The 45,650-nt window shown below is 51.5% G+C and carries 49 protein-coding genes, 2 tRNA genes and 1 riboswitch; of the genes, 32 read left to right on the top strand and 19 right to left on the bottom strand.

Annotated elements, in window-relative coordinates; all coding sequences use genetic code 11:
• From ABIK47_02045 to ugpC, 3 genes are all read left to right on the top strand, one after another.
• Nucleotides 1-203, top strand: a 203-nt coding sequence (locus tag ABIK47_02045; protein MEO0019406.1) for an RNA-binding protein, incomplete at its 5' end; no start/stop codon positions are given.
• A gap of 80 nt (nucleotides 204-283) precedes the next feature.
• A complete protein-coding gene (gene accD / locus ABIK47_02040) occupies nucleotides 284-1,114 on the top strand; it encodes an acetyl-CoA carboxylase, carboxyltransferase subunit beta (protein ID MEO0019405.1) in 831 nt (276 codons plus the stop codon).
• Entirely contained in the window at nucleotides 1,095-2,165 is a 1,071-nt protein-coding gene (gene ugpC / locus ABIK47_02035; GenBank protein ID MEO0019404.1) for a sn-glycerol-3-phosphate ABC transporter ATP-binding protein UgpC, read from the top strand. The genes accD and ugpC overlap by 20 nt, the downstream gene beginning before the upstream one ends.
• A 50-nt stretch (nucleotides 2,166-2,215) precedes the next feature.
• Here the strand turns inward: ugpC and ABIK47_02030 are convergent, their stop codons facing one another.
• On the bottom strand, nucleotides 2,216-2,671 hold the full coding sequence (locus tag ABIK47_02030; protein ID MEO0019403.1) for an Hsp20/alpha crystallin family protein: 456 nt from the start codon (nucleotides 2,669-2,671) through the stop codon (nucleotides 2,216-2,218).
• 218 nt (nucleotides 2,672-2,889) lie between these two features.
• Between ABIK47_02030 and ABIK47_02025 the strand changes: the two genes are divergently transcribed.
• Genes ABIK47_02025 through ABIK47_02015 form a run of 3 tightly spaced genes read left to right on the top strand, consistent with a single transcriptional unit; the run spans nucleotide 2,890 to nucleotide 5,431 of the window.
• Nucleotides 2,890-3,327, top strand: coding sequence for a metal-dependent transcriptional regulator (locus ABIK47_02025; GenBank protein MEO0019402.1), 438 nt, complete (start codon nucleotides 2,890-2,892; stop codon nucleotides 3,325-3,327).
• Between the two features lie 2 nt (nucleotides 3,328-3,329).
• On the top strand, nucleotides 3,330-4,166 hold the full coding sequence (gene zupT / locus ABIK47_02020; GenBank protein ID MEO0019401.1) for a zinc transporter ZupT: 837 nt from the start codon (nucleotides 3,330-3,332) through the stop codon (nucleotides 4,164-4,166).
• Nucleotides 4,163-5,431, top strand: coding sequence for a peptidoglycan DD-metalloendopeptidase family protein (locus tag ABIK47_02015; protein ID MEO0019400.1), 1,269 nt, complete (start codon nucleotides 4,163-4,165; stop codon nucleotides 5,429-5,431). The genes zupT and ABIK47_02015 overlap by 4 nt, the downstream gene beginning before the upstream one ends.
• Here ABIK47_02015 and ABIK47_02010 read toward each other — a convergent pair.
• From ABIK47_02010 to ABIK47_02000, 3 genes are all read right to left on the bottom strand, one after another.
• Nucleotides 5,418-7,484: a TonB-dependent receptor gene (locus ABIK47_02010; GenBank protein MEO0019399.1), complete on the bottom strand. Its 2,067-nt coding sequence runs from the start codon at nucleotides 7,482-7,484 to the stop codon at nucleotides 5,418-5,420. The two genes, ABIK47_02015 and ABIK47_02010, sit on opposite strands and share 14 nt — an antisense overlap.
• Before the next feature lie 26 nt (nucleotides 7,485-7,510).
• Nucleotides 7,511-7,703, bottom strand: a riboswitch (cobalamin riboswitch).
• A gap of 180 nt (nucleotides 7,704-7,883) precedes the next feature.
• Entirely contained in the window at nucleotides 7,884-8,885 is a 1,002-nt protein-coding gene (gene tsaD / locus ABIK47_02005) for a tRNA (adenosine(37)-N6)-threonylcarbamoyltransferase complex transferase subunit TsaD (protein ID MEO0019398.1), read from the bottom strand.
• Entirely contained in the window at nucleotides 8,882-9,796 is a 915-nt protein-coding gene (locus ABIK47_02000; protein MEO0019397.1) for a hypothetical protein, read from the bottom strand. The genes tsaD and ABIK47_02000 overlap by 4 nt, the downstream gene beginning before the upstream one ends.
• Before the next feature lie 87 nt (nucleotides 9,797-9,883).
• Between ABIK47_02000 and ABIK47_01995 the strand changes: the two genes are divergently transcribed.
• Both ABIK47_01995 and ABIK47_01990 read left to right on the top strand, forming a co-directional pair.
• Nucleotides 9,884-11,680, top strand: coding sequence for a long-chain fatty acid--CoA ligase (locus tag ABIK47_01995; protein ID MEO0019396.1), 1,797 nt, complete (start codon nucleotides 9,884-9,886; stop codon nucleotides 11,678-11,680).
• Complete coding sequence (locus tag ABIK47_01990) at nucleotides 11,681-12,415, top strand: TRAP transporter TatT component family protein (protein MEO0019395.1); 735 nt, start codon at nucleotides 11,681-11,683, stop codon at nucleotides 12,413-12,415. It begins immediately after the preceding gene.
• Nucleotide 12,416: 1 nt separating this feature from the next.
• Here the strand turns inward: ABIK47_01990 and ABIK47_01985 are convergent, their stop codons facing one another.
• Genes ABIK47_01985 through ABIK47_01975 form a run of 3 tightly spaced genes read right to left on the bottom strand, consistent with a single transcriptional unit; the run spans nucleotide 12,417 to nucleotide 14,536 of the window.
• Nucleotides 12,417-12,737, bottom strand: coding sequence for a hypothetical protein (locus tag ABIK47_01985; protein ID MEO0019394.1), 321 nt, complete (start codon nucleotides 12,735-12,737; stop codon nucleotides 12,417-12,419).
• Complete coding sequence (locus ABIK47_01980; protein MEO0019393.1) at nucleotides 12,728-13,687, bottom strand: NAD-dependent epimerase/dehydratase family protein; 960 nt, start codon at nucleotides 13,685-13,687, stop codon at nucleotides 12,728-12,730. The genes ABIK47_01985 and ABIK47_01980 overlap by 10 nt, the downstream gene beginning before the upstream one ends.
• Before the next feature lie 9 nt (nucleotides 13,688-13,696).
• Entirely contained in the window at nucleotides 13,697-14,536 is an 840-nt protein-coding gene (locus ABIK47_01975) for a sugar phosphate isomerase/epimerase (GenBank protein ID MEO0019392.1), read from the bottom strand.
• A gap of 242 nt (nucleotides 14,537-14,778) precedes the next feature.
• Between ABIK47_01975 and ABIK47_01970 the strand changes: the two genes are divergently transcribed.
• The 21 genes from ABIK47_01970 (at nucleotide 14,779) to cdd (ending at nucleotide 30,286) form a co-directional block, all read left to right on the top strand.
• Complete coding sequence (locus ABIK47_01970) at nucleotides 14,779-17,265, top strand: prolyl oligopeptidase family serine peptidase (GenBank protein MEO0019391.1); 2,487 nt, start codon at nucleotides 14,779-14,781, stop codon at nucleotides 17,263-17,265.
• Nucleotides 17,262-18,137, top strand: coding sequence for a 4-(cytidine 5'-diphospho)-2-C-methyl-D-erythritol kinase (gene ispE / locus ABIK47_01965; protein ID MEO0019390.1), 876 nt, complete (start codon nucleotides 17,262-17,264; stop codon nucleotides 18,135-18,137). The genes ABIK47_01970 and ispE overlap by 4 nt, the downstream gene beginning before the upstream one ends.
• Nucleotides 18,138-18,140: 3 nt before the next feature.
• Nucleotides 18,141-18,213, top strand: a tRNA-Gln gene (locus ABIK47_01960).
• 41 nt (nucleotides 18,214-18,254) lie between these two features.
• Nucleotides 18,255-19,193 carry a ribose-phosphate pyrophosphokinase gene (locus ABIK47_01955; GenBank protein ID MEO0019389.1) on the top strand — a complete coding sequence of 313 codons (939 nt, stop codon included), beginning with the start codon at nucleotides 18,255-18,257 and terminating at the stop codon, nucleotides 19,191-19,193.
• A gap of 9 nt (nucleotides 19,194-19,202) precedes the next feature.
• The gene (locus ABIK47_01950) at nucleotides 19,203-19,919 is read left to right on the top strand and encodes a 50S ribosomal protein L25 (protein ID MEO0019388.1); all 717 of its coding nucleotides are present in this window, start codon (nucleotides 19,203-19,205) and stop codon (nucleotides 19,917-19,919) included.
• A 1-nt stretch (nucleotide 19,920) separates the two neighbouring features.
• Nucleotides 19,921-20,514, top strand: a complete 594-nt coding sequence (gene pth / locus ABIK47_01945) for an aminoacyl-tRNA hydrolase (protein ID MEO0019387.1) — start codon at nucleotides 19,921-19,923, stop codon at nucleotides 20,512-20,514.
• 8 nt (nucleotides 20,515-20,522) lie between these two features.
• Nucleotides 20,523-21,581: a redox-regulated ATPase YchF gene (ychF, locus tag ABIK47_01940; protein MEO0019386.1), complete on the top strand. Its 1,059-nt coding sequence runs from the start codon at nucleotides 20,523-20,525 to the stop codon at nucleotides 21,579-21,581.
• A 10-nt stretch (nucleotides 21,582-21,591) separates the two neighbouring features.
• Complete coding sequence (gene rpsF / locus ABIK47_01935; protein MEO0019385.1) at nucleotides 21,592-21,954, top strand: 30S ribosomal protein S6; 363 nt, start codon at nucleotides 21,592-21,594, stop codon at nucleotides 21,952-21,954.
• Complete coding sequence (ssb, locus tag ABIK47_01930) at nucleotides 21,947-22,417, top strand: single-stranded DNA-binding protein (GenBank protein MEO0019384.1); 471 nt, start codon at nucleotides 21,947-21,949, stop codon at nucleotides 22,415-22,417. The genes rpsF and ssb overlap by 8 nt, the downstream gene beginning before the upstream one ends.
• Before the next feature lie 77 nt (nucleotides 22,418-22,494).
• Nucleotides 22,495-22,926 (top strand): 50S ribosomal protein L13, encoded by a 432-nt coding sequence (gene rplM, locus ABIK47_01925; protein ID MEO0019383.1) that lies wholly within the window; start codon nucleotides 22,495-22,497, stop codon nucleotides 22,924-22,926.
• A 6-nt stretch (nucleotides 22,927-22,932) separates the two neighbouring features.
• Entirely contained in the window at nucleotides 22,933-23,322 is a 390-nt protein-coding gene (gene rpsI / locus ABIK47_01920; protein ID MEO0019382.1) for a 30S ribosomal protein S9, read from the top strand.
• Nucleotides 23,307-24,035, top strand: coding sequence for a 30S ribosomal protein S2 (gene rpsB, locus ABIK47_01915; protein MEO0019381.1), 729 nt, complete (start codon nucleotides 23,307-23,309; stop codon nucleotides 24,033-24,035). The genes rpsI and rpsB overlap by 16 nt, the downstream gene beginning before the upstream one ends.
• A 14-nt stretch (nucleotides 24,036-24,049) precedes the next feature.
• A complete protein-coding gene (gene tsf / locus ABIK47_01910; GenBank protein MEO0019380.1) occupies nucleotides 24,050-24,631 on the top strand; it encodes a translation elongation factor Ts in 582 nt (193 codons plus the stop codon).
• A complete protein-coding gene (locus ABIK47_01905) occupies nucleotides 24,624-25,304 on the top strand; it encodes a UMP kinase (protein MEO0019379.1) in 681 nt (226 codons plus the stop codon). Before tsf ends, ABIK47_01905 begins: the two co-directional genes overlap by 8 nt.
• Nucleotides 25,298-25,855, top strand: a complete 558-nt coding sequence (gene frr / locus ABIK47_01900; protein MEO0019378.1) for a ribosome recycling factor — start codon at nucleotides 25,298-25,300, stop codon at nucleotides 25,853-25,855. The genes ABIK47_01905 and frr overlap by 7 nt, the downstream gene beginning before the upstream one ends.
• The gene (locus ABIK47_01895; protein MEO0019377.1) at nucleotides 25,855-26,580 is read left to right on the top strand and encodes an isoprenyl transferase; all 726 of its coding nucleotides are present in this window, start codon (nucleotides 25,855-25,857) and stop codon (nucleotides 26,578-26,580) included. Before frr ends, ABIK47_01895 begins: the two co-directional genes overlap by 1 nt.
• Nucleotides 26,567-27,394: a phosphatidate cytidylyltransferase gene (locus ABIK47_01890; protein ID MEO0019376.1), complete on the top strand. Its 828-nt coding sequence runs from the start codon at nucleotides 26,567-26,569 to the stop codon at nucleotides 27,392-27,394. Before ABIK47_01895 ends, ABIK47_01890 begins: the two co-directional genes overlap by 14 nt.
• Before the next feature lie 2 nt (nucleotides 27,395-27,396).
• A complete protein-coding gene (locus tag ABIK47_01885) occupies nucleotides 27,397-28,374 on the top strand; it encodes a hypothetical protein (GenBank protein MEO0019375.1) in 978 nt (325 codons plus the stop codon).
• A gap of 242 nt (nucleotides 28,375-28,616) precedes the next feature.
• Nucleotides 28,617-28,698, top strand: a tRNA-Leu gene (locus ABIK47_01880).
• 11 nt (nucleotides 28,699-28,709) lie between these two features.
• Nucleotides 28,710-29,900, top strand: coding sequence for a phosphopentomutase (locus ABIK47_01875; GenBank protein ID MEO0019374.1), 1,191 nt, complete (start codon nucleotides 28,710-28,712; stop codon nucleotides 29,898-29,900).
• Nucleotides 29,897-30,286 (top strand): cytidine deaminase, encoded by a 390-nt coding sequence (gene cdd / locus ABIK47_01870; GenBank protein ID MEO0019373.1) that lies wholly within the window; start codon nucleotides 29,897-29,899, stop codon nucleotides 30,284-30,286. The genes ABIK47_01875 and cdd overlap by 4 nt, the downstream gene beginning before the upstream one ends.
• 2 nt (nucleotides 30,287-30,288) lie before the next feature.
• On the opposite strand, the gene serS is transcribed toward cdd, so the two are convergent.
• From serS to ABIK47_01845, 5 genes are read right to left on the bottom strand one after another with little or no spacing between them, the layout of a single operon-like run.
• Nucleotides 30,289-31,542 (bottom strand): serine--tRNA ligase, encoded by a 1,254-nt coding sequence (gene serS / locus ABIK47_01865; protein MEO0019372.1) that lies wholly within the window; start codon nucleotides 31,540-31,542, stop codon nucleotides 30,289-30,291.
• Nucleotides 31,543-31,586: 44 nt separating this feature from the next.
• Nucleotides 31,587-32,423 carry a radical SAM protein gene (locus ABIK47_01860; GenBank protein MEO0019371.1) on the bottom strand — a complete coding sequence of 279 codons (837 nt, stop codon included), beginning with the start codon at nucleotides 32,421-32,423 and terminating at the stop codon, nucleotides 31,587-31,589.
• Nucleotides 32,368-32,964, bottom strand: a complete 597-nt coding sequence (locus tag ABIK47_01855; GenBank protein MEO0019370.1) for a riboflavin synthase — start codon at nucleotides 32,962-32,964, stop codon at nucleotides 32,368-32,370. The genes ABIK47_01860 and ABIK47_01855 overlap by 56 nt, the downstream gene beginning before the upstream one ends.
• Nucleotides 32,945-34,045, bottom strand: a complete 1,101-nt coding sequence (gene ribD / locus ABIK47_01850; protein MEO0019369.1) for a bifunctional diaminohydroxyphosphoribosylaminopyrimidine deaminase/5-amino-6-(5-phosphoribosylamino)uracil reductase RibD — start codon at nucleotides 34,043-34,045, stop codon at nucleotides 32,945-32,947. Before ribD ends, ABIK47_01855 begins: the two co-directional genes overlap by 20 nt.
• A gap of 4 nt (nucleotides 34,046-34,049) precedes the next feature.
• On the bottom strand, nucleotides 34,050-34,343 hold the full coding sequence (locus ABIK47_01845) for an acylphosphatase (GenBank protein MEO0019368.1): 294 nt from the start codon (nucleotides 34,341-34,343) through the stop codon (nucleotides 34,050-34,052).
• A 312-nt stretch (nucleotides 34,344-34,655) separates the two neighbouring features.
• On the opposite strand from ABIK47_01845, the gene murA reads away from it, so the two are divergent.
• The 3 genes from murA to ABIK47_01830 are packed head-to-tail and all read left to right on the top strand — an operon-like array spanning nucleotide 34,656 to nucleotide 38,291.
• Nucleotides 34,656-35,918, top strand: a complete 1,263-nt coding sequence (gene murA, locus ABIK47_01840; GenBank protein ID MEO0019367.1) for a UDP-N-acetylglucosamine 1-carboxyvinyltransferase — start codon at nucleotides 34,656-34,658, stop codon at nucleotides 35,916-35,918.
• On the top strand, nucleotides 35,905-36,972 hold the full coding sequence (gene ispG / locus ABIK47_01835) for a flavodoxin-dependent (E)-4-hydroxy-3-methylbut-2-enyl-diphosphate synthase (GenBank protein ID MEO0019366.1): 1,068 nt from the start codon (nucleotides 35,905-35,907) through the stop codon (nucleotides 36,970-36,972). The genes murA and ispG overlap by 14 nt, the downstream gene beginning before the upstream one ends.
• 59 nt (nucleotides 36,973-37,031) lie before the next feature.
• Nucleotides 37,032-38,291 (top strand): carcinine hydrolase/isopenicillin-N N-acyltransferase family protein, encoded by a 1,260-nt coding sequence (locus ABIK47_01830; GenBank protein ID MEO0019365.1) that lies wholly within the window; start codon nucleotides 37,032-37,034, stop codon nucleotides 38,289-38,291.
• On the opposite strand, the gene ABIK47_01825 is transcribed toward ABIK47_01830, so the two are convergent.
• Genes ABIK47_01825 through ABIK47_01795 form a run of 7 tightly spaced genes read right to left on the bottom strand, consistent with a single transcriptional unit; the run spans nucleotide 38,268 to nucleotide 45,529 of the window.
• Nucleotides 38,268-39,053 (bottom strand): acyl-CoA dehydratase activase, encoded by a 786-nt coding sequence (locus tag ABIK47_01825; GenBank protein ID MEO0019364.1) that lies wholly within the window; start codon nucleotides 39,051-39,053, stop codon nucleotides 38,268-38,270. The genes ABIK47_01830 and ABIK47_01825 overlap by 24 nt on opposite strands.
• Nucleotides 39,034-40,125 carry a uroporphyrinogen decarboxylase family protein gene (locus ABIK47_01820; GenBank protein ID MEO0019363.1) on the bottom strand — a complete coding sequence of 364 codons (1,092 nt, stop codon included), beginning with the start codon at nucleotides 40,123-40,125 and terminating at the stop codon, nucleotides 39,034-39,036. The genes ABIK47_01825 and ABIK47_01820 overlap by 20 nt, the downstream gene beginning before the upstream one ends.
• Nucleotides 40,110-41,504 (bottom strand): 2-hydroxyacyl-CoA dehydratase family protein, encoded by a 1,395-nt coding sequence (locus ABIK47_01815; protein ID MEO0019362.1) that lies wholly within the window; start codon nucleotides 41,502-41,504, stop codon nucleotides 40,110-40,112. The genes ABIK47_01820 and ABIK47_01815 overlap by 16 nt, the downstream gene beginning before the upstream one ends.
• Nucleotides 41,501-42,613, bottom strand: coding sequence for a 2-hydroxyacyl-CoA dehydratase family protein (locus tag ABIK47_01810; protein MEO0019361.1), 1,113 nt, complete (start codon nucleotides 42,611-42,613; stop codon nucleotides 41,501-41,503). The genes ABIK47_01815 and ABIK47_01810 overlap by 4 nt, the downstream gene beginning before the upstream one ends.
• Nucleotides 42,604-43,830: an ASKHA domain-containing protein gene (locus ABIK47_01805; GenBank protein ID MEO0019360.1), complete on the bottom strand. Its 1,227-nt coding sequence runs from the start codon at nucleotides 43,828-43,830 to the stop codon at nucleotides 42,604-42,606. The genes ABIK47_01810 and ABIK47_01805 overlap by 10 nt, the downstream gene beginning before the upstream one ends.
• Before the next feature lie 58 nt (nucleotides 43,831-43,888).
• Nucleotides 43,889-44,890, bottom strand: a complete 1,002-nt coding sequence (locus ABIK47_01800) for a uroporphyrinogen decarboxylase family protein (GenBank protein ID MEO0019359.1) — start codon at nucleotides 44,888-44,890, stop codon at nucleotides 43,889-43,891.
• A complete protein-coding gene (locus tag ABIK47_01795) occupies nucleotides 44,891-45,529 on the bottom strand; it encodes a corrinoid protein (protein ID MEO0019358.1) in 639 nt (212 codons plus the stop codon). It lies immediately after the preceding gene.
• Between the last annotated feature and the right edge of the window lie 121 nt (nucleotides 45,530-45,650).

The raw sequence follows: 45,650 nt of genomic DNA, 5'->3' as shown, positions 1-45,650 counted from the left end.
ATGGCGAGGTAACTTCGGTTGAGATAATCAAAGACAAGTTTACCGAGCGTTCTCGGGGATTTGCCTTTGTGGAAATGGCTACCGATGAGCAGGCCGCAGCTGCCATTGCCGCCCTCAACCAGTTTGAGATGGAAGGCAGACAGCTGACGGTCAACGAGGCACGCGCCCGCACCGAGCGTCCACCGCGCGGTGGCTCAAGGTAGTTACACCAAAGTAACAGCGCTAAAGGAAATAAGAGGGGCTCTGCCTTGACTCGGGCTTAGCCCCTCTCTATACTAATTTTATGCCAGAGCCAGTAAAGGCAGGCAAAGAGGCGCAAACCCTCTGGTTTCGCTGCGCCGGCTGCAGCGAAATAATCTATCGCAAAACCCTTGAGTCCAACTTCTTTGTGTGCAACCGGTGCGGTTATCACTTCCGCATCAGCCCGGACGATTACATCCGTATTCTGCTTGACGAAGGCACCTGGGAGGAACTGGATACCAACCTGATTGCACTTGACCCGCTCAACTTTCCTAAATATCAGGAAAAACTGAGGGAGGCACGGCAGAAAACCGGGAGGGCCGATGCCTTTTCCTACGGTCGGGGTGCGATTGCCAAGACCCCCGTGGTTTTTGGTGTTATGGACTTTGGCTTTATTGGCGGCAGTATGGGTTCGGTTGTGGGGGAAAAGGTTTGCCGTGCCATCAGACTGGCAAGAGAGGAAAGGCGTCCACTTGTCATCGTTGCCACCTCAGGGGGCGCGCGCATGCAGGAGGGAATCATCTCCCTGATGCAGATGGCAAAGACATCGGCAGAAATTGGGCTCTTGCGCCGGGCACGGGTGCCCTTTATCTCCATTCCGATTGACCCCTGTACCGCCGGTGTGATGGCGTCGTTTGCCTCGCTCGGCGATGTCATCATCTCCGAGCCCAATGCCCTTCTGGGATTTGCGGGTCAGCGGGTGATTGAGGATACCATTGGCGAAAAACTTCCTGAAGGTTTCCAGCGCGCCGAGTTTATGCTTAAGCATGGACTGGTTGACATCGTTGTTTCCCGACGCAACCTCAAGACAACCGTTGCCCGCATCCTCTCGGTCCTCTGGCACAAACCCCAATATGAGCCGGGTCCTGTTTAAAGAGGTCAGCAAAAAATTTGGTTCCGAGGTCATCGCGGTTGACCGGGTGAGCTTTGAGGTGAAGGATGAGGAGTTTTTCTGCATCCTCGGTCCATCCGGCTGCGGCAAGTCAACGGTCTTGCGCCTAATCGCCGGTCTGGAGGAGCCGGATGAGGGTGAAATCTATATCGGCGAGCGGCTGGTCAACGGGGTTGAGCCCAAGGAGCGGGATGTGGCGATGGTGTTTCAGAACTATGCCCTTTACCCCCATATGAGCGTTTATGAAAATATGGCCTTTGCCTTGAAGATGCGCCGCCTGCCGAAGACAGAAATCAACATCCGGGTAAAAGAGGCGGCAAAAATCTTGGGGATTGAAGAACTTTTGGAACGCAAACCCGCAGAACTTTCCGGAGGTCAGCGCCAAAGGGTGGCACTGGGCAGGGCGATTGTGCGCAACCCCAAGGTGTTTCTCTTTGACGAGCCCTTGTCCAACCTTGATGCCAAACTAAGGGTGGGGATGCGGACCGAACTTGCCCGGCTCCATCAGCGGCTCGGTACAACCATCATCTATGTTACCCATGACCAGGTTGAGGCGATGACCTTGGGTGAGCGCATCGCTGTGATGAAGGATGGCAAACTGGTTCAGGTTGCTGACCCCCTAACCCTTTACAACCGTCCTGCCAACCGGTTCGTCGCCGGTTTTATCGGCTCACCACCAATGAACCTTTTCACCGGCGTTGTCAAAGCCAACCCCTTGCGCTTCGTCAATCCATTCTTAACCATCAATCTACCTCAGGGATTTACCCCAAGCCTTCCTCAGGAAAAGGAGGTTGTTCTGGGCATAAGAGCCGAAGATATCCATATCACCAGTGCCGGCGATATTCGTGCCAGCGTTGAGGTGATTGAACAGTTGGGCAATGAGGCGCTGATCTATTTGAAAATCGGCGATGCCCCGTGTGTGTTGCGCACCAGCCCGGCTAAGGCACCAAGACCGGGCACAACCGTTAATCTCCAATTTGACCTGAAAAACCTCCACCTCTTTGACCCGAAAACCGAACAGCGGCTCAACTAAAACAAAAAAGGGGCACCTTTGGGGCGCCCCCAATTTACCATTCCGGGATTTTAGTCCTCGGCAACAATCGTAATCTCCTTTGCCTTGGACTTCTCCGACTTCGGCAGAACCAGCTCGAGGACACCAGCCTTGTAAGATGCCTTCGCCTTATCACCCTCAACCTCTGCCGGCAGGGTCACCGTCCGCTGGAACTTCCCATAGGCACGCTCCACCCGGTAATAGGTCTTGCCCTTCCTCTCGCTCTCCTGCTTCCGCTCGCCGGAGATGGTGAGGGTGTCACCGGACAGGCTCACCTTGATGTCCTCCTTGTTCATACCAGGCAGCTCCACCCGGACAACGATGGAATCATCATTCTCCTCAATGTCCAGAGGCGGTGCCCAGTATGTCTCCGCCCGCTCCCGCGGCAGCCTGCCAAACACCGAGTCAAAAAGCCGGTCCAGTTCATCCCGCAAAGATACCATCTCCCGGAATGGATCCCAAGTTGTTAGATGCTTTGCCATTGCCATCACCTCCTTTTTCATCTTTTTCCTTTCTACCTTATTAGACTACCTTACCTTTGCCAGGATTCACAGATATCTAACTCAATGTTCTTTCAATATCTTAATATAACTATAGGGTAGGTCCTCCCCACCACCCCGGGTGCCATTAACCCTTTTTGGTCTCTTTGGGCTTATTAATTTCTTGACACAAAAGCCCAAGTGGCTAAAATTAGTCTTAATTAACAATGTTAGTCAATCATAACATTTATCGGGACAAGACCGCCCTGGGCGAAAGCCAAGAGAACTACCTTGAGGCGATTCTGATACTCGGGGAAAAGCAGCGCCCGGTGAGAATCAAGGACATCGCCCGATTTCTCAATGTCAGCCGTCCTGCGGTTGTTGCCGCTATTGGTATTCTTGCCCAAAAGGGGCTTGTCCGGCACGAACATTACGGCGGTGTGGAGTTGACCGCTAAAGGGAGATTGTGTGCGGATGGGGTTTATCAAAGGCATCTCCTCCTTGAGCGGTTTCTGCGGGAGGTCATTGGTGTGAGCCGCGAGGTGGCGCAAAGGGACGCCTGCCGGCTGGAACACGCCCTCTCCCAAGAGACGATTCGCGGGCTAAGGAGGTTGATGCAGAGCCATAGGCTTGAACCCAAGGGAAACAGCACAACCCGGTATTAAAGATGCGGGAAAATTTTGGCTTTGCCATTGTCCTCTCCGCTCTCGCGGCGTGCAGCACCACTCTGGGGAGCGTTTTGGGGATGGCGGTGCGTCGTCCGAGCGCCGGCTTTATGGGGTTCAGCCTCGGTTTTTCCGCGGGCGTGATGATGTTTGTCTCCTTTGCCGAGCTGCTGGCGACCGCAATCGGCTCGTTGGGATTTTCAGCGGCAGTGATTGCCTTTTTCATTGGGGTGGTGCTGATGTTTGTCATTGACCTGGTGGTGCCGCATGAGTTCATCAGTGAGCATACAATTGATGTCAGTCAGGAATGTTTTGACCACCCGGCACCAGCGATGGGAAAAGGCTGGCGCCACCGTTACGGCAAGAGGCAAGAGGTTGAGCCCACAACGCTTCTGCGCATTGGCATTTTGATTGCCCTCGGCATCGGTCTCCACAATCTACCCGAGGGGATGGCGACATTTGCCGGCGCGGTTAAAAGCCGTAGCCTGGGCATCGCCATTGCCGTAGCGATTGCCCTGCACAACATCCCGGAAGGGCTGGCAGTAGCGGTGCCGGTATTCTGCGCCACCGGTTCGAGAAGAAAGGCGCTGGTGTTGTCAACCCTTTCCGGTGCTGCCGAACTGGCAGGCGCGGTGATTGCCGCCCTGATTTTAATGCCCTTTCTTAATGAGAGACTGATGAATCTCTTGCTTGCCGGTGTTGGTGGACTGATGGTCTTTATCTCCTTTGATGAACTCATTCCCGGCTCTTATGCCTACGGTCATGAACATTTAAGCGTTGCCGGTGTCATTTCGGGGATGATGTTAATGGCAATGAGCCTGGTTTTATTTTACTTATGAAAAGTAACGGCAAGGTAAGAAATGGCTGGTTGATTGCGCTGATTTTATCGGTCTGTGTAACCATTATTACCCTTGCCGCAATCCTTTTTACCCGCCATAATAGAAACAAAACCCTGCTTTTCTGCGGTCCGGAACCGCCCTGTCCGGAATCAACCTATTACGGTGGTGATGTCTTGAAGAATGACGAGGTCCTTGCCGGGCTTCTACAGCGCTGGTGTATCAGCCCCGAAATAATAAACTCAATCTATGCCGCCCTTAGTAAAACCGACTTTAACTTCCGCAAGATGAAACCCGGGGACTCGGTTACATTGTATTATCGGGGTTTAAATCTGTTCGGGATTGATTATCATCAGAATAAGGTTATCAGTTATGAGGTGAGGTTGGATTCAGGAGGAGAGGCTCACGCTGATAAAATCAATAAACCGGTTGATACGGTGAAGGCGGTTTTCAAAGGCGTGATTGAAAACTCCCTCTGGAACTCGCTGTTGAATTTAGGCGGAACACCGGAACTGGTGGTAGAGTTTGCCGAAATTCTGCGCTATGATATTGACTTCTTTACCGAGTGCAACAACGGGGACACCTTCGAGATGCTGGTCGACCGGCTTGAGGTTGAAGGCGATTTCTACCGTTATGGCAGGGTTTATGCGGTTCATTACAAGAGTAAATCGGAAAATGTGTGGGGATTTTACTTTTGTGACCCATCCGGGCACTGGGACTATTACAATGAAAGGGGGCAGTCTTTGCGGAAGACGATTCTGCGTTCCCCTCTCTCATTCGCCCGGGTCTCATCCTATTTCGGGATGAGGTTTCACCCGATTCTGCGCGTTGTCCGACCTCATCAAGGGGTTGACTATGTTGCCCCGCGGGGCACGCCGGTGAGTGCGATTGCGGATGGTGTGGTGACAATGGTGCGCTGGAACGGCGGTTATGGCAAGATGGTAGAGATAAAACATTCGGGCGGGCTGGTTTCCCGGTATGGTCACCTTTCCGGTTATGGACCGGGTATCAAGGTCGGCAAAAGGGTTCAGCAGGGGGCAACGGTTGGCTATGTTGGTGCTACCGGTCTGGCAACCGGTCCTCATCTCCATTTTGAAATCCGCAAGGACGGCAAGCCGGTCAATCCACTAAAGGTGATTCCACCCCGGGCAGAGCCGGTGCCAAAGAGATACCTTGCCCAGTTTGAGGCAACAAAAAGCACCTATCTGAAACTTTTACACAGTTTTACCAATCAGCCAGCTCCACCCGTCGCAACTACATCCCGATAGCCACCTCAAGATAAAAACTCCTTCCGGGAAGAGGATAGCCCTTGAGAGCCTGATATCTGCGGTCAAAAATGTTGTCGCAGCCAAACATGATTTGGGGGCGCAGGTTCTTCACAGTCCCGGTAAGGGTTGCATCAGTATCAAAAATCAGATAGCCGGGCAGGGTCTCGGTATTTTCACTGTTGGCGAACCTTTTTCCTGCCCCTTTTGCGCTGAGAGTAATGCGGAGAGGCTGAACACTGTCTTTGAGATAGGCAAGCCATAATGAAGCCCTTCCGGAAATTCTCGGTCGGTAGGACAGGTCAAGTGTTTCTGAACGGGAGATTTGGTAGGTGGCGTTGCCCTTGAGACCAATCCAGCGAAATCCAAGCTCTTCTTCAAGTTCAATACCAGTAATTCTTGCCTGAGCGATGTTCACCGGCTGATAAACAAAGTTCTCATCCGGCTGCCACTGAATCAGGTCTTTCACACGGGAATGGAAAAATCCCATACGCAACAGACCAATACTGCCGATATTCAACCCAGCACCGGCATCAAATCCAGTTGCCCATTCAGGCGCAAGGCGAGGGTTGCCCTTTGTCCAGGCATCTTCTGGCCACCACATCTCATTAAATGTGGGCGCACGGAAGGAGCGGTTAGCGCTCAGGTAAAAACCTAAAGGTCTAAACCTGTTAATGACAACGGACAGTTTCGGGCTGAAGGCGCCATAGGTGCGGTGATAAGCAGTTGCATCATCACGCCTGTTTTTCATAATTTCGTAACGGAGCATCGGGTTTAAGGAAACCCCCTGATAGTTCAACCCGCCTTCAAAATAAAATGCGGTTGTCAGCCGGGATGGTCTGCCCACGGTTGTGCTCAAAGCCTTTTCCCAATCGGACTCAAGCCCGAAGACAAAATCTAAGATGCGCTGATTCACATTGAGACCGGTGCGAAGCGTCCTGTGGGTGTCACTCGCAAAAAAGTATTCATCGGGGTTGTAATAGTTCTGTAATGAGCGCTGATGGAAAAACCGGGCGCTCAATCGGGCATTGTCGGTTTGTTGCAGGTCATAGCCGCAAATAAAGAGGAGCCTTTCGTCATTCAGCCTGGCGCTGTCACTCGGGAAGGATAAAGGTCCGGGCGAGCCCCTTTTTGCCCCAGCCCAGGTTCCCAAAAGGGAAAGATACTGCCTGCCCAGTTTCAGACCTGACTTGAAAAGCAAATCGGCACGGGTCAAATCGGAATTTTTCCGGAACCGCAATGAGTCCAGACTGTCCTTAAAAGGAAACCGATTTTCTGCATCAAGAAGACCCGCGGCAAAAAGCAGGTTAACCCTTCCGGGCAAACAAAGGTTAAAATTGGCGTAGCGTTTGCCAAATGAACCGATACCGGCGGTGGCATTAACTGCCTGGCAAGAGGCGTCTGGCGTAATGATATTTATCACCCCGCCAATCGCATTGGCACCATAGAGCGCGGATGCGCCACCGCGCACCACCTCTATCCGCTGGGCAGTTCCGCAAGGAATCAGGGTCAAATCAGCCTGGTTGTTAAGGCTGGAGTTGAGCCGGACACCATCAAGCATTATTAGGGTCTGCTCAGCCGATGCCCCGCGCACAGAGACCGTGCTCAGGTTGCCGTAATCGTGAACAATTGTCCCCGGTGCCTCAATAATCAGTTTGCTGATGTCGGTTCTGCCCTTGACAGCACCGGGCTCATCTGAAATAACCGCAACCGGCAAAGCCGGCTCGGTCTTTAACCTCAGCCTTGTGGCGGTGCTTGTTACCCCGGCAACAGGAATGGCAACAGGGTTTAAAAAGACGGTGAGTTTTCCATCCGTGGAGACATCATCATAGAACCTGGTCTCATACCCAATCCTTGAGACAGAGATTGCCACCCTTTCCGGCAGCAGCGCATCCCTCACTGCAAAAAATCCAGCCGAATCGGTGAGGATGCTCCCCCCTGTTTGGATAATCTTAATTTCCACATAGGGAATCGGCTCTCTTGTTGCCGCATCAAAAACCCTTCCCTGAAAAATTTTTTCAGGGGAAAGAAGGAAAAGATAGATTAACAGGCTCATTGCGGTTCTCCTTTCTGCGCAAGTTAAACCGACCTTATCGCAGCGACCAGGTCTCCTGGCTTGCGGCAAGGTTCCATCGCCTTCCCAGTTTTGACCAGTGGCACTGATGGACCGCTAAAGCCGCTCACAGTGGGCGAGACCGCCGCCGATTTTCACGGCGTTCCCTGTGTCCGATCACGGACAACCCTTTTCGGGTCTGCCGCTGCCATCCCATTATAAAAAGTGAAACCCCATTGTCAAGGCAAAAAGTAAAACGAAAACCACCCTTCCATTACCAAGGTTTGTATACTTATAGGTATACAAGGCAATTTTGGGGAGATAGGAGTTAAATTACATAATTAAATAACTTAGCCAAATTTTTCCCATTTTGACACCCCATCCCCGGGGTAGACGCCGTTGCTATCTTGAAACCTTCAGGTCAAGCGGTCTTCTGGCAAATGCTGGTAAGTCAAGCGGTGATGGACCGAAACGCTTGAACCGCTCAAAACCTGCTGCGGCAATCATCGCCGCATTGTCGGTGCAGTATTCTGCTCGGGGTATTAATAACTTAAACCCCAGCCTCTGGGCAAGGAGCTCCATCTGCGCGCGCAGAAACCTGTTTGCCGCCACCCCACCAGAAACCCCAACCAGTTTTAGCCCGGTATTGATAACCGCCCTTTCCACCTTTTTTGTCACCTCCCGCACCGCTGCCAGCTGAAACGATGCGGCAACATCAGCCTTTTTTGCATCCGGATGGTCGCGCAGATAATAGAGCACCGCGGTCTTAAGACCGGAAAAACTGAAGTCCAGCCCTCCCGGGTCAGGAACAGGAAATTCAATCACCGGTCTGCCCGCTTCTGCCAGTTTCTCAATTAAGGCACCACCAGGATAAGGCAGACCCAAAAGTTTTGCCACCTTGTCAAAAGCCTCGCCACAGGCATCATCAACCGTTGAACCCAACCCCTGATAATCGCACCAGTCCTTCACAATCACCAGTTCGGTATGACCACCAGAAAGGACAACCCCTAAATATGGCGGCTTCAGTTCTGGATATTCTAAACGCAGGGCAAAGATGTGCCCTTCAAGATGGTTCACACCCACAAAGGGGATATTGAGGCTGTAACTCAAAGCCTTGGCAAATGGCAAACCGACCAGAAGCGCGCCCAAAAGACCGGGTGCATATGTTGCCGCAATCAGGTTCAGGTCAGCATAGCCCACCCCAGCATCTTTCAACGCCTCTTGAACAACCGGCACAATCAAACGGATATGAGCCCTTGCCGCCAGTTCGGGCACAACCCCGCCGTAAATTGAATGGACCAATTGCGATGAGACAACACTGGAACGCACAAAAAGACCATCTACAACAACACTCGCTGCGGTCTCATCGCAGGAGGTCTCAATCCCTAAACAGAGAAAACTCACCTGACGGTTATGTTAAAAAGTTCGGGCTCAATCTTGACCAGGCGGAAACGCCCGGGTAGAACCACATCCGCCCCCAGGCGATAAGAACCCGGCTGGAGACTGGCAATCTTAATCTGGACTGTGATATCTGATGGTTTCAAGGAGTCAATCAGACCAACGGGTCCGGCAACCGCAATCTGCGCCTCATCGGGCTCAACCTCAATATCCAGTGTTGGCGGCGCAATCACCTTGACCGGCAGACCCAAGAAAATCCTTGCCCCCTCCTTTTCGAGGACAATCTCAACATCAACCGACTCCGGCACACAGGAAAAGCCTGCTCCTGGTGGGGTCAAGACCTTCAGCCTGCGGGTCTCATTACCCTTTACCGAACTTAAATCCAATGTCTCGGTCGCCAGCCTTTCAAACGATTCCACCTCACCAGCCGGTCCAATCAACTTCACCCCTGACTTCACCCTCAACTCCGAAACCATCTGCCCCGCACCAACCTCCCCCTTTGTCGGCACAAACACCTCCACATCCTTTTGCATCGCCGGTCCTAATTTCACCTCAATCACCTCCGGCTCGATCGCGCGCACAAAAACATTCGCCGGCAGTTTCAAATCAAGGGGATTTAACCTTATCTGCCTGGTGCCGAACCTGCCTTCAGGCACAATGGGTCTAAACTCCAGCACCTTCCTCTGGATGCGCAAAAGCTCCTTGCCCCTCCCGCTCAATGTCACTGTTGCCGTTTTGGTGTCAACATCGGTGATGACCCGTTCGGTCCTCCCCTTCTCCAAGACCACAACCGGGACATCAACCTTCACCTCATAACTTCGGTCCAGGACCGCCACCGCCCAGAGAAAAATGGCAAAGAAAATCGCCACAACCTTCAGGGTCAGATTGCCAAAAACCAGCCGCAAGAGCTGCAACATAACACAATATAGATATTACCATCCCCCCTGTCAAACCCTCAATCTGAACATCATTGACTTTACAATTATAACTGGCATCATCAGTTGATGCAGGAAACCGTGTATCAAGCCTTCAGCGCGGTTGCCCAGCGCCTTGCCAATAGACCCGCACTACTGCACAAGGTCGCCGGCAGATTCCAGCCCATAACCTTTGCCCAGCTCAGTCAGGCGGTTGACGAAGTTGCTGCCGGTCTTGCTGAAGAGGGTGTCAAACCCGGTATGCGCATCGGCATCTACTCCTACAACCGACCCGAATGGGTGATTGCCGACCTCGCCGCAATAAAGTTGGGTGCGGTTGTTGTTCCAATTTATCACACCTTACCGCTTGACACCGTCCACTACATCATCAACGATGCCGAGGTCAGCCATCTCTTTGTTGAAAACCCGGAACTGTTCAATCCGCTCCTGCCCTTTCTTGAACAGTTAAAGAGCCTAAAGGTGGTTATCACCTTTTTTGAGCCAGATGTAAAGACCAGCGCCGGGAAAAAAATTCTCTCCCTCACCGCTTTACGCGCCCATGGTGCCAGCGCCCTGAAAGAGAAACCAGAACTCGCCAACCCCTATCAGGCAAAACCTGATGACCTTTTGACCATCTGCTACACCTCTGGCACAACCGGTGAACCCAAGGGCGCAATGCTCTCCCACAAAAACATCCTTTCCAATGTCTTTGCCGCAATTGAACGGTTCAATGTTACGGAAAATGACCTCTTGGTCTCATTCCTGCCCCTCTGCCATATGTTTGAAAGGACCTGCGGCTATTACACGATACTTTTGGCTGGTGCGGCGATCGCCTATGCCGAATCGCTCCAGACCATCCGCGACGATGTTGCCCTGGTAAAACCAACAATTTTAATTGTTGTTCCCCGGGTGTTGGAAAAGGTGTACAATGCGGTTCAGGAAAAGGTTCTGACCGGTCCAGCGCTCCAGCGCCGTTTGATGATTGCCACCATCAGAAGCGCAAACCGGTATGCCCTCCTGAAATCAACGAAAAGGAAAATCCCCTTCACTTTGGCGCTGAAGAAAAAAATCCTTGACCTCCTGGTCGTGCGCAAACTGCGCAAACTTGGTGGCGGCAGAATCAGGCTGATTGTCTCCGGTGGTGCACCTCTTGAAAGAAAACTGGCACGGACAATTCGCAACCTCGGCTTCAACCTACTTGAAGGTTATGGTCTCACCGAAACCTCACCGGTGGTATGTGCGGCAGTTCCTGGTGAGGAACGGGTGGGAACGGTTGGCAAGCCATTTCCCAATGTGGAGGTAAGGATAGGAGCGAATGACGAAATCCTGGTGCGGGGTCCGAATGTGATGCTCGGGTATTATAAAAAGCCAGAGGAGACCGCGCTGGCGATTGACGCTGACGGCTGGTTCCATACCGGTGACCAGGGAAGGTTTGATGCGCAGGGCAACCTCATCATCACCGGCAGAATCAAGGAGATTATTGTCAATGCCTATGGCAAAAACATTCCGCCGGTGCCGATTGAACATGCCCTGTTGTGCTCCAAGTTCATTGACCAGGTAACGGTGATCGGAGACAGAAGACCATATCTTGTTGCCTTGATTGTCCCTGCCCGTCTCACCCTTGAGGACTATGCGCGTGAAAACAAAATCCCGTACCAGAGTTATCAGGAGCTGTTAGAGAATCCGCAGGTTATCAAGTTATTTCGCGAGGAGATTGACCGCTGCCTTTTACCTTTTGCCCCCTACGAGCAGGTGCGCAAATTCCGGCTTATCCCCGAACCATTCACGGTGGAAAACGGGCTTTTGACCCCGACCCTCAAGGTCAGGCGCAAAGAGATTGACCGGGTGTTTGCGAATCTGATCGAAGCGATGTATCAGGAGAAGTAAATGACTTTTGTCCTGTTAATGGCTTTTGTTTTGAGCACAACCCCGGTCAACCCGAACCCTGACTCCATCTGCAAAAGGGCAGAGTTTCTCCTTTTCAACCGCCACCTTAATCCCCTTTATCTTGACTCTGCCTATCAACTCCTTGCCCAGGCACGCAAGATCAACCCGGTTCACCAGAAAACCCTTTATCTCTGGTCAAGAATCCATACCCAGTTGGGTGAAAACAGCACAGGCAAAGGGGAAAAGATTAAGTTTTTTGAAAGGGCAAAGGCGATTGCCGAGAGTCTGCAAGTGGTAAATGATAAAAACCCTGACGGGTTTATGTGGTGGGCGATTGCCCAGGGCAGAATCGGTCAGACCCGCGGGGTTTTAAACTCCCTCTTTATGGTCCCATCTTTGAAAAAGGCATTTAACAGGGTGATTGAACTTGACCCAAGATATGCCACCGCCTATGATGCGCTTGGTGTTTTGTATTACGAACTACCCCCATTTGCCGGTGGCGACCTGAAACTTGCTGAAAAATATTTGATTCAGGGGCTGAAAATTGACCCGAACTACACCCTTATCCGGCTTGACCTTGCCCGGGTCTATTTCAAACAGGGCAGAAGGGATGAGGCGCGTGAGCAGTTAAAACTGCTCATCAATACCGCTAAACCCTCCTATCCTGCCGACTTCTTCCTTGAAGACAGACCTGAGGCGGAAAAACTGCTCTGTGAACTTGAGCCCAAGAGATAAATCAACCTGAACCTGGGTGGGATGAAGACATTGCTGTCCGCAAGGGTGGTATCACTGTTGTCTTTGCCTCGTATCGCTTCAGCGCCTGTTCCAGCATCCTTATTTTCGTGTGCACCGCTGCCCGCCGGTTGATAATCACCAAATACTGGTTCCGCAGCCGGCACATCCCGCCCTCACCGCGCAAATCATCGTAAATCACCTTCAGACCGAGTTCCTTGCAGCGCTCTTCAAGTATTGCCAGTCGGCAAACCCCTGATTCACCAAGCACACGCTCCTGTCCCTTTTTCCTCTTTACCCTTTGCTCTTGTTCCCCTAAAGCCATCCTTTCTCCTTGTACCAGTTTATTGTTATCTCGCCACCCCTACTTAAATCATACTCAGGTTCAAACCTTAAGTCAAGCCTTGCCTTCTTGTCCGAACAGACCCAGCACTCCTGACACAACTCCTTGACCTTGTCCGGATTAAAGATCGTCCCCTCCCTTTTAAGCCAGGAGTCGCACCAGGCGGCAACAAAACCTAAAAAAAACGGTATTCTGACCAGCCTGACCCTTCTTTTCGTAATCCTTTCCCACTCCCTGGCAATATGCTCAAATGTGTAGCAATTTCCATCTGCGATAAAGTAGACCGAGCCCGAAGGAACATCCCTCTCCATTGCCAATACCGCCGCCTTGACCGCATCAAGAACATATATCAGCGAAAATGTTCCGCCCATCACCGGTGCCCACCCCTTTTTCAGCGCCCGCCAGAACAAAAGCCCATCCTTGTCCCTTGGACCATAAACCGCAGGAAAGCGCAAAATCACCACCCCCATTTTTTCCTTAAAATCCAAAACCGCCTTTTCTGCCAAAAGTTTTGCCCGACCGTAATCACTTACCGGTCTTGGCTCCATCTTTTCATCCAAAACCTCACCCCTGCGCACCGGTCCGGCTGCTGCCACCGATGAAAAGAGAATAAACTTCTTCACATTCGCACCTGCCGCCTTCTCGGCAAGGGTTTTCGTCCCCAAATAATTTATCCTGACAAAATCCCTCCCCTTCCTTGACCTGACCACAGCAGCGGTATGGAAAACCGCCTCAACACCCCTGACCGCCTCAGTAAGCGAATCTTCATCACTCAAATCACCGTAAACCAAATTCAGTTTCAACCCTTCAAGCCAGCGCAGATTAGAGGTCTTGCGCACCATCCCTTTCACCTCATAGCCCCTTTCTAAGAGATATGCGCACAGATGGGAACCGATAAACCCGCTTGCTCCAGTAACTAAGACCCTCTTCATTCCCTTTCTTTAGCAAATTTTGGGCAAAAGCACCCTCTCAAAATAGTCCCGGCTTTTCAGCGCCTGTTCCTTTGGTCTGGTCTCAAAAACCAGCAGTGCCGGGCTTTTATAGAGAAGCCTTAAATAGGGCACAACATCAACCGTTCCCTCACCCAAGGCGAGATGCTGGTCTCTTGCGCCATTATTATGATGGAGATGGGCGTGATAGATTGTCTTGTGAAACCGCTTAAAAAACGCAAACTCCTCCTCTTTTTTATCCTCGCTGAGGATGGCGATGTGCCCGATGTCAAAACAGAGCCCCAAACTCCCGCCCAGGAGTCTTTTCAAGACCTTTTTACTCGGCACAAAACGAAACCCACCCACATTCTCAACACACAAATTTGCCCTTGTGCGCGCATACTGTTTCAGGTCCGCCAGCGCCTGCAAAAGCGCCTCCTCATAATAACGGGGAAACTCCTCATGGGTAAAGCGATTGCCACCGCCATAGCCATAATGCATATCAAAACCGAGATGCATAATCACATTCTCAGCACCGATATCAGCCGCCCAGTCAAGGGTTTTTTTCAACTCCAAGACCGCGCACCTGCGCACCCGCTCACTCGGAATGAAAAATGACGGACCCTCAAGCGCATGCACCGCCAGCCTGACTTTTCTTCTCCCTGCCTGCCTTTTGATCTTTCTGCGCTCACTTGCCCGGCGCAACTGGTTACCAAAATTGATATTCCCCAAATTAATCTCAAGAACCCCAAAACCGGTATCAGCGGCAAAATCTATCGCCGCTATTATATCGGTGAAGTCAAATAAAACCTGAATGCCTAATCGTTGATTCTGCGCCTTCTGTTCAGGCACAAATGATTATACTCTCAAAACTTACTGCGTCAACTTATTCTTTTCCTTCCCTTAGTCTTGTAAAAAACTGAAAAATTGGAACTTAACCCTATATCAACCCAAAGGAAAAAGCCGGTAATAGAGGGGTAAGGGGGGTGGTGGAGGGAACCTGCCCCATTTTTGCATATCACATTGTAAAACTAAGACTTAAAATAAAAAACCGCCCCCTTTGACCCCGCCTTATCTTAAGGTAAAATTATTATATGAACCCAGTTGCAATGACAATTCTGTTAACATTTTTATACCTTTCCCCGATTTCTGCCTTGGAGACGCTGAGTGACACCATTTTCATCAAAGAGTGGCTACTGTGCGGACCATTTTCTGTGGGTATGCGCGAAGGCATCACCGAGGCAATCCCGGATATAGCAAACATCCAGCCGCAGGAGGGCGACTCCTTGCGCAGCGGGCTTGTTCAAGGCGGGATTGTCCGCTGGCGAAGGGTTGAGACCGACCCTTCGGGCTGGCTGGCAACAGACTATCAGGATGTGCGCTGGGATTCGATTATGGACTACTATGGCATCAGCGGTCTTTTGTCTCTTGGCTATGCCTATGCCGAATTTTTTTCTCCCCATAAGGCGCGCTGCCTGGCAGTTGCAACCCGTATCGGCAGTTTTGTCCTTAATGGCAGAGGCTATATTGGCGATGTGTATGGCAACAACTGGTTCAAGACACCGGTTGTCATTGACTCCGGGAAAAACCGCATCGTCCTGCGCATTTCCGGCTATGGCGACCAGAAGGTGCGCTTTTTCCTAATCCCTTGCCAAGAACCGGTGATTCCCATCATTGATGACATCACCGCGCCTGACATAATTGCCGATTCCGCGCGCTCCCTCTGGCTTGGCATCCCAATTTTGAACACTCTCACCGAAATCTTACAGGGTGTTCACCTGAAATTGAACCTGGACACACTCGTTATTGCTGACACAACTGTCAATCACATCCCGCGGCTCGGGGTAAAGAAGCCGGCAATTCGGGTAAACATACCTCCTCTTCCTTATGACACCGCCGGCTACAAAATGATACTAACCATCACCCTTAACGATTTTCAACGCACCGACACGGTGAGGTTGCGCTCAAGGCTCTTGACCCAGGCGCACAAACGGACATTTATCTCAGAGATTGACTCCTCCTGCCAGTATTATGCCTTACGATATCCAGAAAATTACGACCCGAAGAAAAAATACGGCCTTATCCTTTCGCTCCATGGTGCCGGTGTTGAGGCCTATGGTCTTGCCGAATGCTTCCAGCCCAAGGACTGGGCTTTTGTTGTCTGCCCGACCAACCGCCGACCCTATGGGTTTGACTGGCAGGACTGGGGCAGGCTTGACTGTATTGAGGTTTTAAAAGAGGTGCAGAGGCAATTTCCGATTGACCCTGACCGGGTGGTCTTAACCGGCCATTCAATGGGCGGTCATGGCACCTGGCACATCGGTCTTGCCCATCCCGACCTTTTCGCTGCGATTGCCCCTGAGGCGGGTTGGCCCTCATTCCCGCTTTATGTCCCCAACTTTCTCCAGCGCAGCATCATCTTCACCGAGCCGGGCAAACTTGCCATCCGTGATATGGCAGCCCGACCTGACAACACCCCCGCCTTTCTTGAGAATGCATTGAACCTGCCGGTCTTTATCCTCCATGGCGCAGATGACGACAATGTGCCCACAATTCACTCAAGAAACTTTGCCCTCTGGCTGGATGTCTTGGGGTACAAATACCATTACAAAGAGGTTCCAGGGCAGAAGCACTGGTGGGAGGGTTGTGTTGACGACCCTGATTTGATGGATTTTCTTAAAAACGCACGGCGCGAGCACGGACCAAGACATATCAGGTTTCGCACCGCTGACCTTTCCCAATCCCGCACCTCCTACTGGCTGACAATTGACCGGGTAAAAACCATCGGCAGGGATGCAACTGTTGCGGCATCTGCAGGAGATTCACCAGTTGAGATTAAGACCGAAAACATAACTCAGTTGACCTTAAACCTTGACCAGCGGCTATTCTTTTCAGGACCGATAGGTGTGAAAATTGATGGCAAAACGGTGATAAAAAGGTTAGAACTGCCTGCGATTATAACCCTGTATAACACTCCTAAGGGCTGGAAATTAGGAAGGGCAAGAACCGCAGGGCTCGCCAAGAAACCCGAACTTTACGGTCCGGCAAAACAGGCGCTGATGAGACCATTTGCTATTGTCTATGGCACCCAGGATTCAGCAGTTGCTGAGTTTCTCATGCATGCCGCAAGCCAGGAATGTCTGCGCTGGTATCTAATTGGCAACGGCACAACCGAGGTTCTTTGCGACACCGAACCCATCCCGCTTGACCGCAACCTAATCCTTTTCGGCGGTGAAAAAGAGAACCGGGTCATGAAAAAAATCCATCACCACCTGCCAATTACCGTTAAGGGTGGCAAAATGAACCTATTCAAAACCGAGCTCGGTGAGAGCCTATCAGCAGTTTTTGTCTATCCTAACCCTTTAAATCCAGAAAGGCTAATATTGGTGCGGATGGGAACCGACCCTCTAACAACAAAACTGTCATTTTTCTGGGGCATCATCGGCTCAGGCACAGCCATTCCCGACTTTATGATTTTTGACTCCCAGGTACGGAGTTTTGGCTGGCACGGTGTCAGAGCCGCAGGGTTTTTCTCCCCGGAATGGCAAATTGACCCCTTATCTACATTTATCCAAAAGTGAGCCGCTCAATAATCCTGCTGGCACCGGCAAAGATTAACCTCGGACTCTGGGTAGGCAGAAAGAGACCCGATGGCTACCACGAAATAGTCACTCTGATGGTGCCATTGGAGTTCGGGGACCGGATAAAAATCACCAAACAGGCAAAAGGCATCAGATTAAGGACAACCGGTATCAGGCTCAACATTCCGGCAAATGATAACCTTGCCCATCGTGCTGCCGAACTCTTCTTTGCTGCTGCAAAAATTGAACAGGGTTGCAGCATCACAATTAACAAGCGTATCCCGCCGGGCTCTGGTCTTGGCGGAGGTTCTGCTGATGCGGCTGCGGTTTTAATTGGTCTAAACCGGCTTTATCACCATCCCCTTAACCGGAAAAAGCTCCGAGACCTAGCGCTAAAGTTGGGCAGTGATGTGCCGTTTTTTATTAAAGGCGTTCCTTGCGTTGCCCGGGGTAGAGGAGAAAGACTCCGCCCGGTCCTTCTGCCCCGGCTTTTGGTTCTCTTGTATTGCCCTGACTTTTCTGTTTCCACCTCTTGGGCATATCAACAACTTGACCACTTAAGGCGAAAATTGACACCACCATCTCTTTCCCCTAAAATTTTATGCTTAAGGTTAAGGCGCAAAGAACTGGCAGGCTTGGCGGGAAAGATTCATAACAGTTTTGAGCCGGTGGTATTTGCGCGGCACCCGGAACTGGCTCAAATCAAAGAACTACTTTTAAGCCGGGGTGCCTATGCTGCGAGTCTGTCCGGTTCCGGCAGTACGGTCTATGGACTGTTGAAAGCTCCGGACCCGATGGCCGATTTGATTGCCAGTGGGCTTCCCTGGATTCTCACCCGGTCAAGACCGTCTGTCCGCCTGAATAAAGGTTAAAATTGGGGCGTTGTCTAATCTGGCAGGACACAGGACTTTGGATCCTGGCGTGAAGGTTCGAATCCTTCCGCCCCAGAAAAACATAGTGAGACTGAGGTCAATTTTGATGGAGCAGTTATGGAAAGATTGAAGATTTTTTCCGGGCGTGCTAACAAGCCTCTGGCAGAGGAAATCTGCGCTCACCTTGAGATACCTTTAGGTGAGGCAGAGGTAACCAATTTTGCCGATGGTGAAATCCGGGTCAGCATCAATGAAAGCGTCCGGGGTGATGATGTCTTCGTTGTCCAGCCCACACCCCCACCCGCTGACAACATCCTGGAACTACTCCTGATGATTGATGCCCTTAAACGGGCATCAGCCCGCCGGATTACCGCGGTTATTCCCTATTATGGTTATGCCCGGCAGGACCGTAAGGACAAACCCAGGGTCCCCCTTTCTGCTAAACTGATTGCCAATCTCCTGACCCGTGCCGGTGTTGACAGGGTTTTAACAATGGACCTCCACGCCGATCAGATTCAGGCATTTTTTGATATCCCGGTTGACCATCTCTTTTCCACTCCGGTACTGATTGAATACTACCGGCAGCACACGGCTAATCTGGTTGTGGTTGCACCTGACACCGGCAGGGCAAATCGTGCCCGCGGCTTCGCCCAGCGCCTTAAGGACGATATACCGCTCGCTATCATCGACAAGCGACGCACGGCACCAAATCAGGTAGAGGCGCTTAGGGTCGTGGGTGAGGTTGGGGGTATGAATGCTCTAATCTTTGATGATATGATTGATACCGGAGGAACCCTCATCAATGCCACCCGCGCACTCATTAATGCCGGCGCCAAGACTGTCCGCGCCACCGCTACCCATGGACTCTTTTCTGGTAATGCTATTAACCTCATCGCCGGATCTCCACTTGAAGAGGTGGTTGTGACTGATACCATCTTCCACCCACAAGCGAAACAACACGAGAAGATAAAAATCCTGTCCGTATCCTCCCTTCTCGCTGAGGCAATCCTGCGGATCCACCGCGAGGATTCAGTCAGTTCATTATTTATTCAGTAAAGGAGAACCATGGCACAGATCAAGGCAACAATTAGAAACGAAACTGGTAAATCCAAGGTCAAAAAACTCCGCCGCGCTGGCTTCTTGCCCGCGGTGATGTACGGTCATGGCGACCCCTCGGTTTTACTCACGATTTCTGCCCATGAGTTCGGAATGACGCTACGGGAATTAAAAGGGCACACACCAATAGTTGATGTTCAGATTGCCGACCAGGACACAATCCGCTGTGTCATCAAGACTATTCAGCGAAATCCGATTGACGGCTCCTTTCTCCATGTTGACTTTCAGAAGGTCCACCCTGATGAACGGATTACAATGAATGTTCCGGTGGTCATCCGTGGTGTTGCCGCCGGGGTAAAACAGGGTGGCATGCTGGAAGTCCTTTTACGCGAAATTCCGGTTCGGGCGACCATCGACAGATTTCCCGAACACATTGAAATTGATGTCACTAATTTAAGGATGGGACACAGCATCCATATCGCCGACCTGAAATACGAGGGGTTAGAATTTCTCCTTCCCCCGGAATCTGCAATTGTAACCATCCTCACGCCCCGCAAACTGGCTGCCGCGGTTGAAGCGGCGACAGCACCGGCCGTAGGTGCTCCTGAACCTGAGGTAATCAAGGAGAAAAAGGCGGCGGAAGAGACAGAGAGCGAAGAGGGAAAAGGCAAGAGCCCCGAAGCCGAACCGGAGTCAAAGAAAAAACCGGAAGAGAAGAAAAAATAGTATGACCATTTTCGGTCTTGGCAACCCCACTGAACGCTATGCGCTCACCCGTCACAACCTTGGCTTTATGACGCTTGATACCATTGCCCAGCTTCTCCAAATCCGCTTCCATCACATACCGGGCAGGTTCCTTGCCCAGACTGTATTTGCGGGAAAGAAGCTTCTCCTCATAAAACCGCTTCTTTATATGAACCACTCCGGGGTCGTTGTCAAAGAACAGCTGACTGAACATCCTGATGACTTCCTTGTGGTGGTCGATGACATCGCCCTCCCCTTCGGTACCATTCGGCTCAGACCCAAAGGTTCGGATGGCGGTCACAAAGGTCTTGCATCCATCATCTACCACCTCGGGACCGATAGATTCCCTCGGCTCCGTATCGGTATCGGTTCACCTAAGGAGGGTGACGCAACCGAATATGTCCTTTCGCCCTTTAGTAATGAAGAGATGAAAATGTTGCCTAATGTCCTAAGACGAGCAACTGACGCCTGCTTGATGGTTGCCACCTGTGGTCTGGAAAAGGCAATGAACCAATTCAATACCCCCGTACCCAATAAGTCAGCTGATATAATTGCGGCGGATAACAAAAGAGGGTAGGGATTCGGATGAGAATCGGCATAGTGGGTTTGCCCAATGTCGGCAAATCCTCTTTATTTAACATCCTCACCGGCGCACGAGCACGGGTTGACCTGTTTCCATTCACCACAATTGAAAAAAATGTCGGGGTGGGTTCAGTCCCAGATGAGCGCTTGGAAAAAATCGCTCAGGTTATCAATCCCAAAAAGGTTACCCCTGCTCACATTGACTTTGTTGACATTGCCGGATTGGTGAAGGGCGCCAGTAATGGTGAGGGGCTGGGCAACAAATTCCTCGCCCACATCCGCGAAGCCGACCTCATTCTCCACCTTGTCCGCAATTTTGCCACCCCCGACATTCCGCATATCCTTGACACAATTGACCCGGACCGAGACGCGGAAATTGTTGAGGCGGAACTGGCCATCGCTGACCTGACAGTAGTGGAGAAAAGGATAGAATCGGTGCGGAAGGAACCGGCAACGCCAGAAAGAAACCTACGCCTCTTAGCCTTGGAAAAACTGGCTGACAGATTGCATAAAACATTTACACCACCAGAACTCAGTCCGGAGGAACGGCACGCAGTAAAAGAGTTATCCCTTTTTGTGTTAAAACCTCTCGTCTATGCAATTAACTGTTCAGACACCGAGCCTACCGAACCAAACCGCTTTCCTCGCCTTGCTGCTCATAACTGTATTCTCTTCTCAGCAAAATTGGAAAATGAGATTGCCGACCTCCCCGAGTCGGAAAAGATGGAACTCCGCCAGAGCCTTAATCTTGCTCGCGAAGGTCCCGCAAAAATTATTACCACCTGTTTTTCGGCGCTTGACCTGATTCGCTTCTATACCGTCAAAGGAGAAGAGACCCGTGCCTGGTCGGCACCCCGAGGAACAACTGCCCTTGACGCTGCCTATATGATTCACACCGAAATTGGCAAAGGCTTTATCAAAGCTGAGGTCGTAAACTGGCAGGACCTAATTGCCGCAGGAAGCTTTCAAGCGGCACATACCGCCGGCAAGATTAAGATTGAAGGAAAAGGTTATGTAATTCAGGACGGAGATGTCCTGTTGGTAAGATTCAAAACCCATTAAAGGAGGAGACTTGAACCACTATGAACTCGCAGCAATTCTGGACCCCAACATTTCTGAGGGGGATATAGAGAAAATTATAGTGGAACTGACCAACCGCTTAACCACCAGTGGCGCTACCAATATATTGGATGTGAAAACTGAACGCCGTGCCTTTGCCTATCCCATTCGCAAACACCGCGAAGGCACCTATCTCTTCATTTACTTTCAAGCACCCACAACAGTTCCTGAAAAGATACGCCGCGAACTCCTCCACCGCGAAGAAATCCTCCGACTCGCCTTCTTCCGCCTACCGGAGGCAAAAGTAGCCGAACCCCAGACGGCTCTCGGACAACTGGATAAAGACCAACCGACTCCTGAGGCTAAAAATGAATGAGGCACCGCAAAACTCCCAGAGTTCGCTCAGACTCGGCTATCTTAACAGTGTAATCCTCTTAGGTAGATTGACCGCTGACCCTGATCTGCGCTATACACCAAAGGGAACCCCGGTGTGCACCTTTCGAATCGCAGTCAACCGTCGCTTCAAAGATCAGACCACCAATGAATGGAGAGACGAGACCTACTTTTTCACTGTTAACACTTGGGCACAACTTGCTGAGCGGATTGGCGAACGCCTGAAAAAAGGCTCGGCGGTGCTTGTCCAAGGCGAATTGCGCAGCCGTTCTTGGGAAACCACCACTGGTGAAAAACGAAGTGTGGTGGAAATCCACGGACGGAGCGTCCAAGTGCTGGACAAAGCCATCTCTCTTGAACCCTCTCCTGTTGAACCAGAACCAGACCTTCCCCCAGATGATGAACCTGATATCCCCAAGGATCAGCTTGATGACATCCCCTTCTGAATCCATCTCCCGTTTTTCCCTCTCCATATTTGTTTTTATTGACATAACCCTCTCTATAGATATAATTTTATTTAAAAATGAAAACTTACGTTGCTAAACCGACTGATGTTCAAGGCGCGTGGTACCTGATTGACGCCCGGAATCAGGTGTTAGGTCGCCTTGCTACCCGTATTGCACGTTTGCTGATGGGGAAGCATCGTCCGACCTACACCCCTCATGTCGACGCCGGCGACCATGTGGTCGTGATAAATGCTGCTCAGATTATCTTGACCGGAAAGAAAGTCGAGGAAAAATTCTATTATCGTCACTCCACCAAGCCAGGACACCTCAAGCGCCGCTCCTACAAAGAAATGGTAGAAAAGTTTCCCACCCGTCCGCTTCAACTGGCCGTGCTGAGAATGCTTCCCAAAAACCGACTGCAGGCAAAGCGCATACGCCGCCTCCACATCTATGTTGGACCTGAACATCCTCACAAGGCACAAAACCCCTTACCAGTAACCGTTAACTGAAGCACTATGAACCCAACTTACTTTGCTACGGGCTCGCGCAAAACCGCTACTGCGAAAGTGTGGTTGATCCCCGGTGGTAGTGAACACACAGTTAATGACAAACCGTTACAAGCCTATTTCGGTAGAAAAGACCTTGTCCAGAATGCCCTTGCCCCATTACAGGTAACTGGCACAACTAACAACTTCACCATCAAGGGGATTGTTGCCGGTGGTGGTTTGGCTGCGCAAGCAGCAGCGATTGCACTGGGGGCTGCCCGGGCACTATTAAACTACAACCCTGACCTGCGGGGACCACTTAAAGCCGCCTCCCTATTAAAACGGGACCCGAGGGAAAAAGAGAGAATGAAGTACGGGCTGGCAAAAAGAAGGAAGCGCTTCCAGTGGACCAAACGCTAACCATAAAACAACTCCTTGAGGCCGGACTCCATTTCGGTCACCATGCCCGGCGCTGGAACCCAAAGATGAAGCCTTTCATCTTCGGGAAGCGGAACGGAATATTTATCATCGATTTGGAAAAGACACTCGAGCGGCTGCGCAGCGCCTACGATGTCGTGCGGAGCATTACTGAAGCTGGCAAGGAAATTATCTTCGTCGGTACCAAGCAGCAGGCACGTCCAATAATTGAAGAAGAGGCAAAACGCTGTGGCGCCTGCTATGTAACCGTTCGCTGGGTCGGCGGGCTATTGACCAACTTCAATGTTGTCTCCACCCGCATTGCCCGGCTGGCAGAACTGGAGAGAATCCTTGCCACCACCCAGCTGAACACCTCCAAGAAGGAAATTCTGCACCTTCAGCGTGAATACCGCAATCTCGCCAAACTGTTTTATGGACTGCAACAGCTGGACCGGTTACCTGGTGCCCTGTATGTGGTGGACCCGGTTCGAGAGGCAACCGCCGTTGCTGAGGCGCGTCGGATGAAGATCCCGGTTATTGCCCTGATTGACACCAATGGCAATCCAGAACTGATTGACTACCCCATTCCTGGCAATGACGATGCCCTCCGCTCAATCCGGCTGGTCACCAGTGTCATTGCCAATGCGGTGATGCAGGGCAAGAAACAGTTTGAAACTGAAGGCGAAGAAACAGAACCACAGCCCAAGGAAGGATAGTTATGAGCCAACCGATGGATAAAGTTGTAGAACTGCGGCGCCGAACCGGTGCCGGAGTAATGGACTGCAAAACCGCGCTTGAAGAGGCAGCAGGTGATATCGATAAGGCGATTGAAATCCTGCGCAAACGGGGAATTGCCAAAGCCGCAAAAAAGGCAGAGCGCCCCACTGCTGCCGGTGTCATTGATGCCTATATCCATCCGGGAGAAAGACTCGGTGTTCTCATTGAGGTGGATACCGAAACCGACTTTGTTGCCCGCAACCAGGAGTTCCGCCGTTTTGTTCGTGACCTGGCAATGCACATCGCCGCCTGCGACCCGATTGCTATTGACCGGAGCGGGGTTCCTCAGGATGTTATTGAGCGCGAACGCCGTATCTATCAGGAGCAGGCTGGGCAATCGGGCAAACCGGCGCCGGTGATTGAGAAAATTGTCGCCGGCAAACTGGAAAAGTTTTATGCCGAGGTCTGCCTCCTTGAACAGCAGTTTGTCAAATCACCGGAAAAGACCGTTGGTGACTATCTGAAGGAGAACATCGCCAAATTCGGCGAGAACATCGTCATCCGGCGTTACGCCCGGTTTAAACTGGGTGAGTAAAACCTACCGTCGGGTTCTCTTAAAAATCTCCGGAGACTGTTTCGCCCAGGAGAAACTTTTCAATTCGGTTGTCCGTCAGTTGATTCAGGTGGAAAAGCGCCGTATCCGGCTGGCGGTGGTAATTGGCGGCGGGAACATCATCCGCGGACGGGAAAATCATACCCTTGATCCAAGAACCGCTGATATCACTGGTATGCTCGCCACGGTTATCAACGGCATCAGGCTTGCTGATCTTCTCAGTCACCAGGTGCCGGTTGAACATTTTGCCGCCTTTGCCATCGGTAATTTTGTCACACCCTATTCTGTGGAGACGGCAAGGGCAAGCCTGAAAAAAGGGAAAATTGTCATTCTTTCTGGAGGCACCGGCATTCCCTGCTTCTCCACCGATACTGCGGCTGCCCTCCGGGCGATTGAACTGAAAATGGATGTTATCCTGAAGGGAACACGGGTTGCCGGCATCTTCTCTGCCGACCCTGAGAAAGAACCAAACGCCCGCTTCTATCCGCAGATAACTTATGAACAGGCCTTAAAACAGGGACTGAAGATAATGGATGCCACCGCATTTGCCCTCTGCCAGGAGCATCGCATTCCGATTGTGGTATTTGACATCACCCGACCCCAGGCTATCCTAAATACAATCGCAGGCAAGAAAACCGGGAGTGTGGTATGTTAGAAAAACTTTACACCGAATGTCGTAACAAGATGACCAAGGCGGTTGAGGTCCTCACCGCTGAATTTGCCCGCATCAGGACCGCCCGTGCCAATCCGGCGATCCTTGATGGCGTTCGGGTCAACTACTATGAAACCCTAACACCCCTGCGCCAGGTGGCAAGCATCTCCGCACCAGAACCGCGGCAACTGGTGGTTCAGCCCTGGGACCGCAACCTATTGCCCGAGATTGAAAAGGCAATTCTCAAAGCAGAACTGGGGCTCACCCCAAAGGTCGAGGCAAACCTGATCCGAATTCCGATTCCGCCCCTCACCGAGGAAAGGCGCCGGGAGCTTGTCAAACTCTGCGCCAAACTTACGGAGGATGCCCGGGTGGCAATCCGTAATGTCCGCCGGGACATCATTGAGGATGTCAAGAAATTGGAAAAGGAAAAGAAAATCTCTGAAGACGACTCCCGCCTCGCCCAGAAAAAGGTCCAGGAGATAACAGACGAGTTCATTAAAAAACTTGACGACCTCTTTGCCAAAAAACAGGCGGAGATAATGGAAAGATAGTGCCCGATTCAGCCAAACTGAAAATCCCAATTCACATCGCCGCCATAATGGATGGCAACGGTCGGTGGGCACGACGCCGCGGACTGCCCCGTTCCTTTGGTCACCGTCAGGGTGTTCGTGCCTTGCGGACAGTGGTTGAGACCTGCGGTGAAATCGGGGTAAAGTTTTTAACTGTGTTCACCTTCTCCACCGAAAACTGGCAGCGCCCGAAAAATGAAATTGAAAGCCTGATGAAACTGCTTGCCCGCGCGGTTGAGGAAGAACGGGCTGATTTGATGAAAAACAATGTCCGGGTCCGGGCAATCGGCAGATTAAAAGACCTGCCCGAAAATGTGCGCACCAAGGTTCAATCCCTGATCGACGAAACGAAAAACAACACCGGTCTAACCCTTACCCTCGCATTGAGTTATGGTGGTAAGCAGGAGATGATTGATGCGGTGAAGCACGCCTTTGAACTCTGGCGTGCAGGCAAAATCTCCGAGCCACCCCAGACCGAAGAAGAGTTCTCCTCTTTGCTTTACGACCCAGAACTGCCACCGGTTGATTTGCTCATCCGCACCGGTGGTGAACACCGCATCTCCAACTTTCTCTTATGGCATTCGGCGTATGCCGAACTTTACTTCACCGACACCCTCTGGCCCGATTTCAAGCGCAAACAGCTCCTTGAGGCAATTGAGGACTTTTCCCGGCGCCAGCGCCGCTTTGGTCGTGTTGAAGAAAAATAGCCTTGCCGGGCGCATCATCATCGGCACAATTCTCGGTCTGATTGTTGCTGGGATAACTCTCTTCTCTAACCACCTGCCCTGGCTTTTGACCATCCTTGTCTGCGCCTGGACCCTTCTTGCCACTATTGAATTTTTGCGCCTCCTCTCCCGCGCCGAAATTGTCTTGAACCCCTATCTTCTTATCCCGCTCAACATCCTCATCATCATTGCCGCCCATCTCAACCTTCTGCCCGGTTTTCTCATTGCACCGATTGCCATTGTTTTCATCGCTGCGCTTGCCCGAACCCCTGCTTTGCCCCGGATCCCGGTTTACGGACTTTTCACCATTATCTACCTTGGCTTTCTTCCCAGCCATCTCATCCTTTTGCGCAACCTCAGCTCAAGAGAAAACTACTCCCCCTGGCTTATTCTCTTCCCTTTGATTCTCACCTGGGTCAGTGATACCGCTGCCTATGCAATCGGCAAAACTTTTGGTAGACGCAAACTCTCTTTGGCACTCAGCCCGAACAAAACCCTTGAAGGCTTCATTGCCGGACTTCTTTTCTCCGCCCTTTTGGCAGCGCTCTGGCTGGTTTATCTCAAGCCATTTACAGGTGCGCCGCGCTGGTGGCTGGCATTAATCGGCATTGGACTCTCCGCAATCGGTCAGGCGGGTGACCTCTTTGAGTCCCTTTTCAAAAGGGCGGTGGCGGTCAAAGACAGCGCTGAAACCCTGGGCGCGCATGGCGGGTTCCTTGACCGGGCTGACAGCCTCCTCTTCACCATCCCCGCATTTTATTATCTCGCCATTCTCACCGGGAAAGGCTGGGGTTAAGGTTGCGATTAATACCAGTTGCCTTTGACTCTTTTGGTGTCAAGGGAATGTGCACCCGGATTGAAACCCCGGATTTGACCGTCACCATTGACCCGGGCGTATCCATCCAGACCGACGAATCTCCCCTGCCGGAAAAAACCCGCAGCCAGCTCTTGAGTCAGTATGAAGAACAGGTAATCGCCTCCTGCGCGCGGTCAGATGCAATCGTCATCAGCCATTACCACCTTGACCACCTTATCCCTCGGCGCGAACCCAAAATCTATTCCGGCAAAATCATCTTTGCCAAGGCGCTTAGTGACCTGCCTCAGAACCAACAGGAGACCGCCAAAAATTTGTTCCAGACCATTGACGGTCTGCCCAAGGAGATAATCTGGGCTGATGCCAGGAAGTTCAGATTCAAGAAAACCGAAATCTCATTCTCCGAACCGGTCTGGCACGGCCGGGCAGACGCCGAACCGGGAAAGGTGCTGATGACCTATATCACGAGAGGCAAAAGCCGGCTTTTAGTCTCCTCAGACATTGCCGGACCTGTGGACGAGAAAACCACCGACCTCATCTGTGAATTCAACCCGCAGGAGGCGGTAATTGACGGCTATCCCAGCTTTCTTCAACCCGAACCAAAAACCGACCTGGAACTAATCAAAAGCATTATCAACATCTGCCGCATCCTTCATCTCCCAGGGCTGAAAACCCTCATCCTTGACCATCACCTTTGCCGCGACTACCGCTACCCGGTACTTTTCAAAACCGTTTACCAGAAGGCGGCAAAACTGAAAAAAAGGTTCGGCACCGCAGCTGAACTCGCCGGTAGCAAAAGCGCGATTCTTCAAGGGTTGGAAAACTATGGCACCACTCGTTTTCACCGCTGGCAACCGCTTGAACCTGAAGACCTGCGTGCGACCCTTCAGACGGCGATTGCTAAAGGTGAAATCAGCCCTGACTGGCTCCACTCATTTGACCGCTGGGTTATAAAAACCTGAGCCCCTCCCATTTAGAGCCAGAAATTCAGAAAAATTAACGCAGAATCTTTCAGTTTATAACAAACCAATATAATAAGTTACATAATGGCAAGACCTTAATGAGTTGTTGAATCTTCGTTCTTGTTTCAAAGGGCAGGTCCACCCCACCACCCCCGGTATCGTAGAGAATTTGGGAATCTTGGGCAAAGGCTTTCAAGATTGACAGGTGTCAGGCTGTCGCTATAATGCTTCAGCCTGATTTCGCCGGGGTGGTGGAATTGGCAGACACGCATGGTTGAGGGCCATGTGCCTCACGGCATGCAGGTTCAAATCCTGTCCCCGGCATTAAAGCCCTGATGGAAAAGCCGCGTGTCATCATCATTGTCCTTGACGGTGTCGGGTGCGGCGAGCTGCCTGATGCCGCCCGTTTTAATGACTGCGGCTCAAATACCCTTGCCCACCTTGCCGATGCGGTCGGCGGTCTTTTTTTACCCAACCTTGCTCGTCTCGGTCTGGGAAACATCATTAGGATAAAGGGGGTGCCCGCACAAAAAAAGCCTGAAGCCGCCTATGGCAAGATGGCGGAGAAATCCGCGGGCAAGGATTCAACAACCGGGCACTGGGAGATTGCCGGCATCATCACCAGGGAGCCATTTCCGGTCTTCCCTGATGGTTTTCCGCAGGATTTAATCGGGGAGTTTGAAACACGAATTCGGCGCCGGGTTATTGGCAATGTTGCGGCATCTGGAACCGAGATTATCAACCGGTTGGGAGAAGAGCATCTCAAGACCGGTTTTCCGATTGTCTACACATCTGCGGACAGCGTTTTTCAGATTGCCGCACATATTGATGTTATCCCGGTTAAGGAGCTCTACCGCTTCTGTGAGATTGCCCGTGAACTTCTCACCGGTCCTTATCGGGTGGCGCGGGTCATTGCCCGACCATTTGCCGGCAGACCTGGCTCATTTTACCGCACCGCTGAGCGCAAGGACTTCTCCCTGCCACCACCGGAGCGGACCCTCTTGGACAATGTCAAGGAGGCAGGGCTGGAGGTTTTCGGCATCGGCAAGATTGACGACCTTTTTGCCGGTCAGGGGCTGACAAAGAATCATCATTCGGTTAATAACGAGGAATGTATTGATTTCATTTTCATTGCGCTCAAGGAGAATAAGCCTGGGCTTATTTTTGCCAACCTTGTTCAGTTTGATATGGAATGGGGGCATCGCAACGACCCAAAAGGGTTTGCCAAGGGGCTGATGGATTTTGACTCCCGGCTCAATGAGATTCTTCTGGCCCTGAAACCCTCTGATATCCTTTTTATCACCGCTGACCATGGGTGTGACCCAACGACCAAATCAACCGACCATTCCCGCGAATATGTGCCTTTGCTTGTTTATGGCGAGAAGGTAAAGCCGGGCATCGACTTGGGAACAAGAGAGACATTTGCCGACTTGGGCGCAACCGCTGCCGAGTTCCTTGGGGTCAAACCCACATCTGCAGGCAAAAGTTTCCTGAATAAAATAATCAAAGAATTGGAGGAAAAATGAGTCAGAAAACGGTTGCGCGGCTTTTGTCCGCAGCCAAAAAGGCAACAAAAAGGGCATATGCCCCTTATTCAAAATTCCGGGTTGGTGCTGCGGTTCTGACAGGGAAAGGCAAAATCTATTCAGGCGCCAATGTGGAAAATTCCTCCCTGGGGCTGTCAATCTGTGCGGAAAGGGTGGCGGTGTTCAAGGCGGTGAATGCCGGTGATACTGACATCAAGGCGGTTTTGGTATTTACTCCAACAGGGGATTTCACACCTCCTTGCGGCGCCTGTCTGCAGGTGATTGGTGAGTTTGGCAATGACCCGTTAATCATTCTGGCAACACCCAAAGGGACAAAGAAACTGCGTCTGAAAAAACTCTTGCCTTTAGGTTTTCGCCTAAAATAAAACTACTCGATTCGCTCCTGCCCGTTCATATAAGGGCGCAGGACCTCGGGGACAACAACCGAGCCGTCCTTTTGCTGGTAATTTTCAATAATGGCGATAAATGTCCTGGGTAGGGCAAGGGCAGAGCCGTTTAATGCATGAGGATAAAATGTTTTGCCATTTTTGCTCTTGACCCTGATTTTTGCCCTCCGGGTCTGAAACTCCTCGCAGTTGGAGATGGAGGAGACCTCAAGCCATCTTTTAACACCTGCTGCCCAGACCTCAAGGTCATAGGTCTTTGCGGACTGAAAGGCGATGTCCCAGGCGGCAAGCCTTTTGACCCGGTAGGGCAGTTTCAGCGCCTGTAAAAGGCTTTCCGCCTCAAGACGCATCTCCTCTAAGGCGTCATAGGAGGTTTCTGGTCTTGTCAGGCGGACAAGTTCCACCTTGTCAAACTGGTGAATCCGAATCATCCCGCGCACATCCCGCCCATAAGAGCCAGCCTCGCGACGGAAACAGGGTGTATAGGCAACAAGTTTTAATGGCAGTTGCGCCTCCTCAAGGCTCTTTTCCCGGTAATAGGCAACCAGTTGCGGTTCTGCCGTGGGAATGAGATAAAGCCCATCATCCTTCAGGCAGTACATCTCGGTCTCAAGATTGGGGAGTTGACCGGCGGCTTCAAGGGTAGGCACATTGGCAAGGACCGGCGGGGCAATCTCGGTGTAGCCATACTTGCGAATCGCGGTGTCAAGAAAGAAATTGATTAAAGCCCGCTCGAGGAGCGCACCCTGACCCTTGAAAAGGACAAACCTTGAACCGGCAAGCCTGGTAGCCGCCTCAAAATCAACAATCCCCAATGCCTCGGCCAAATCCCAGTGCGCCAGCGGCTGAAATCCAAAAACGGGTAAATCACCCCAAGTAGAAACAATCTCCTCCTCACCAGTTACCGAAGGATGAATCCTGTTGGGTAGAAGTTTTATAAGATTTTCCTGTTGAGCCTCAATCCTGTTTAGCTCCGTCTCAAGTTCTTTAATCTTATCGGAAAGCTCCCTTGCCGCTTGCAAGAGCTGTTCCGACCCCTCCTTTTTCTCCTTTTTGGCAAGGGCGACCGCCTCAGAAACCTCCTTCTGCTTGTGTCTTAACTCATCCCTTTCCTGCACGAGCGCGCGGCGCCTTTTATCCAGTTCAAGGATTGCCTCAATGTCAATCTTGCTTTTGCGCAACTCCAGGATGCGGCGCACCTCATCAGGGTTTTCCCTTATAAACTTCAAGTCCATCGGCATAATTCTATTTTAATCATTGTCCTGGTCAAACAAAGGAGTCAGAAAATCAACCTACCTTCAAGCCCTGACATCTTCAGCGCCCTTAATACTCGCTCCCGCAACCCGGCAACATAAGCCCTCGGTTCCAACAGCGCCCGTTCAAAGGCAAAAATGGCAGGTTTGAAGCCTTGAGCGAGTTTCGGTGTGATAATTGCCATTTTCGTGCCGAGGTAGTTCAGCTTGTCAATGAGAACCCGCTGGCAACCGGTGCGTTTGATGGCTGAGAGGACCGCGCTAATCTGCTCAAATGAGTCGGAAAAGTAGGGCAGAACCGGTCCAAAGAAGACGGTTGTTTCCACACCAGCCTGAACAAGCTCTGCGACCGCCTTGAGCCGGCGGAATGGTGAAGGTGCGTTGGGCTCAAAAATCGCACCTACCTTTTCGTCAATGGTTGTTATTGTCATCTCCACGCTGAAGCCCTTAAACCTTTTTAATAAATCCAGGTCACGCAGAACCAAATCGGACTTGGTCATCACCTCAACCTGATACCCAGAAGAGCCAAGAATCTCAAGGGCACGCCGACTCAAGTGAAATATCTCCTCTACCGGTTGATACGGGTCGCACACCGTTCCCAAAAGCACCTGCCCCGGTCTTTTCGCCTCTTTTAACAGGACCTCGGGCAGGTTTATCTTTGCCTCAACAAACGAGCCCCAGGGTTCATTGATGCCTGAATAGCGGAGCATAAAACTGGCATAGCAGTAAAGACAGCCATGGGTGCAGCCCAGATACGGGTTGAGACAGAAATCGCCGCCGGGAATACCGGTGCGGTTAAGTGCCGATTTACAGCGCCGGGTGCGAACCCTTTGACCGCTGGGCAGACTTGACAAGTATGTCATACTCAATATTGACCTTATCCCCCTGCCGGCGCTCTCCTAAAACCGTCTGCCTCAGGGTAAAGGGGATGAGATTGACCCGGAACTCCCCCCTTTCCACGCTAACAACTGTTAAACTCACACCCTCAATTGCCACCGAACCCTTGGGTACCAGCAATCGGCAACTTTCCTCTTTTACCCCTACTGTCCATCTCGTTTCGCCTGAGCGACGTTCAACCCTTTTTAAGATGCCAACCTCGTCGATATGTCCTAAGACCAGATGGCCGCCAATACGCTCGCCCATTTTCAGCGCCCGCTCAAGGTTGACATGCGCGCCAACAACCAATCGGCTGAGATTTGTTGACCTCAGGGTCTGGGCAACCGCCTCAACCTTGAAAAGCCTGCCGTTAACTGCCACTACGGTCAAACAGCAACCGTTGACAGCAACGCTTTCGCCCGGTCTCAACTCCGGGGCAAAATCTGCCGCAATCGAAAAAAGCCGGTTATCTCCCTGCCGCTCAACCCTTTTGACTGTGCCAATTGCCTCAACTAAACCGGTAAACATAGCCCTCAATCAAAATGTCCTCACCAAACTCAATATGGCGCACATCCTTTAAGATTAGCGCATTGGTTAGCGAGCGGGGCTTCATCCCCTTAGAGAAAAGTTTGCCCGGACCCAAAACCTTGGGCGCAATAAAGAAAAATGCCTTATCCACTATCCCTGTCTCGAGTGCTGAAGATACCACGGTTGCGCCACCTTCAATCAGAACCAGGGTGACCTGCCGGTGATAGAGTTCGTTTAAGATGTCTTCCCAGTTGAGCATCCCTTTTTTCTCCTGCCTGACCCGCACAACCTCACCACCGGCCCGTTCCAACCTCCGAATCCTTTGCTCCTGACTACTCGCGGTAAAAACCAAGACCCCACCTGGTTCAGAAAAAAGTCTCTCTTTGCCACTGGTTCGCAATGCTGAATCAAGGACAACCCGCAAAAGCCGCTTTTCCCGGTTGAGCCGGCAGGTCAGGCTCGGGTTGTCCTTTAAAACGGTGTTCACCCCCACCAGAACCGCATCTGCCATCAGGCGCAAAAACTGACCCGCTGCCCGTGCCCGCTCACCGGTAATCCATTGCGACTCACCATCAGCGGTTGCCATCATTCCGTCAAGGGTTGATGCCACCTTCAGGATGACAAACGGGCGGTGCTCGGTCATAAATGTAATATAAGCCTCGTTAAGACGCCGCGCCTCCTTTTCTAAGAGACCGGTCTCAACCTTTATCCCCTGCCGGCGGAGACATTTCACACCCTGGCCGTTAACCTTCGGGTTCGGGTCAATCATCGCAACCTTCACCTCTTTTACCCCTGCCGCAAGAATTGCCTCGGTGCAGGGAGGTGTCTTGCCCTGAAAACAGCAGGGCTCCATCGTCACATAAAGAGTAGAGCCTCGCCCTTCTCTGCCCGCATCACGAATCGCTTCAACCTCGGCATGAGGGGCACCAAACCTACGGTGATAGCCCCTGCCCACAATCCTGCCGTTTTTAACCAACACCGCTCCCACCATCGGATTGGGCGAAACCAGCCCACACCCCTTAAAAGCCTCCTCCAGCGCGGCCATCATAAAGCGCCGGTCAGCATCACTCCATTTTGCCATAAAATCACCGGTAATCTATCTGGAAATCGTCATACTCATGCAGATAATCGCTCCAGGTTACCGAAACATTCTGTACCAGCGCTCCTGGTGGACCCTGATGGAGGCGCTCAATGAGTTTCTCCAGTTTTCCCCTTTCACCTTCGGCGTTGACCTCAACCGAACCGTCAGGGAGATTGCGTACCCTGCCAGTAAGCCCTAACGCCCGCGCCTCCCTTAAAACGAACATCCGGAAAAACACCCCTTGCACCCTGCCAAAAACAAGGGCAACAAAACTTGCCTTATCACCTTTTTCGTCCATAAATCAAGATAAACTCAAAGATTCCCTCTGTCAAGAATCTTTGAGAAACTAAAAATTACATCTTTTCCTTCTTACAGCCCATATCGGTAATCCCTCCTGACAAAATCACCTAACCAGATTCTCGCCACTACCATCCAAACCCAACACAGATTTCCATCTTCGCCCCTTTTCCTTCGAAACCATTCTTCTGCTCGTTTACCAACACAACAGCCGGGGTGGTGGAGGGGACCTACCCTTTCAATAGTAAACAGGCGTGGCAAATGTGAATTCTACATCCGCTTGACTTTTGTCTCAATTGGTGAAAAATAATTTGTGGACCGTTTTGTTATCCGGGGCTCAAAACCGCTCAAGGGCAGTATTGCTGTTGCCAGGGCAAAGAATGCGGTTCTGCCGCTGCTCGCCTGTTGCCTTTTGACCGAAGAGACCTGCACAATCCACGATGTCCCTCTCCTTGAGGATGTAAATACTATGCTCAAACTCTTGAGGGCAATCGGCGTTAAGGTAGAAATGAAAAACCGCCAGGTGAAAATCACTGCCGCGGGAAAACTCAAAGCCGAAGCTCCTTATGACATCGTCCGCAAGATGCGGGCGAGCTATTATGTCTTAGGACCGCTCCTTGCACGGATGGGGGAGTGCCGCGTGTCTCTGCCCGGTGGCTGCGCCATCGGGCCAAGGCCGGTTGACCTTCATCTCAAAGGAGTTGCTGGACTTGGTGCCCGTATCAGAATTGAAAAGGGGTATATCCGGGCGCGGGCAAGGAGTTTGCATGGAAGCACAATGATACTTGCCGGGCACAAAGGTCCAAGTGTTGGTGCCACTATCAATACAATGATGGCGGCAACCCTTGCCCGAGGGACAACCGTAATTGAAGGCGCTGCCTGCGAGCCCGAGGTGGATGACGTTGCTCAATTCCTTAATGGGATGGGCGCAAAGATAACCGGTGCGGGCACACCGCAAATTAAAATTGAAGGCGTTAAACGACTCTCGGGCACCAGTCACACACCCATACCTGACCGGATTGAAGCAGGGACATTTGCTGTTGCCGCTGCGATCACCCAGGGAAAAGTTGAAATAACGGGCTGCGAGCCTAAGCACCTGACCGCAGTCATTGCCAAACTGCGCGAGATTGGCGCTCAGGTGGAGGCAGGTGAAAAAAGCATCTTCGTAGAGATGAAAGCCCGCCCCAAGGCAACGAAAATTTCCACCGCGCCCTATCCTGGTTTTCCCACCGACATGCAGGCGCAGTTCACCGCGCTTTTAAGCCTCGGAATTGGCACCTCAACTGTAACCGAAAATATCTTTGAATCCCGCTTCCTCCACGCCCTGGAACTCAACCGTATGGGCGCATCCATTGATATCATTGGTAATATGGCGGTGATTCACGGGGTGGAAAGACTTGAAGGGGCGCAGGTGATGGCATCAGACCTGCGTGCCTCAGCCGCGCTCGTCCTTGCCGCACTTGCTGCCCGGGGAAAAAGCGAAATCCTGCGCATCTACCACCTTGACCGCGGCTACGAAAGGCTTGAGGAGAAACTTAATCTCTTGGGCGCTGATATAAAACGTGTTAGAACCTAAAAAGCGGCGCAAAAGCATTCCGGTAACGGTTGGAGGGATAATCATTGGTGGCGGTGCCCCGGTGCGGGTCCAGTCAATGACAAAAACCCGAACCGATGATATCCCAAGAACCGTGCGCCAAATCAGACGCCTTCAAAGGGCAGGTTGTGAACTGGTGCGCCTTGCCGTGCCTGACGAAAAGAGTGCCTGGGCATTATCCGCAATCAGAAAAAAGACATCTATTCCCCTTGTCGCCGACATCCATTTCAATTATAAACTTGCCCTGATGAGCATCGAGGCGGGGGTGGATAAAGTTAGGATAAACCCTGGGAATATAGGTGCTCACTGGAAGGTTGGGGAAATCATCCGTGCCGCTCAAGACCGGAATGTAGCAATCCGCATAGGCGTCAACTCAGGTTCATTACCGAAGGGAATCGGTTCAGGTGTCCCCGCCCTCCTTAGAGCAATAGAACAGGCGCTAATCCCTTTTGAGAAACTTAACTTCCAGCGACTTATCCTTTCTGTTAAGACTACCAGCTTTAACGAACTGATTGCCGCAAATAAAGAATTGGCAACCCGTTACCCTTATCCACTCCATCTCGGTCTAACCGAAGCCGGTCCACCATTTGAAGGTGCCATCCGCTCAGCGGCAGCACTTTCCCCACTTCTATTTGCGGGAATTGGCGATACGATAAGAATCTCTCTTACCGGTGACCCGGTTCTTGAGGTCATCGCTGGTTACGAACTCTTGGCAGCGTTAGGACTACGAATAACCGGACCGCTTGTCTATTCCTGCCCTGGTTGCGGTAGAACTATGGTTGATATTAACCGACTTACCCAGGAGGTAAAAAAGGGGTTGAAAGGAATAACTACACCGCTGAAAATTGCGGTAATGGGCTGCGTTGTTAACGGACCAGGAGAGGCCAGGGAGGCTGACTTCGGCATTGCCGGCGGCAGGGGTAAGGGGGTTGTCTTTGCTAAGGGAATAGCGGTGCGCACCTGTTCTGAGTCCGAACTGAGTGTTGCCCTAATTGAAGAAATCAAGAAAAGAACAGGTGGAGGTTCACAATCATAAACCTATACCTTTGCCTTAACCTTTACATCATCGGCTGCACTATCGGTGCCTTCAGCCCATTGGCAACAAGGGAAAACCGCCCCATCCTGTGGAAGAATCGCGATGTTTCCAATCCTAATCAGGAGATGAGGTTCTTTTCTGGAGAGCGGTTTCGCTTCATCGCCAATGTCTATGCCGGTGAAACGCTTGATGTGTGGGCAGGAATTAATGAGGCTGGGTTTGCGATAATGAACTCCAACTCTTATAATCTCGGGGGCGGTGGGGAGGACCGAGGAGGTGCGGATGATGGCACAATTATGCGCCTCGCTTTGGGTAGCTGCGCCAGTGTGGAGGATTTTGAGCGGCTCCTGGACTCGCTCAATCTGGTGGGAAGGGAAACCCCGGCAAACTTTGGCGTGTTTGATAACTCTGGCAAGGCCGCTATCTTTGAAGCCAGCCACACCTTCTATACCCGCTATGACGCCGATGAGGAATCATTGGGCTTTCTCTTACGCGCAAACTTCTCAATGTCTGGGGGTCCGACTCGCCTTTTGGGCAAAAATCGATTTGAACGGGCATTGCAGTTATGCATCCCGGCGGTTAAGGAAAGAATTCTTTCGGTTGAGTTCATCGTCAGGAATCTGTGCCGCGATTTAGGGCAGGTAGGGTTTGACCCTTATCCGTTGCCTTTTTTAAGCCGGGTTGAACCGCTGCCTTATGGGTATCTGCCCACCGAGACCACCATCTGTCGCAATCTGACCCGCTCAGTAGAAATAATGGTCGGTCCGCAACCCGGGAAAAACCCGAACACAAGTATGATTTGGGTCCTCTTAGGTGCGCCCATAGCCACCCTGCCTGTTCCTTTGTGGGTTAAAGGAGGAAGGCTTCCCAATGAGCTTGACGGAGACATCACCGCCCCCATATGCGACGAGGCACAGAGGTTAAGGGATTATCTCTATCCACTCCCTGAATTTCCTAATGCGATAAACACCTTCCGTCTCGCCAGCTGGCTGGAGCATATTGCCCCGGTGGAGTCAATGATTTTCAATATTGTCACCTACCACGAAAGCCTCTGGGCGGAGTCCGGTCCAGATTCGATGAGCGCTGCCCGACTGTCAAGTGAAATCTGCACCCTTGTGCTCAGAACCTATCAGGAGTTCTGGGACAAAATTCAACCAAGCCATTTCCCGCTGACCCGCTTCTCAACCCCAACCTTTACCTTCACCTCATCCTCATCCTTCTTTGATGTAGCGGGCAGAAAAGCAACCCCGCCCATTGCCGATGGAGTCTATTTTCTCTACACCGAAAAGCAACCGCTAAGGGTGATTATCCTCCGCTGACCCAAGAAGCGCCGCCCCTAATGCCGCAACCAGCATCGGCATCTTTGCCACTGCCACCGGCAGGCCAAGCGTCCTTTCAAGAGCAACCATCATCCCCTCGTTTAAGGCTGTGCCCCCAGCAAACACCACCTCCGGTTTAATCTCCAGGCGCGCGGCCATATTCACCACCCTTGCTGCCAGTGCCTGATGCAGGCCAGCAATAATATCCTCTCTTGGCGTATCCGCAGCAACCAAGGAAAGAATCTCTGACTCTGCCATCACCACACACAGGCTTGAAAGTAAAACCGGCCTTTGCGAACTTAGACTTAGGCGACCAAACTCTTCAATTGGTATCTCGAGGGAGCGGGCAATAAACTCCAGAAAACTACCCGTGCCCGCTGCACACCGGTCGTTCATCTGAAACCCATCCACCCCTCCTTCTTCATTTAATGTCAATACCTTGGAATCCTGACCCCCGATATCAATCACGGTACGACACGAAGGATGCCAATATCTAACACCCCACGCAGTAGCAGTTATCTCGGTGACAACCTTAGTAGTAAAATTAAGGGCATGTCGGGCATAACCAGTGGCAACAACCTCCTTGACTTCGGTCATTTCTATCCCCGCATCTCGGAGACATTGATTGAATGCCTTTTCTCCCTGCTTCTTTGGATTCATCCCGGTGCGTGTAACCAAAAAAGCCCTTATCTCCCCGGCATCCGCATCATATAAAACCACTTTGGTATTAACTGAACCGACATCAATCCCTGCGATGAGCATAATAACCTCCTGTTTTTAACCCCTTGGGAAAATCATAAATGCCCACCCGCTTTGCGGTCTGCACAAAAGTTAAGACATTCTCCCTCGGGGTTCCTAACGGAACCTCGCACCCTGTTGCCGCCACATAGCCACGCGGACAGGTCTTACCTAATATAAGCATTTTTTGTACCAGTTCCGCAACCTCATTTGATGTCCCCAACAACAAGTCTGAAGTATCAAAATTGCCGACAATCCGCACACGCCCACCCGCGACTCTCACCGCCTTTTCAAGTTCAATTTTATCCACACTGATTAAATCGGCACCAGTTTCCGGCATCAGGTTGATAATTTCTGAAGTATCACCGCAGATATGCAGAATTACATCAAGGTCATACCGATGCCAGAAATCAATTACCGCCTTCTCAAACGGCAGTGCAAACTCTTGATACTGAGTTGGGCCCAAAACACTACCTGAAGCCAGAGGGTCAACAAGGATTGGCAGTGCGCCCTGCCTTATTACCTTTCGCGAAAATGAAAGGACCGCATTAAGCGCATATGTCAGGAGTAAGTTTATTAGGTCTGGACACTCAATGAGACCCAAGAGAAATTCCTCAGGGTCAATGAGTTGCTGGGCAGTAGTAAATGGTGCCGGAATATAGGCAAGAATTGGCACCCGGTCACCTATCGCCTCATAGGCGTAATGAATCGCATCAAGGTAAACCGTCAATCTTCCCGCAACGCTTTCGTAGTTGCCTGCGGAGTGTAGGAGCTGTTTTACCGCATCGTCCAGGCTGAGCCATTTCGGTCGAGAAAGAACCGGCAGGTCATCTTCAGGATAGAAATACTCCGAACCTAACCCTTCGGCGATTATCCCCACCTCAGAGAAGATGGAGATAAAGTCGGTTTGATAAAACTCCCGTGCTTGTAATTGACACTTTGCCATGGTCTCGCCATCAGTGTAATAAGACCGCAAAGGCACACCAGAGTGAACTGCAGCGTAGGATGTGAGTAATGGAAAGACCGGGACCCGGTCCTGAACCTCATCAATAACCAAAAGCCCGAACCTCTCCCTTGGTGTCAGGATTTCTGGCATCTTTTACTCCGCACAAGTTCCATAAAAGCCTCTATCCTCGTTATAGTTTGGCGGTCAATCTCCCCTTTAGGTGGGGCAACGTCAAACTCAAGAAGGGGTATTTTAAGCCGCTGTTTGATGTGAGTGGCAATCAGTTTTGACTCTAAGGCACAGTGGGAGCCACCCAAGATTGCGGAAACAATTACACCTTCGGCTTTTCTCATTTCTGCCTGCGCTATCAACAAATCTGCCCGTTCTCTTGAAGTCCCGTTTAACGAACCGGCAAGCATAGACCGGGCAATTGCTCCAAGTGGGTCATCTGCGTCTGTGTCAATTATGGTCAATGCCTGATTTATCACATATTCGGTTGCCACCACCCGCGCCCCGAGTTCCTCAACATAGGGGAGAAGAAGCGGGTCTGCCGGTGGTGTAAGCCAGGCGAGGCGGAGGGAATCGGGTTTCAAGATGGGTAAATTGCCTTTCAGACGGTATTCTGCAGTTGCAAGCAGGTGTTCAAGAATTGCGGTCCATTCGGTTATGTCTGAGTAGTAATGAAGACAGCCAAATTCAATCATCATCGTCTCTAAAGCAGGCAATGTGCAATTCTCATAGGCGAGTGAGCGGAGCCGGTGGGTAAGCTGGCGAACACGGTTTGACCGCTCAATTCCATTAAGAAGTAGGGTTTCGGTCATTTTTGTACCGGTTAGTTGTTCAAGTGCCGTAATGACCCGCCGGTATTCCTCGGTCAGTAATTGGGTCAATTGTGCTGTTTCACCACAAATTCGCAGTGGTGTTTCCACCCATATTACCTTGCCGAACATTTTCGCCACCAGGCTCTCAACCCCTGAGTAGTCATCGCAGGAGGCACCGGTAGCGCAAATAATCAAATCCGGGTCAGGGAAATAACTGTGTTTGGCAAATGCGCCTAAGGCTGCCCGGGAAAAACAGGTTGCCTCACCGATGCCAAGTTGGGCAGCCGCATCTAAGAGAACCTTGCTCTCCATCGCAAAGGGTGTCCACCACCAGCAGTCCGGATAAAAGGCAACACAATCAGGAAATGAGTTGACGATGACCGCGAGCGGTCCTAAGTCACCCATCACCGCAATCACCTTTTTGCCCATTTGCCGGGCACGGAAGAGGCGTTCCGATTCGTTGTTGATAAAGCCCCAGAGGCGCAAGGCGGCAAGGGAGTTGTCAAACTTGAGCCGGCGCAGGTGCCGCGCGCCGTAAATGGCAAAGGTCTGGGGTGGAAAGAGGTATTTTGACCAGGGCTCGTTGTTGGGAGGGAAGTAGTGAAATTTTTCTATGAGTTCATCAGGAATCCTCTGAAACAGGTCGTCCCACTCGTCAAAGGTGATGCGCGCCGGTCTTGGGTCTTGATAGCCGTAATCAGCGGTCATTTTAGCATCTCTACAAACGCCTCAATCCGGGTGCGCAACTGCTCGCGGTTCGTTTGGGAGTAGTCACCGTCAATCTCTAATACCGGTAGTCCGAGGTTCTGCCTTAAAAACTTTGCCTCAAAGCGCCAGGGGTCGCAGTAAAGAAGTGTTTTGTAAATTATACCTTGAACCGCTCGCTCAAGAATCAACTGTTTTAGCTTATCATAAAGCAAATCGTTGGGACGGCGATAGGCGCAGGGGATGCGGTTAAAGTAAAAATGGGCGAGGCTGGTAAAAGGGTTGCCCTGCAGTTCAACGCTACCGGCAAAGAAGCGCGCACCGGTGCACACAACATCAGCGACAATATCAGCCCCTTCCTCAATCAGTTCAATCAAATCTCGCTCCTCTTCGGTAAGAATGCTGCCAGCGAGGAGAACCCGAGGTGCAGAGTAGTTAGATGTTGAGGTTGGAGTTGAAGAATGGCGGAGTAGCACCCTGCTTGCCTTTTGCGGCTCAAGGAGCCAGGCGAGAAGGGCAAGGCCAAAAATCTCACTTCCCTTGACTCGGGGCGGAACAAGGGCTCGCCCCTCGTCAATTTGGCTTATAGCCTGGCGGAGTGAGTTGTATTGTGTAATTGCTGTTAAAACCCGCTCCTCCTTTACCTCTGCGCCGGTTAAACCTGTCAGCCACGCTTTTAGCAGCATAATTTGGCGCTCAAACCCTTGAACCCGATTCGGGAACGGTTCGGCGGTTCTGGGAAGATAAAGCTGGAAGATGGGGATTTTTATATTGGCGCTGACCGCCTCGGGTAAACGGCGCATCATATCGCAGGTGTTGACAAAGACCAGGGCATCGGTCAGCCGGTAAAGCGGGTCGGTCTCAAATTTACCAAGACAGGACTTGCAGAACGGACAGGCATCAGGACGCAAAAAACGCTCGCCCCGCACCGATGAAAAATAATCGCCCCGCGCCAGCCTCACCGGAATTGCACCCGCAGCAAAAATCAACTCCACCGGCACATACTGGCAAAAATAGCCAACCACCTTTTTCCCCTCACCTTTAAGCCTCTTTAACTCCTCAATACGCTCAGCACGCAAAACCTCAACCTCTTCTCTTGTAATTAATGCCAAGGTGAAAACTCCATTGATTTGATAAACAGATCCTGAAAAACCGTATTGGTGGACAAAAGTATCTCCTCGGTAATAGCGGCAATCTGTTGTGTCGAAAGAAGCAGTTCCGGTTGCAGAGCGGCTCTCTTTGCCCCTGTTAATGCCAGGTCTGGATGCTGATAAAGCGATTTTACCATCTTGGGCAAGAGTCCGATTCTGAATGCGGATTGGGGATTTATCCCGTGTCCAAATCTGCCGGTTATAAAAACCCGCAAAGACCCTGGTGTCTCTTGTCTTATACTCTCCCACTCCTGAAGAAGGACCTTGATTCCAGCAGCGATTGCCGCCTTGGCAAGCTGCACCTCCCTGATATCAGACTGGGTCAGATAGACCGATTTTGAGCCCTGTTCATAAAGCACAAGCCGCTCCCCGTTCTTAAGCCTGCCCGATTTCGTAATCAAACCCGCCTTCAGCCCTTCGGCAATCGCATCCAAGACCCCTGAGCCACATATTCCTGTAGGCTCTAACCCACCTATCGTGCTCAGGTGCCATTTCCCCTGAGAAAACCGGCACGAGGTTATCGCGCCTGGCAGCGCAAGCGCACCGCAGGAGAGGGTTGCACCCTCAAAAGCCGGACCGGCAGCAGTTGAACAGGCAATGATGCGATTCTTATTGCCCAAAACCACCTCACCGTTTGTGCCCGCATCAATCAAAAGTGTTAACCCCCTTGACTTGTGAACACCGGCGGCAAGAATGGCACCGGTGCAATCACTACCCAAAAACGAGCCCAAGAGCGGCAGGGTACGCAAACTCAACCCATCCCTCCTTGCGGTAATCACCTTTTTCAAAGGCAATTTGGAGAGATAAGGGTAAACACCAAGACCCTTAGGGCTTTTGCCAAAGACAAAGTGCATCATCACCGTATTACCAACTACGGTCACAAACTTTCGTGGATCAATCCGGTTCAGGTGAATAAACCTCTTCAGGACATCGGTAATCCTAACCCGTCTAACCCGCCTTTCCTGGCTGATGCGGGTAATCACATCTGCACCGAACCTGATTTGGGGATTAAATATTGTTGCCCTGTGAACAACCATCCCTTTTTCTCTATCAACCCCATTAAGCGCAATTGTGGTTGTGCCAATATCGGCAACCAAAAAAACATTCTTACCTCTTCCTCGGTCATCGGTCATCTGTCCTCGGTCCTTCTTATCCCTCTGCCCTCCAATATCCGGCACCAGACACCTTCCACATTTCTCACACCTTCCGTTGCAAAACCTGGTTCTCAGCCGTTCTTTAAGTTCCATTCCACTCCCTTGCCGCATTCACCAGCGCCTTGACATTATCAACCGGTGCATCAACCGGGACATCACAGGCGCTGGCAAGGATGAGTTTGGGCAGACCCTTTTTCAGGCAATCTTCTCCAGCCCTGCGCACCTCCTCCGCCCTCCCCGTCTCCAATAACTGCGTTGAGACATTGCCCATTATCACCGTGTCCGCGCCCACCTCCCTGCGCACAAATGCCATATCCATCTCGTCAACACTCAAAATCTCCGCCTGGGTCTCCTTCATCATCTTAATGGTCTTTTGCGTATCACCGCAGATGTGCAGACCGGTCCAGACACCAAAACGGTGAATCTCCCTGACCAGTTCCTTTAAATACGGGAGGGCAAAACGGCAGAAATGGTTTTGGCTGATGATGCTCCCTGATGCCATCGGGTCGCCGATAAAAGGTATCCCACCTATCCTGACAATCTCCCCTGCATACCTTTTCTGATTCTCGGTCGCCAATCTCAGAAAAAACTCTGCCCTCTCTGGCTCTTCTACCAGATATTCCAGAAACCTCTCCGGTCCGCAGAGAAAACTGGCAAGGGAAAAAGGTCCTTTGAGCGAAACGAGTATAAAAACCTCATCCCCTGCCAGCCTTACCAGCCGCCTTGCTGCCTCAAGAACTACCGGCATTCTGCCATCCCTTTTCGGGTCGGAAACCCGCGCCCTTTCCCCTGCCGCTCCTTCCAGAACCGGTGGCTCATCATCCCCAATTGAAACCTTGCAGCCCATCGCCTCTGCCTCAACCAAAACATCACTAAATACCATTATCAGGTCATAGCCAAATCTTTGATAGGAGTGATAAAGAACCTGACTCAAAACCTCGGCATCGGTGATAGCCCGCGAGAGTTTTTCACCCGCAACCCGCGCAGCATAATTGGCAACAACTATCGGAAATACAACCGGTGGCAGAACCCTCTCCGCATCCGGACCCAAAACCTGCCTCACCCTCTTCTTTGCGAACCGCACCTATCCGATAAGCCGCCTGATTTCACCCACCGCGCTGGCGGCATCAGGCGCATAACCATCGGCGCCAATCCGCTCGGCAAACACCCTGTTAACCGGCGCACCACCAACCGCTATCTTCACCCTTTCCCGCAGCCCTGCCCTTTTCAACGCCTCAATCACCCTTGCCATATTGCCCATCGTTGTTGTCATCAGAGCCGACATCCCCAGGACCTGAACCCCATCCTTCACCGCATTCACAAACTGCTCTATCGGCACATTCCTGCCCAGATCAATCACCTCAAAACCCTCTGCCTCTGCCATCACCTTAACAATATTCTTGCCGATGTCATGGATATCACCCTGCACAACACCCAAAGCCACCCTGCCCCGCCTTTTTGCCTTCTTGGGTAAATGCTCCTTTAAAACATCAAACCCGGCATACATCGCCTTGGCAGCCAAGAGCACCTCGGGCACAAAATAGACCTTGGCGGCAAACCTCTCACCCACCAATCGCATCCCCTTTGCCAGCCCCTTTTCCAGCGCCTCATCTGCCGGAACCCCCCTTTTTATCGCCTCCTCACACAAAACCACAACCTCCTTTGGTTTGAGGTTCAAAACCGCCTCCTGCATCAGGGCAAACAAATCCTTCTCTGAATCCATTAGTAAATCATACCGAAGAAAAAAGCCAACTGCAACAAAAGCACAAATTTACCCCGGTGATTATCCCCCGGCAAAAACTGAACTCTGGCTAAATATCGCAATTTCGTAACTTAACCCTAAA

The sequence above is a fragment of the candidate division WOR-3 bacterium genome, assembly GCA_039801245.1.
In the GTDB taxonomy this organism is placed as follows: domain Bacteria; phylum Hydrothermota; class Tepidihabitantia; order Tepidihabitantales; family Tepidihabitantaceae; genus JAOABP01.
The sequence above is the reverse complement of the archived record's forward strand: the minus strand, read 5'-3'. Positions and strand labels throughout refer to the sequence as shown.

What these genes read in the sequence shown, in the direction of transcription:
- serS (MEO0019372.1), bottom strand. Translation starts at nt 31,542, where the DNA reads ATGGACTTGAAGTTTATAAGGGAAAACCCTGATGAGGTGCGCCGCATC.
- ABIK47_01995 (MEO0019396.1), top strand. Translation starts at nt 9,884, where the DNA reads ATGCAGGAAACCGTGTATCAAGCCTTCAGCGCGGTTGCCCAGCGCCTT.
- ribD (MEO0019369.1), bottom strand. Translation starts at nt 34,045, where the DNA reads ATGGCAAAATGGAGTGATGCTGACCGGCGCTTTATGATGGCCGCGCTG.
- ABIK47_01795 (MEO0019358.1), bottom strand. Translation starts at nt 45,529, where the DNA reads ATGGATTCAGAGAAGGATTTGTTTGCCCTGATGCAGGAGGCGGTTTTG.
- tsf (MEO0019380.1), top strand. Translation starts at nt 24,050, where the DNA reads ATGGATAAAGTTGTAGAACTGCGGCGCCGAACCGGTGCCGGAGTAATG.
- ABIK47_01855 (MEO0019370.1), bottom strand. Translation starts at nt 32,964, where the DNA reads ATGTTTACCGGTTTAGTTGAGGCAATTGGCACAGTCAAAAGGGTTGAG.
- ABIK47_01820 (MEO0019363.1), bottom strand. Translation starts at nt 40,125, where the DNA reads ATGCCAGAAATCCTGACACCAAGGGAGAGGTTCGGGCTTTTGGTTATT.
- frr (MEO0019378.1), top strand. Translation starts at nt 25,298, where the DNA reads ATGTTAGAAAAACTTTACACCGAATGTCGTAACAAGATGACCAAGGCG.
- ABIK47_02000 (MEO0019397.1), bottom strand. Translation starts at nt 9,796, where the DNA reads ATGTTGCAGCTCTTGCGGCTGGTTTTTGGCAATCTGACCCTGAAGGTT.
- rpsI (MEO0019382.1), top strand. Translation starts at nt 22,933, where the DNA reads ATGAACCCAACTTACTTTGCTACGGGCTCGCGCAAAACCGCTACTGCG.
- ABIK47_02025 (MEO0019402.1), top strand. Translation starts at nt 2,890, where the DNA reads ATGTTAGTCAATCATAACATTTATCGGGACAAGACCGCCCTGGGCGAA.
- ABIK47_01955 (MEO0019389.1), top strand. Translation starts at nt 18,255, where the DNA reads ATGGAAAGATTGAAGATTTTTTCCGGGCGTGCTAACAAGCCTCTGGCA.
- ssb (MEO0019384.1), top strand. Translation starts at nt 21,947, where the DNA reads ATGAATGAGGCACCGCAAAACTCCCAGAGTTCGCTCAGACTCGGCTAT.
- ABIK47_01980 (MEO0019393.1), bottom strand. Translation starts at nt 13,687, where the DNA reads ATGAAGAGGGTCTTAGTTACTGGAGCAAGCGGGTTTATCGGTTCCCAT.
- rplM (MEO0019383.1), top strand. Translation starts at nt 22,495, where the DNA reads ATGAAAACTTACGTTGCTAAACCGACTGATGTTCAAGGCGCGTGGTAC.
- ABIK47_01950 (MEO0019388.1), top strand. Translation starts at nt 19,203, where the DNA reads ATGGCACAGATCAAGGCAACAATTAGAAACGAAACTGGTAAATCCAAG.
- ABIK47_01970 (MEO0019391.1), top strand. Translation starts at nt 14,779, where the DNA reads ATGAACCCAGTTGCAATGACAATTCTGTTAACATTTTTATACCTTTCC.
- ugpC (MEO0019404.1), top strand. Translation starts at nt 1,095, where the DNA reads ATGAGCCGGGTCCTGTTTAAAGAGGTCAGCAAAAAATTTGGTTCCGAG.
- ABIK47_01815 (MEO0019362.1), bottom strand. Translation starts at nt 41,504, where the DNA reads ATGACCGCTGATTACGGCTATCAAGACCCAAGACCGGCGCGCATCACC.
- ABIK47_01860 (MEO0019371.1), bottom strand. Translation starts at nt 32,423, where the DNA reads ATGACATACTTGTCAAGTCTGCCCAGCGGTCAAAGGGTTCGCACCCGG.
- ABIK47_01990 (MEO0019395.1), top strand. Translation starts at nt 11,681, where the DNA reads ATGACTTTTGTCCTGTTAATGGCTTTTGTTTTGAGCACAACCCCGGTC.
- ABIK47_01825 (MEO0019364.1), bottom strand. Translation starts at nt 39,053, where the DNA reads ATGCTCATCGCAGGGATTGATGTCGGTTCAGTTAATACCAAAGTGGTT.
- ABIK47_01845 (MEO0019368.1), bottom strand. Translation starts at nt 34,343, where the DNA reads ATGGACGAAAAAGGTGATAAGGCAAGTTTTGTTGCCCTTGTTTTTGGC.
- ABIK47_02015 (MEO0019400.1), top strand. Translation starts at nt 4,163, where the DNA reads ATGAAAAGTAACGGCAAGGTAAGAAATGGCTGGTTGATTGCGCTGATT.
- cdd (MEO0019373.1), top strand. Translation starts at nt 29,897, where the DNA reads ATGAGTCAGAAAACGGTTGCGCGGCTTTTGTCCGCAGCCAAAAAGGCA.
- ABIK47_02030 (MEO0019403.1), bottom strand. Translation starts at nt 2,671, where the DNA reads ATGGCAATGGCAAAGCATCTAACAACTTGGGATCCATTCCGGGAGATG.
- ABIK47_01875 (MEO0019374.1), top strand. Translation starts at nt 28,710, where the DNA reads ATGGAAAAGCCGCGTGTCATCATCATTGTCCTTGACGGTGTCGGGTGC.
- zupT (MEO0019401.1), top strand. Translation starts at nt 3,330, where the DNA reads ATGCGGGAAAATTTTGGCTTTGCCATTGTCCTCTCCGCTCTCGCGGCG.
- accD (MEO0019405.1), top strand. Translation starts at nt 284, where the DNA reads ATGCCAGAGCCAGTAAAGGCAGGCAAAGAGGCGCAAACCCTCTGGTTT.
- ABIK47_02010 (MEO0019399.1), bottom strand. Translation starts at nt 7,484, where the DNA reads ATGAGCCTGTTAATCTATCTTTTCCTTCTTTCCCCTGAAAAAATTTTT.
- ychF (MEO0019386.1), top strand. Translation starts at nt 20,523, where the DNA reads ATGAGAATCGGCATAGTGGGTTTGCCCAATGTCGGCAAATCCTCTTTA.
- pth (MEO0019387.1), top strand. Translation starts at nt 19,921, where the DNA reads ATGACCATTTTCGGTCTTGGCAACCCCACTGAACGCTATGCGCTCACC.
- ABIK47_01985 (MEO0019394.1), bottom strand. Translation starts at nt 12,737, where the DNA reads ATGGCTTTAGGGGAACAAGAGCAAAGGGTAAAGAGGAAAAAGGGACAG.